At 69.0% G+C, this 41,212-nt stretch carries 39 protein-coding genes (1 of these 39 only partly in view); 24 read left to right on the top strand and 15 right to left on the bottom strand.

Annotated elements, in window-relative coordinates; translation table 11 throughout:
* Positions 1-861, bottom strand: the beginning of a protein-coding gene (locus SFC76_RS06165) for a TonB-dependent receptor (protein WP_322848584.1). The gene continues 2,196 nt to the left of window position 1, outside the view; 861 of the gene's 3,057 nt are visible here — the first part of the coding sequence; it begins with the start codon at positions 859-861; its stop codon lies beyond the left edge, outside the window.
* A gap of 246 nt (positions 862-1,107) precedes the next feature.
* Between SFC76_RS06165 and SFC76_RS06170 the strand changes: the two genes are divergently transcribed.
* Both SFC76_RS06170 and SFC76_RS06175 read left to right on the top strand, forming a co-directional pair.
* Positions 1,108-1,794, top strand: a complete 687-nt coding sequence (locus SFC76_RS06170; RefSeq protein ID WP_322848585.1) for a SapC family protein — start codon at positions 1,108-1,110, stop codon at positions 1,792-1,794.
* On the top strand, positions 1,791-2,786 hold the full coding sequence (locus tag SFC76_RS06175) for a cupin-like domain-containing protein (protein WP_322848586.1): 996 nt from the start codon (positions 1,791-1,793) through the stop codon (positions 2,784-2,786). The genes SFC76_RS06170 and SFC76_RS06175 overlap by 4 nt, the downstream gene beginning before the upstream one ends.
* A gap of 9 nt (positions 2,787-2,795) precedes the next feature.
* On the opposite strand, the gene SFC76_RS06180 is transcribed toward SFC76_RS06175, so the two are convergent.
* Together SFC76_RS06180 and SFC76_RS06185 are read right to left on the bottom strand one after the other, a co-directional pair.
* Positions 2,796-5,501, bottom strand: a complete 2,706-nt coding sequence (locus tag SFC76_RS06180; protein WP_322848587.1) for a DUF5695 domain-containing protein — start codon at positions 5,499-5,501, stop codon at positions 2,796-2,798.
* A gap of 13 nt (positions 5,502-5,514) precedes the next feature.
* Positions 5,515-8,508 (bottom strand): TonB-dependent receptor domain-containing protein, encoded by a 2,994-nt coding sequence (locus SFC76_RS06185; RefSeq protein ID WP_322848588.1) that lies wholly within the window; start codon positions 8,506-8,508, stop codon positions 5,515-5,517.
* Positions 8,509-8,652: 144 nt separating this feature from the next.
* On the opposite strand from SFC76_RS06185, the gene SFC76_RS06190 reads away from it, so the two are divergent.
* The 3 genes from SFC76_RS06190 to SFC76_RS06200 are packed head-to-tail and all read left to right on the top strand — an operon-like array spanning position 8,653 to position 13,801.
* Entirely contained in the window at positions 8,653-11,019 is a 2,367-nt protein-coding gene (locus SFC76_RS06190; RefSeq protein WP_322848589.1) for a glycoside hydrolase family 127 protein, read from the top strand.
* The gene (locus SFC76_RS06195) at positions 11,016-12,041 is read left to right on the top strand and encodes an Ldh family oxidoreductase (RefSeq protein ID WP_322848590.1); all 1,026 of its coding nucleotides are present in this window, start codon (positions 11,016-11,018) and stop codon (positions 12,039-12,041) included. The genes SFC76_RS06190 and SFC76_RS06195 overlap by 4 nt, the downstream gene beginning before the upstream one ends.
* Positions 12,042-12,049: 8 nt before the next feature.
* A complete protein-coding gene (locus SFC76_RS06200; RefSeq protein ID WP_322848591.1) occupies positions 12,050-13,801 on the top strand; it encodes a DUF885 domain-containing protein in 1,752 nt (583 codons plus the stop codon).
* 19 nt (positions 13,802-13,820) lie between these two features.
* On the opposite strand, the gene SFC76_RS06205 is transcribed toward SFC76_RS06200, so the two are convergent.
* Entirely contained in the window at positions 13,821-15,017 is a 1,197-nt protein-coding gene (locus SFC76_RS06205; protein ID WP_322848592.1) for a Xaa-Pro peptidase family protein, read from the bottom strand.
* Complete coding sequence (locus SFC76_RS06210) at positions 15,014-16,249, bottom strand: FAD-binding oxidoreductase (protein ID WP_322848593.1); 1,236 nt, start codon at positions 16,247-16,249, stop codon at positions 15,014-15,016. Before SFC76_RS06210 ends, SFC76_RS06205 begins: the two co-directional genes overlap by 4 nt.
* 67 nt (positions 16,250-16,316) lie before the next feature.
* Here SFC76_RS06210 and SFC76_RS06215 point away from each other — a divergent pair, with 67 nt between their 5' ends.
* The 5 genes from SFC76_RS06215 to SFC76_RS06235 are packed head-to-tail and all read left to right on the top strand — an operon-like array spanning position 16,317 to position 21,040.
* On the top strand, positions 16,317-17,216 hold the full coding sequence (locus SFC76_RS06215; RefSeq protein WP_322848594.1) for a dihydrodipicolinate synthase family protein: 900 nt from the start codon (positions 16,317-16,319) through the stop codon (positions 17,214-17,216).
* A gap of 11 nt (positions 17,217-17,227) precedes the next feature.
* Complete coding sequence (locus SFC76_RS06220) at positions 17,228-18,226, top strand: 4-hydroxyproline epimerase (RefSeq protein WP_322848595.1); 999 nt, start codon at positions 17,228-17,230, stop codon at positions 18,224-18,226.
* 25 nt (positions 18,227-18,251) lie between these two features.
* Positions 18,252-18,899, top strand: a complete 648-nt coding sequence (locus tag SFC76_RS06225) for a GntR family transcriptional regulator (RefSeq protein ID WP_322848596.1) — start codon at positions 18,252-18,254, stop codon at positions 18,897-18,899.
* 31 nt (positions 18,900-18,930) lie between these two features.
* Complete coding sequence (locus tag SFC76_RS06230; RefSeq protein ID WP_322848597.1) at positions 18,931-20,334, top strand: amino acid permease; 1,404 nt, start codon at positions 18,931-18,933, stop codon at positions 20,332-20,334.
* 34 nt (positions 20,335-20,368) lie between these two features.
* Complete coding sequence (locus SFC76_RS06235; protein WP_322848598.1) at positions 20,369-21,040, top strand: phosphatase PAP2 family protein; 672 nt, start codon at positions 20,369-20,371, stop codon at positions 21,038-21,040.
* A gap of 191 nt (positions 21,041-21,231) precedes the next feature.
* Here SFC76_RS06235 and galE read toward each other — a convergent pair whose 3' ends face one another.
* On the bottom strand, positions 21,232-22,230 hold the full coding sequence (gene galE / locus SFC76_RS06240) for a UDP-glucose 4-epimerase GalE (protein ID WP_322848599.1): 999 nt from the start codon (positions 22,228-22,230) through the stop codon (positions 21,232-21,234).
* 63 nt (positions 22,231-22,293) lie between these two features.
* On the opposite strand from galE, the gene msrA reads away from it, so the two are divergent.
* A complete protein-coding gene (gene msrA, locus SFC76_RS06245; protein WP_322848600.1) occupies positions 22,294-22,833 on the top strand; it encodes a peptide-methionine (S)-S-oxide reductase MsrA in 540 nt (179 codons plus the stop codon).
* Between the two features lie 618 nt (positions 22,834-23,451).
* Here the strand turns inward: msrA and SFC76_RS06250 are convergent.
* From SFC76_RS06250 to SFC76_RS06285, 8 genes are all read right to left on the bottom strand, one after another.
* On the bottom strand, positions 23,452-24,231 hold the full coding sequence (locus SFC76_RS06250) for a FliA/WhiG family RNA polymerase sigma factor (protein ID WP_322848601.1): 780 nt from the start codon (positions 24,229-24,231) through the stop codon (positions 23,452-23,454).
* A complete protein-coding gene (flhA, locus tag SFC76_RS06255; protein WP_322848602.1) occupies positions 24,228-26,300 on the bottom strand; it encodes a flagellar biosynthesis protein FlhA in 2,073 nt (690 codons plus the stop codon). Before flhA ends, SFC76_RS06250 begins: the two co-directional genes overlap by 4 nt.
* A gap of 1 nt (position 26,301) precedes the next feature.
* Positions 26,302-27,159 carry a lytic transglycosylase domain-containing protein gene (locus SFC76_RS06260; protein WP_322848603.1) on the bottom strand — a complete coding sequence of 286 codons (858 nt, stop codon included), beginning with the start codon at positions 27,157-27,159 and terminating at the stop codon, positions 26,302-26,304.
* 91 nt (positions 27,160-27,250) lie between these two features.
* Positions 27,251-27,565, bottom strand: coding sequence for a flagellar protein FlgN (locus SFC76_RS06265; protein ID WP_322848604.1), 315 nt, complete (start codon positions 27,563-27,565; stop codon positions 27,251-27,253).
* Positions 27,552-27,860: a flagellar biosynthesis anti-sigma factor FlgM gene (flgM, locus tag SFC76_RS06270; protein WP_322848605.1), complete on the bottom strand. Its 309-nt coding sequence runs from the start codon at positions 27,858-27,860 to the stop codon at positions 27,552-27,554. Before flgM ends, SFC76_RS06265 begins: the two co-directional genes overlap by 14 nt.
* Before the next feature lie 92 nt (positions 27,861-27,952).
* A complete protein-coding gene (locus SFC76_RS06275) occupies positions 27,953-28,474 on the bottom strand; it encodes a flagella basal body P-ring formation protein FlgA (protein WP_322848606.1) in 522 nt (173 codons plus the stop codon).
* The gene (locus SFC76_RS06280; protein ID WP_322848607.1) at positions 28,471-28,992 is read right to left on the bottom strand and encodes a flagellar motor protein MotB; all 522 of its coding nucleotides are present in this window, start codon (positions 28,990-28,992) and stop codon (positions 28,471-28,473) included. Before SFC76_RS06280 ends, SFC76_RS06275 begins: the two co-directional genes overlap by 4 nt.
* Entirely contained in the window at positions 28,989-29,636 is a 648-nt protein-coding gene (locus tag SFC76_RS06285) for a motility protein A (RefSeq protein WP_322848608.1), read from the bottom strand. The genes SFC76_RS06280 and SFC76_RS06285 overlap by 4 nt, the downstream gene beginning before the upstream one ends.
* A gap of 527 nt (positions 29,637-30,163) precedes the next feature.
* Between SFC76_RS06285 and SFC76_RS06290 the strand changes: the two genes are divergently transcribed.
* The 13 genes from SFC76_RS06290 (at position 30,164) to SFC76_RS06350 (ending at position 41,022) form a co-directional block, all read left to right on the top strand.
* Positions 30,164-30,508 (top strand): flagellar basal body rod protein FlgB, encoded by a 345-nt coding sequence (locus tag SFC76_RS06290; RefSeq protein WP_038663697.1) that lies wholly within the window; start codon positions 30,164-30,166, stop codon positions 30,506-30,508.
* 4 nt (positions 30,509-30,512) lie between these two features.
* The gene (flgC, locus tag SFC76_RS06295) at positions 30,513-30,920 is read left to right on the top strand and encodes a flagellar basal body rod protein FlgC (protein ID WP_038663694.1); all 408 of its coding nucleotides are present in this window, start codon (positions 30,513-30,515) and stop codon (positions 30,918-30,920) included.
* Between the two features lie 2 nt (positions 30,921-30,922).
* Positions 30,923-31,651 carry a flagellar hook assembly protein FlgD gene (locus SFC76_RS06300; protein WP_322848609.1) on the top strand — a complete coding sequence of 243 codons (729 nt, stop codon included), beginning with the start codon at positions 30,923-30,925 and terminating at the stop codon, positions 31,649-31,651.
* A 39-nt stretch (positions 31,652-31,690) separates the two neighbouring features.
* Complete coding sequence (locus tag SFC76_RS06305) at positions 31,691-32,986, top strand: flagellar hook protein FlgE (protein WP_322848610.1); 1,296 nt, start codon at positions 31,691-31,693, stop codon at positions 32,984-32,986.
* A 23-nt stretch (positions 32,987-33,009) separates the two neighbouring features.
* Positions 33,010-33,762, top strand: coding sequence for a flagellar basal-body rod protein FlgF (gene flgF / locus SFC76_RS06310; protein ID WP_322848611.1), 753 nt, complete (start codon positions 33,010-33,012; stop codon positions 33,760-33,762).
* Between the two features lie 12 nt (positions 33,763-33,774).
* Complete coding sequence (flgG, locus tag SFC76_RS06315) at positions 33,775-34,563, top strand: flagellar basal-body rod protein FlgG (RefSeq protein WP_038663683.1); 789 nt, start codon at positions 33,775-33,777, stop codon at positions 34,561-34,563.
* Positions 34,563-35,267, top strand: a complete 705-nt coding sequence (locus SFC76_RS06320) for a flagellar basal body L-ring protein FlgH (protein WP_416222391.1) — start codon at positions 34,563-34,565, stop codon at positions 35,265-35,267. Before flgG ends, SFC76_RS06320 begins: the two co-directional genes overlap by 1 nt.
* Before the next feature lie 36 nt (positions 35,268-35,303).
* Positions 35,304-36,401, top strand: a complete 1,098-nt coding sequence (locus SFC76_RS06325) for a flagellar basal body P-ring protein FlgI (RefSeq protein ID WP_322848612.1) — start codon at positions 35,304-35,306, stop codon at positions 36,399-36,401.
* Positions 36,398-36,757 (top strand): rod-binding protein, encoded by a 360-nt coding sequence (locus tag SFC76_RS06330; protein WP_322848613.1) that lies wholly within the window; start codon positions 36,398-36,400, stop codon positions 36,755-36,757. Before SFC76_RS06325 ends, SFC76_RS06330 begins: the two co-directional genes overlap by 4 nt.
* Positions 36,754-38,112, top strand: a complete 1,359-nt coding sequence (gene flgK / locus SFC76_RS06335) for a flagellar hook-associated protein FlgK (protein ID WP_322848614.1) — start codon at positions 36,754-36,756, stop codon at positions 38,110-38,112. The genes SFC76_RS06330 and flgK overlap by 4 nt, the downstream gene beginning before the upstream one ends.
* A gap of 8 nt (positions 38,113-38,120) precedes the next feature.
* On the top strand, positions 38,121-39,023 hold the full coding sequence (flgL, locus tag SFC76_RS06340) for a flagellar hook-associated protein FlgL (protein WP_322848615.1): 903 nt from the start codon (positions 38,121-38,123) through the stop codon (positions 39,021-39,023).
* Between the two features lie 226 nt (positions 39,024-39,249).
* The gene (motA, locus tag SFC76_RS06345; protein WP_322848616.1) at positions 39,250-40,113 is read left to right on the top strand and encodes a flagellar motor stator protein MotA; all 864 of its coding nucleotides are present in this window, start codon (positions 39,250-39,252) and stop codon (positions 40,111-40,113) included.
* 3 nt (positions 40,114-40,116) lie between these two features.
* A complete protein-coding gene (locus SFC76_RS06350; protein WP_322848617.1) occupies positions 40,117-41,022 on the top strand; it encodes a flagellar motor protein MotB in 906 nt (301 codons plus the stop codon).
* On the opposite strand, the gene SFC76_RS06355 is transcribed toward SFC76_RS06350, so the two are convergent.
* A partial coding sequence (locus SFC76_RS06355; RefSeq protein ID WP_322848618.1) for a hypothetical protein occupies positions 40,985-41,212 on the bottom strand: 228 nt, incomplete at its 5' end. The genes SFC76_RS06350 and SFC76_RS06355 overlap by 38 nt on opposite strands.

Here is a 41,212-nt window from a genome sequence, read left to right on the forward strand (position 1 = left end):
GCCGCCTGGCCAACCAGACACGTAGACGCGATTGGTATCGGTATCACGCTTGGTGTAGATCACGTCGGCAAGGACGCCGAAGGTCTCGTCGGCATTGGTGCTGCTGACCAGCAGGCCGCCGGTCGGCACGATCTTGCCGGAGCGATCCTGGATCGAGCCCGACCCGGTCGCGGCGACGCGGAAGCCGGGATGGTCGAACGGCTTGGGGAATTGGATGTCGACGGTCGCGCCGATCGAATTGGACGAAAGCGACACGTCCGGCGTCTTGAGGACGCTGAGCTGGCCGATGAAATCCACTCCGACGGTGGAGAAATCGATCTGGCGGCCGCCGGTCGCGGTGGAAATGCGGCGACCGTCGTACAGCGTGGTGTTGAAGTCGCCGCCGAAGCCGCGGACGGTGATGCCGGTCGGCTCGCCGCGCGAACCCGAACGCTGGATCGAGACGCCGGGCAGGCGCTGCAGCGAGGCCGCGACGTTCGAATCGGGAAATTTGCCGATGTCCTCGGCGGAAATGACGTCGACCACGCCCGACGAGGTGCGCTTGAGGTCGAGGTTGCGCTGGAGCGAACCGCGCAGGCCGACCACGACGATATCGTCGCCCGTGCCCTGCGCGCTGTTGCCCTGCGATACGTCCTGCGCGGTCGCCGCATCCTGCGGCTGGCCGGCTTCGGCGGCACTGGTCGTGTTGGCGGTCGCGGGCACGGCGGGCTGCGGCGCGGCGGGCTGGCTCGTCGTACTGTTCTGCAGATTGCCCTGGTCCTGCGCCAGCGCAGGGGCGGCCCAGGCGAACGTCGCCAGGCTGGTCGCGCAGGCGAGAACATGGATCCGGCGGAAGCTGCGGGCTCCGGTACGAGCGCGCATGGTCGTAGGCATTTCTAACATCCCCTCTTTATACGTCGCGCTACCCCTTCTTGCGGGGGTGCGAGCGACTGCTCGGTTTCTCTGTCGATTCGGGTGCGAGCACGCCGTCCCGACATGAACGGTAGCGCTCACAATATCGCATCATTGTGCTTTTGCAAGCATTTGTAAGAGTGATGCGGACGCTTTGCATCGCCGGCCCGCTGTGCGATCTCTAGCGCTAACAATCGCAATATGTTGGAGGGGTGGATGCCGGACTGGCAGATGTTGAACGGCGCGGATCATGCCGCGCTGCGCCTGTCGCGAGGCGCCGACGGCGCCCGCCATTTCGCGCAGATCGTCGCCGACGAATTCCTCCAGGCGATGCCTTATTATCCGATCCTGTTCACCAAACATCCCGACACCGGTGCCTTCTATGCCGGCGTCGTCATGGGGCTGGAGCCGGGGCGCAACCTGATGACGGTCGATGGCCGGCTGCCCGATTACCGGCCCGCCGATCTGGGACGGCAGGGCTTCTTCATCGCCGAGGGGCAGGTGGTGATCGATCGCGAGCATGCGGTCTTCGCGACCGGCGAGGGGCAGCCGCTGTTCGAGCCGACCGGCGAGGCGGCGCCGGCGCTCAAGCGCGTGCAGCACGCCCTGCACGTGCTCGACCAGGGCATCGCCGCCACCGACGCGATCATCCGCCGCTTTCTCGACCACCGGCTGCTGGAACCGATCGACGTGTCGATGCAGTTCGACGACGGCCGCCACCTGCGTCTCGACGGCCTCTACACGATCAGCCTCGATGCGCTGCACGCGCTCCCCGATGCGGCGGTGCTGGCGCTGTTCCGCAGCGGCGACCTGCAACTCGCTTATGCGCAGACCGCATCGATCCGCCACCTGCGCACGCTCGGCCGCATCCACAACGGCCGGCTCGCGGCGGCGGCGCTGTGATCGACGCCGCGCCGGCGACGGCGCTCGCCGATCCCGAGGCGTTCCGTCGCGAGGTGATGACCGCCGGCAAACCGGTCGTCCTGCGCGGCGCGGCGCGTCACTGGCCGATGCTGGCGGGCGGGCGCGACGCGGTGATCGCCGAGTTGCTCGCCTTCGATGCGGGGCGATCCGCGGAGATGTTCGTCGGACCGCCGGCGATCGGCGCGCGCTATCATTACGACGAGGCGCTTGCCGGGTTCAACTTCACGCGCACCACCCTGCCGTTCCGCGAGGCGCTGGCGCGCGTCCTCGACACCGCGGGCCAGCCCGACAGCCCCAGCCTCTACATGGGTTCGCTGACCGCCGAGAATTGCTTTCCCGGCATCGAGGCGGTGGTGCGGCTGCCGTTCGTGCCGCCGACGGCGCGGCCGCGGATCTGGATCGGCCATGCCTCGACCGTCGCCTGCCATTACGACACGATGGACAATGTCGCCTGCGTCGCGGCGGGGCGGCGGCGGTTCACCTTGTTCCCGCCCGAGGCGATCGCCGACCTCTATGTCGGGCCGATCGACCATACGATGGCGGGGCAGCCGGTCGGGCTGGCGGTCGGCAGCGCGCCGGGCGACGCACGGTTCCCGCGCTTCGATCGCGTCCGCGACCGCGCGCTGGTGGTCGAACTGGAGCCCGGCGACGCGCTCTACGTGCCCAAGCTCTGGTGGCATCAGGTCGAGGCGACCGGCGAGGTCAACGTGCTGGTCAATTTCTGGTGGGACGGTTTCGCCGACGGTCCCGACCAGCCCTATACGGCGATGATGCTGGCGCTGATCGCGATCGCCGAGCGGCCGGCGGCGGAGCGTGCCGCCTGGCGGGCGTGGTTCGATCATTATGTCTTCCGCCCCGAAGGGCATCCGCTCGCCTTCCTGCCGCCGGCCAGGCATGGCATCCTCGATGGCCAGCCCGAGAGCCGCGGCCGCATCCGCGCGCTGGTGATGCGGTTGCTGCGCGGCGGCTGAACCGCGCCGTCAGCCGATGGGGCGGAGCGTCACCTCGGTCGGGCCGGTGCCGAGCGGCAGCGTGACGCCGCCGCGCTCCGCGGTGCCGGTGGCGGGCGCATAGTCGCGGCCGTGCGGCGTGGTGCGGGTGACGAACAATCGCGCCCGCGGCGTATGCGCATCGGCGGGGTCGAGCGTCAGCACGATCGTGCCGCTCGCGGGCGCGTAGCGCGCCGCGGCGATCCGTCCCGCTTCGAGCGTGATCCACTGGCCGGCGGGGGCGACGAACAACCGCGTGCGCGCGCCGTCGCGCGGACGGATCGTCACGCCGCCGCCATCGCGCGTCACCGCGCCGCCGAAGCCGAGCCAGCCGAAGGTCGGATCATCGACCAGATAGGTCGCGACCGCATAGGCATGCGCGAAATAGCCCATGCCATAGTCGCCGCTATACGGGTCCCAGCGCATGCGGTCGGGCCAGGCGTGGAAGGCGGCGGAGGCGAAGCCGTCGGTGTCGACATTGGTGATCCCGCCCATCAACCCGCCGTAAGCGACGCGCAACAGGTGCAGGTCGGCGGGATCGCGGCGGAACGAATCGAACAATGGCAGGGCGTTGTTGGTCGATCCGTAATGATGGATCTGGCGTTCGATGCGGGGGTATTTGCCGCCGTACAGAAAGTCCCAATAGCGCCGGGCATTGCCGTTATAGCCCCAGTTGGGCAGCGCGGGATCGTACCCCAGGATCACCTCGCGCGTCTGCACCGCCTGCCGGTCGTGACCGAAATGGCGCAGCCAGTCGTAGACTTCGGGCTGGCCGGTCGAATCCCATGCCATCTCGCTGCCGAACGGATAGCGCAGCCCGGCCCAATGATCGGCGCGGCGGCGCATCAGCGCCTCGACCGTGTCCGCCTCGGCGGTCATCCCCTCGCGGCGCAGGTCGGCGAGGATGTCGAGGAAGACGTTGCCCTCCATCTGGCCGAATTGCGTGTAATGCGGCGCATCGCGCATCATCGCGACGATCGTCCGCTGCGCCCAGCCGAGATACCAGCGCCAATCATGGCGCGTCACCAGCCCGTCGTGGTTGCGCGCCAGCCGGTAGAGCACCCAATGGCCGATCGCGACATGCGGATAATTGTAGGAGCGGCCGAGGTCGCCGGCCTGTTTGGCGCTCCACGCGGTCCAGCTCTTCCAGTGCGCGGGATCGCGATAGAGCGCCGGGAACCGCGCCGGGTCGTAATAGAACAGGCTCTTGCGCACGCCGCCGGCATGCGGCCCGTCCGCGACCTGCAGCCGGCCGACCACCGTTTCGCCGACCAGCCGTTCCAGCTTGGCGACCTCGCCGGGTTCGGGGTGATCGAGCTGCTTCATCATCGCCGCGACCCAGCTTCCCGCGCCGCCCTCGTCGCTCATCCCGGCGATCCACACGCGCGGCTCGACATCGACGATCCGCTGCGCCTCATGGTCGTAGGTGAGGATCGCCGGGGTCCGGCCGAACGGATCGTCCTTGCCCTCATACCATTGCCGCGTCGTCGCGAACCGGCCGAGCGCCGCCATCGTCGCATCGAGCGGGCGGGTGACGTAATAGCTTACCGTCTGCCGTTCGCCGTCGGCATAACGCAGCGTCAGCCGCGCCGGGCCGAAACCGTGGCTGGTCACCGCCAGCCGCGTCCAGCCGTGGACGGTGCCGTCGCGCCGCACCGACAGCGCGCCGGCCGGGCTGCTGTCGATCGCGGCGATCGCGGCGGGGGCGCGGACGAACAGCGTCGCGGGCTGGTCGGTCGGCGCGACATAGCCGGGAATGCCGATCGCGACCGGGCGATGCTGCGCGATCAGCGTCGACTCGATGGTGCGGATCGACGGCGCCGTGACGAGGCGCAGGCCGATCTCGATGCTGGCGCCGGGCGCGATGGTGCGGCTGGTGGGCACGTTCCACTGTTCGCCGGCGCCGCGCCACTCGCGGTCGGCGAAGCCGCGCGAATGGACCAGCCAGTCGTAGAAGCCCTCGAACGTCTGCTCGCGCGGCGTCTTCTCGGTGAAGACGCTGCCCGCGGGCGCGTCCGCGGCGTCGGCGAGCGGCGCATAGGCCTCGAACGGCGTATCGCGGCCGGGCAGGACGAGCAGCGCCGGCCCCTGGCCGCTGAGCCGCGTCACCTGCAAATAGCCGGCGTCGCGGCCGACATAGGGATCGGCGAAGCTAGCCTCCGCATGCGCCTGGTCGAGGTCGCGGCCGGTGATGATATTGTCGAATGCCATCGGCAGGCCGAGCCCGCCGATCTCGACCGGCGCGGGCGAGCGGTTGGTCAGGCGGAAGCGCAGCCCGAGCGCGCCGCCCGCCGCGACCCAGCGCCGCTCGACGACGAGCGGGATGCCGTCGCCCATGGTCGCGGTGATGTCCGCCGCGGCGATCGTGCCGCGCGCCGCCGGCAACGGCCGGATCGGCCGGCGATGATGCGCCGAGCCGAAATCGCGCCACGGCCCGCCGCCGCTGCGCAGGCGGATGTCGATATCGCCGACATGATTGTAGCCGTCCCCCGCCCGCTCTGCCTCGCGCGTGGTCGGCACGAAGCTAAACCCCGGCTCCCCCGCCGGCGACAGGCGCGCCAGCGTCTGCGTATCGCTGCGCAACGTGCCGCTGAGCGCCCCCACCGCGAACGAAGTGACCGGCACCGCCGGTCCCGCCGGCGCCGCGCCGGCGAGAAGGGCGAGCGCAGCGAGCGCGGGCAGGCGGGTGAGCGTCATCGATGCCTTTCGATCAGAATTTGACGGTGGCACCGGCGAACAGCCGCCGGCCCAGGACATCATAGACGCCCGGATAGGTATTGCCGTTGCCGAACAGGTTGAGCACGCCCGACGCCAGCGCCGGCGGGTTCTTGTCGAGAAGGTTGTTCGCGCCGATGCGCAGCGTCAGATTGCCGCTGACCGCCAGCGCCGCGGACAGATCGAAATAGCTGTAGGCAGGGATGCGGGCGTCGATCGGGTCGGCATCGCCGGTCAGGAAGCTGTTGCTCGACGTCGTCGACAGCCGCGTCGCATCGAGGTAGCGCCAGTTGAACGACAGGCTGGTCTTGTCGTCGGGGCTCCAGGTCAGGCGGAGATTGTGCCGCCAGGTCGGGTTGGGCTGGCCGCAGGAATAGCCGAACAGGCCCTTGCAATCGTAGGTGCCGCCGTCGGGCAGCGGCTGGGTGATTTGTTGGAGCAGATAGGTGCCGACGAAATCGGTGTTGAGCCGGCCCAGCCGGCCGAGCCCGATCGTCAGCGTGCCGGTCACGTCGATGCCCGAGGTCTGCAGGTAGCCGGTGTTGAGCGTGGTCGAGACGACATAGCCGGTGCCGAAGACCGAGCCGGTCAGCGGATCGCGGTGGAACAGGCCGCAGAAATACGGACTGCCGGTCGAGAAGCACTGGCCGATCGTCGTATTGGGATCGATGCTGCCGATATAGTCCTTCACCTTGATGTGGTAATAATCGACCGACAGCGACAGATTGCGACCGCCATGCGGCGCCAGCACCGCCCCGACGGTATAGGTGTCGGCCTTTTCCGGCTTGAGGGCACGGTTGCCGCCGAACTGGCCGGTGCATTGGTCGGCGGGGCATTCGATGACGAGGCGGCTGTTGTATTGCGCCGCGGTCACGCCGGTGAGCTGGCAGGCGGACAGCGATGCGGTCGGGGTGGCGCCGGCGCAGGGATCGGTGGCGTTGACGTTGCCGAGCGACAGGTTCGAGAACAATTCGCTGATGTTGGGCGCGCGGATCGCGCGATTGTAGCTGGCGCGCAGGCGCAGCGGCTCGGCGACGTGCCAGCTCAGCTCGCCCTTGTAGGTGAAGGCGGTGTAGCTGGAGCGGAAGCCCGTCGAATCCTGGCGGTTCTTGTAGTCCGAATAGCGGAAGCCGCCGTTGAGCGTCAGCGAGCGGAAGAACGGCTTGTCCTGGACGATCGGTAGTTCGAGTTCGCCGAACCCTTCGTTGACCGCGATGATGCCGTCCGAATTCTGCGTACCCGCCGCGAGCGCGACCTCGTCGCCGGTGAAGCGCAGTGTCTCGCGGCGATGTTCGCCGCCGAGGACGATGCCGACGCCGTCGTGTGCGAACGGGCTGGTTATGCCGAGTGTGCCGAGATCGCCAGTGACGCTGCCCGAGATGACGTTGAGCGCAAAGCGGCCCTGGGTCGATTTCGGCGCGTACAGATAATTGGCGGCGGCGCTGCTGATCGCATTGGCCTGGAAGACGTCGACCGGCACGCACGACGGGTCGCTGCCGTCGAGCACCGACCGGCACACCGCGCCTCCTCTGCCGTCGGACACCGCGAGCAGCGAGCGTTGCGTCTTGGCGACGCTGATATCGTTGAGATAGGTCTCGTCGTAATGCGCGACCGAGCGCAGCACGCTGGCGTCGTAGCTGAAGCCGCTGCCCAGATCGCCGCGGATGCCGACCATCGAGCGGAAATCCTCGTGCTGCAGGCTGTCGCGCCGCGGCAGCGCGCCGCTGCCGCTGAGGCGATAGCCGATCAGCGTGTTCTGCGTCGCGGCGGTGCCCGCCGCCGTGCCGCACAGCGTCTGCGCCTGGCCGGCGCTGAGCAGCGGATTGTTGCACGTCACCGCATAGGTCTGGCCGAAATAGAGCGCCGAGGGTGCGACCTGCGAAAAGCTCTTGTCCTTCATATACATGAAGCTGCCGTAGAGCTGCGCGGCGGAGGTGATGTCGAGGTGCAGGAAGACACCGGCATTGTAGCGGTCGTCGGCACGCTGCAGATAGTTCAGCGGCGCATAATTATAGGCATAGGTCGAGCCGACATACGGCACCCAGCTGCGCGTGCCGTCGACGCTGTTGGTCAGCTTCTGGCCCGCGGCGGGGCCGGCGAGCGGCGTGAACGTGCCATAAGGCGTGTTGCTCGATCCGCCGCAGGTGAACGTGGTGGACGCGCTGTTGAGCGCGCAGGCCGAGACGTCGCGGCGCGACTCCAATACCGGGTCGGTGTGGCGATAGCCGGCGTAGGCGGTGATGTTGAGCCGGCCGTCGAGGAAGGTCTTGCCGACCGCGGCATTGACGTCCTGCTTGCCGCCGTCGCGGACATGGTCGGTCGCATTGGTATAGCCGCGCGCGGCGATGATCGAACGCACGAAGCCGTTGTCGTTGGTGTGATCGGCGATGCTCGACTGCACGTCGAGGCGCACGCCGTCGAGACGGTCGCGCAGGATGAAATTGACGACGCCGGACAGCGCATCCGAGCCATAGACTGCCGAGGCGCCGCCGGTGGCGACGTCGATCCGCTCGACGATCGCGGAAGGAACGAAGTTGATGTCCATCGCCTGCGACGGCAGCATGCGCTGGCCGTTGATCAGCGTGAGCACGCGGTTCGAACCGAGATTGCGCAGGTTGATGTTGGCGGTGCCGTCCGATCCGTTCGAGACGTTCTCGTTCGCATCGGCGGTGAATTGCGGCAGCCGGTTGAGGACGTTCTCGATGTTGTTCGCGCCTTGCAGCGTCAGTTCCTGCGCGTTGACGGTGGTCAGCGGGCTGTTGCTGATGAGCTCGGGGCGGCGGATGCGCGTGCCGGTGATGACGACGGCCTCTGCCGAGTCCGCCTCCGTCTTTTCGGCGATGCTGGTGTCGGCCTGTGGGGGGAGGGCCTGGGGGGTGAGGGCCTGGGGGGTAGGTGCGATCTGGGCAAGCGCCGCGGGGGCGTTCATCGAGGCGGCAAGCGCCCAAAGCCCGGCCGACAGGCGCAACGCGATATGCAATTTAGTCATTCTGACCACCCCTTAGGCGCAACATTCTGTCGCTGATGACCAAAATGGATACATAACCAGGTTACCGTATACAATATCCAATTGGCGACATTGACAAATTAGTTTTTGAGCCGATCGTATACGATCGATGCGAGGGGATGGGCGATGGTGTCGCGGCGCGAGATGATGTTGGGGGCGGCGGTGCTCACGGTCGGGGGACGCGCCGGGGCGGCGGTCGTCGCAACCGGCGTCGCGCGGCCGGCGCGGCCGTTGCCGCTGACCGCGGTGCGGCTACGGCCGTCGGACCAGGCGACCGCGGTGGCGGTCAACCGGCGCTATCTGCTGCGGCTCGAGCCCGACCGGCTGCTGCACAACGTCCGCCTCTACGCCGGACTGTCGCCGAAAGCCGCGATCTACGGCGGGTGGGAGAGCGACACGATCGCCGGCCATACGCTCGGTCATTATCTCAGTGCCCTGGTGCTCGCCTGGCAGCAGGGCGGCGATCCCGAAATGCGGCGGCGGGCGGACTATATCGTCGACGAGATCGCCGCGGCGCAGGCGAAGCGCGGCACCGGTTACGTCGGCGCGCTCGGGCGCAAGACCAAGGAGGGCGCGATCGTCGACGGCGAGGCGATCTTCCCGGAGATCGCGCGCGGCGAGATCACGTCGGGCGGGTTCGATCTCAACGGCTCGTGGTCGCCGCTCTATACCGTCCACAAATGGCTCGCCGGGCTGCTCGACGTGCATCAGGCATGGGGCAATGCGCGGGCGCTCGCGGTGGCGGAGGGGCTGGCGGGCTATATCGCGCGCGTCTTCGCCGCGCTGACCCCGGCGCAGGTGCAGACGGTGCTCGGCTGCGAATATGGCGGGCTCAACGAAAGCTATGCCGAACTCTACGCGCGCACCGGCGCGGCGGAGTGGCTGCGGATGGCGCGGCTGCTCCACGACGACAAGGTGCTCGATCCGCTCGCGCGCGGCGAGGATCGGCTCGCCAATCTGCATGCCAATACGCAGGTGCCCAAACTGATCGGCCTCGCCCGGCTGCACGAGGTGAGCGGCGGCGATCCCGCCGCGGCCCGCGCCGCACGCACCTTCTGGGAGGCGGTGGTCGCGCACCACAGCTATGTCATCGGCGGCAATGCCGACCGCGAATATTTCACCGCGCCCGACACGATCGCCGAGCATGTCACCGAGCAGACCTGCGAGCATTGCAACACCTACAATATGCTCAAGCTGACCCGGCATCTGTGGGCGTGGCAGCCGGATGGCGCGCTGTTCGATTATTACGAGCGCGCGCAGCTCAACCACGTCATGGCGCAGCAGGACCCGGCGACCGGCGGCTTCACCTATATGACGCCGCTGATGAGCGGGGCGACGCGCGACTTCTCCACCACCGCCGACGATGCGTTCTGGTGCTGCGTCGGATCGGGGATGGAGAGCCATGCCAAACATGGCGATTCGATCTTCTGGGAAGGCGCGGACGGCACATTCTACGTCAATCTCTACACCCCCGCCGATGCCGATTGGGCGACGCGCGGCGCGCAGGTCACGCTCGACACGCGCTATCCGTTCGAGCCGGAGGCGACGCTGACCTTCACCAGGCTGCGCCGTGGCCGTTTTCCGGTCGCGCTGCGCGTGCCGGGCTGGGCGGGCGCGGCGGCGCGGGTCACGGTCAACGGCGAGCCGGTGACGCCGGTGCTGGCGCGCGGCTATGCGACGGTGACGCGGGCGTGGCGCGCGGGTGACCGGATCGCGATCACGCTGCCGCTCGCGCTGCGGCTGGAGCCGGCACCGGGCGATGCGCGCACCGTCGCGGTGTTGCGCGGGCCGCTGGTCCTCGCCGCCGATCTCGGCGCGGCGGAGACGCCGTGGGAGCAGGCCGATCCGGCCTTGGTCGGCAGCGACCTGCTCGCCGGCTTCACCACCAGGGATCCCGCCGCCGCGCGTTATGCGACGCATGACGTGCTGCGGCCCGGGGATCGCGATTTCGTGCCTTTCTATCGCCAGTATCGCCGGCGCAGCGCGGTCTATTTCCGGCGCTTCGACGCGGTCGAATGGGCGCGCGAGGAGGCCGCCTTCACCGCCGAACAGGCGCGGCTGCGCGACGTGGCGGCGCGCTCGGTCGACGTCATGCACCTCGGCGAGATGCAGCCCGAGCGGGATCATGGCCTGACCAGCGCCACCTCCTATCCCGTCACCTATCGCGGGCGCGCCGGCCGCGACGCGCGATCGGGCGGCTGGTTCGAATGCACGATGGCGGTCAAGCCGGGGCCGCTGCTGTTGCAGGCGAGCTATTGGGGCGGCGAACGGTCGCGCGACTTCGACCTGCTGATCGACAATGTCAGGATCGCGACGCAGCATCTCGGCAACGATGCGCCGGGGCGCTTCTTCGACGTCGCCTATCCGCTGCCCGAGGCGCTGACCCGCGGCAAGCGTTCGGTGCGCGTCCGCATCGTCCCGCATGACGGCAGCACCGCCGGTCCGGTGTTCGGCCTGCGCATCTATACCGCCAAACCGGGAGAGACCGTATGACCGAACACGCCGGCGTCCCGATGACGCTCACCGCGCTGCGCGCGCTCGCCCGCGCTAAGCTGCGCGCGGTGGGGCTTGCCGAGGATCATGCCGAGGCGGTGGCGGAGACGATGGTCGCGGGCGAGCGCGACGGCTGCGCCAGCCACGGCATCTACCGGCTGCTGGTCGCCGCGGCGAGCGTCAGGGCCGGCGTGGTGGTGCCCGACGCGGTGCCGGTGGTCAGCCGCCCGGGCAAGGCGCTGGTCCGCGTCGACGGCGGCGGCGGCTTCGCGCAGCTCGCCTTCGCGCGCGGTTTGCCGGTGCTGGTCGCGGCGGCGCGCGAACACGGCATCGCCGCGCTGGCGCTCAACCATGTCGTCCATTTCGCCGCTTTGTGGCCGGAGGTGGAGGCGCTGGCGCGCGAGGGGCTGGTCGCGCTCGCCTGCACGCCGTCGCACGCCTGGGTCGCGCCGGCGGGCGGTACGCAGCCGGTGTTCGGCACCAACCCGATCGCCTTCGGCTGGCCGCGGCCGGCGGGCGATCCCTTCGTCTTCGACTTCGCGACCAGCGCGGTGGCGCGCGGCGAGATCGAGCTGCATCGCCGCGCCGGCCTGCCGGTGCCGGAGGAGTGGGGCTATGACGCCGGCGGCGCGCCGACCACCGACGCCAAGGCGGTGCTCGACGGTGCGATGCGGACGTTCGGCGGCCACAAGGGGTCGGCGCTCGCCGCGATGGTCGAGCTGCTCGCCGGGCCGCTGATCGGCGATCTCACCAGCCGGGAATCGCTGGCGCTCGACGGCAGCCGCGGCGGATCGCCGGTCGGCGGCGAACTGATCGTCGCGATCGATCCCGCCGGCTTCCTGGGCGAGGCGGCCGCCGGGCATCTCGCGCGTGCCGAGGCGATGTTCGCGGCGATCGAGGCGCAGGGCGCGCGGCTGCCCTCGGCCCGGCGCTATGCGGCGCGGGCGCACAGCCTGTCGGACGGCGTGGTGGTGCCCGCGGCGCTGCACGCCGAGATCATGGCGATCGGAACGGGGGCATGAGCGGGGGCATGAGGGTCGCGATGATCGCCGCGCTCGCGCTGCTGGCGACGCCGGTTGCGGCGGCGCCCGCGCCGAACCGTGCCGATGCGCGGCTGCGCGCGCTCTACACCGCCGAATATGCGTGGCGGAAGCAGCAGTTGCCGCCGAGCGAGGACGACGACAAGGACAGCGCGCGCAGCCTGCCCGATGTCGGCGCGGCGGCGCAGGCGGCGAAGCTCGCACGCTGGACGCAGACCGCGACGGCGCTCGCCGCGATCCGCCCCGCCGCGCTGTCGCCGGCGGCGCGGGTCGACTACGGCGTCTATGCCGCGCAGATCCGCGCCTTGCTCGCCGAGCAGCGGTTCCGCGATTACGAGATGCCGCTGACCTCGGATTCGAGCTTCTGGAGCGACCTTGCCGATCAGGCGCGCGAGCCTTTCTCGCGGCCCGAGGATTATACCCGCTATCTGGCGTTGCTGCGCGCCGTCCCGCGCTATTTCGACCAGAATATCGCCAATATGCGGGCCGGGCTGGCGCGCGGCTTCACCCCGCCGAAGGTGACGCTCGCCGGCCGCGACATCGGCGTCGCGCAGGTGGTGGAGGCGGGGGCCGGGGAGGGCTCGCCTTTCTACGCGCCGTTCCGCACGATGCCCGCGACCATGGCCGCCGCGACGCAGGCGAGGCTGCGCGCCGAGGCGCTGGCGGCGTTGCGCGACGCGGTGGTGCCCGCGCATCGCCGGCTGCTCGCCTTCCTGCGCGACGACTATATCCCCGGCGCGCGCAGCTCGCTCGCGGCCTATGACCTGCCCGACGGGCGCGCCTATTACCAATCGAAGGTCGCCGAATATACGACGCTCGACCAGACGCCGGCGCAGGTCCATGCGATCGGCGTCGCCGAGGTCGCGCGCATCGAGGCGCGGATGCGGCAGGTGATGACGACGGTGGGGTTCAAGGGCGACCTGCCCGCGTTCCTGGCGATGCTGCGGCGCGATCCGCGCTTCTACGCCAAGACGCCGCAGGCGTTGCTCGACCGTGCCGCCTGGATCGCCAAGAGCTTCGACGGCAAGGCGGCGCGCTATTTCGGGCGGCTGCCGCGTGCGCGCTTCGCGATCAAGCCGGTGCCCGCCGATCTCGCGCCTTTCTATACCAGCGGCCGGGGCGGGCCGGGGGTCTATCTGGTCAATACCTACGATCTGCCGTCGCGCGCGCTCTATGCGCTGCCCGCGCTGACGCTGCACGAGAGCGCGCCGGGCCACGCCTTCCAGATGCCGCTGGCGGCGGAGAACCACGACCTCCCCGCCTTCCGCCGCGAGACCTATCTGTCGGTCTATGGCGAGGGCTGGGCGCTGTATTGCGAGGCGCTCGGCGAGGAAATGGGGATGTACGAAACCCCCTACGATTTGTTCGGCATGCTGAGCTATCAATCGTGGCGCGCCTCGCGGCTGGTGGTCGACACCGGCATCCACGCGATGGGCTGGAGCCGCGCACGCGCGCAAGCCTATCTGCGCGACCACACCGCGCTCGCCGATCACGAGATCGAGACCGAGGTCGACCGCTACATCGCCTGGCCGGGGCAGGCGCTGAGCTATTACACCGGCGAACTGGCGATCCTGGCGGCGCGCCACCGCGCCGAAGCCGCGCTCGGCCCCCGCTTCGACATCCGCGCCTTCCACGACACCGTGCTCGCGCTGGGATCGGTTCCGATGCCCGAACTCGACCGGCGGATCGACGCCTTCATCGCCGACGGCGGCAAGGGGCCGTATCCCGAGGCGGAGCGCTGAGGGCGTCGGCGCCGCGCCGTCAGGGCGTCGGGCCCTCCGGGTCGAACGGCCGGTCGATCGAGGGTTGCGGTTCGGTGAACCAGGCGGCGCCGTCGGCGGTGACGTGGAAATGGTCCTCCAGCCGGATGCCGTAGCGATCGGGGACGACGATCATCGGCTCGTTCGAAAAGCACATGCCCGGCGCCAGCGGCGTGGTGTCGCCGCGGACGAGATAGGCGGGCTCGTGGATCGACAGGCCGATGCCGTGGCCGGTGCGATGCGGCAGGCCGGGCAGGCGATAGTCGGGGCCGAGCCCGGCGCGCTCCAGCACCGCGCGCGCCGCCGCGTCGATCGCCTCGCAGGGCACGCCCGGCCGCACCGCGGCGAAGGCGGCGGCCTGCGCCTCCTTCTCCAGCGCCCAGGTCGCGCGGACGTCGTCGTCGACCCGGCCGAAGGCGTAGGTGCGGGTGATGTCCGACTGATAGCCGTGGATCGCGCAGCCGGTGTCGACCAGCACGAGCTGGTCGTCGGCCAGCGCCTGATCGCCGGGCAGGCCGTGCGGGAAGGCGGTCGCGGTCCCGAACTGCACCGCGCAGAAGGTATAGCCCGGCGCCCCCAGCGCGCGATGCGCGTCGTCGATGAAGCGTTTCACCGCGCTGGCGCGGATGCCGGGTGCGAGGATGCGCGCGGTGCGGCGGTGGACCTCCAGCGTCATCGCCTTGGCCTGCGCCATCAGCGCGAGCTCGGCGGGCGATTTGATCATGCGCAACCCGTCGATGACAGCGGCACCGTCGGTCACCGTCAGCGTAGCGCCGAGCCGCCGCGCCACCGCGAACGGCAGCAGCGGGTCGAGCGCCAGCGTCGCGCCGGCGGGCAGCGCATCGACGACCAGCGCGACGGGGTCCGCGTCCTCCTCCCACAAGCGGATGTCGGCGGCGATCTCCAGCTCGGCGACCAGCGAGCCGCGTTCGAACGCCGGGCAGATCACGATCGGCTCGCCCGCGACCGGCAGCAGCAGCGCGACCAGCCGTTCGGTCGGCGACCAGCCGACGCCGGTGAAATAGCGCAGCGACGCGCCCGCGGTGACGAGCAACGCGGCGGCGCCGCTCGCCGCGGTCGCGGCGCGCGCGCGGGCGAGGCGGTCGCTGCGCTCGTCGGCGCCGATCACCGGCGCCGGGTCGCTCCAGGGGGTGAGGGTGGCGAGTTCCGCCGCTGCGGTCGATCCGCCGATGGTCATCGTGTTGCTCCGAAACGGTCGAGGGAAAAGGGGGCGAGGTCGATCGGCGCGGCCCGGTCCGCGACGAGCGCGGCGACGATCTCGCCCGTCGTCGCCGCCAGCGTCAAGCCGAGATGCTGGTGGCCGAAGGCGTAGAGCAGGTTGGGCGCGCGGGCCGACCGGCCGATCGCGGGGAGATAGTCGGGCAGGGTCGGCCGCGCGCCCATCCAGCGCGTGAACGGCGGCCGCATCGCCAGCCCGAGCGCCTGCACCTGCGCCTCCAGCCGCTGCCATTTGCGCGCGTCGGGCGGTGCGGTGGCATTGCCGAATTCGACGAAGCCCGATGCCTGCACGTAACCGGCGTAGCGGGTGACGATCATCGAGCGGTCCTCGAACACCAGCGGCGGGCAGTCGGCGGGCCAGGCGTCGGCGGCGGCACGGATGTGATAGCCGCGCTCGGCGATCAGCGGTGCGGCATGGCCGGCGGCGGCGACCAGCGGCGCGCTGCCGATGCCGGCGGCGACCACCACCAGATCGGCGGCATGGCCCTCCACCCCGGCGCGACCGTCGCGGACGCTGAGCGTCGCGGCGGCGCGGACGATGCGGCCACCGGCGGCGATCAGCGCCGCCTCCAGCGCGACGGCGAGCGCGCCGAGATCGGTGATCTGGCCGCTGCCCGAAAAGCGGATCGCGCCGGCGACCGGCACCGCCGCCGCCGCGGCGATCCGCGCGCGATCGTCCGGGCCGGCATCGGCGATCGTCGCGACGCCGATGTCGGCCGCGCGCCACGCCGCGGCGCCGCGCGCCGCGCTGCGCCGGTCGTTCCAGACGACGAGATGGCCGTCCTCGCGCAGCAGCGCGGGCGCGTCGATCGCCGCGACCAGCCGCCGCCATGCCGGCATCGCGGTGGCGAGCAGGCCGCCGAGCGCGGCGCTGCCGTGGCGGAAGCGCGACGGCCGGCTGGCGGCGAGATAGCGCGGCACGAAGCGCAGCCAGTCGCGCGCCATCGCCGGCGGCAGGTCGAGCGCGCCGCCCGCGGCGAAGCGGCGCCGCCACGCGCTCGCCACCGATGCCGGCGAGGCGAGCGGCGCGACCTGCTCGACCGCGATATGGCCGGCGTTGTTCCACGACGGTGCCTGCCGGTCGGCATCGCGATCGATCACGGTGACGGCATGGCCGGCGCGGGCGAGCGTCACCGCCGCCGACAGCCCCACCACACCCCCGCCGAGAATCGCGACCTGCCGTTGCATCATCTTGTCCTTGCCGCGCTTCTATGACTTGGTATACGATATTCTACGGACGATAGAGGACGCAAGCAGCATGACGATCGGGTGGAGGGGCGTTTTCCCCGCGGTGACGACTCAGGTGCGCGAGGATCTTTCCATCGATCTGCCTGATACGCAACGCGTCGTCGACGATCTGGTCCGCGACGGCGTTACCGGCGTGATCGCGCTGGGTACGGTCGGCGAGAACAATTCGCTCGACTTCGACGAGAAGGTGACGACGCTGACCGCGATCGTCGAGGCGGTGGCGGGCCGCGTGCCGGTCGTCACCGGCGTGTCGGAATACGATACCCGCCGCGCGGTGCGCTATGCGCAGGCCGCGGAGAAGGCCGGGGCGGACGGGCTGATGCTGCTGCCGCCGATGGTCTATGTGCCCAAGCCGCACGAGTTGGTGAACCATTTCCGCGGCGTCGCCGAGCAGACCGGCCTGCCGATCATGCTCTACAACAACCCGCCCGCCTATCGCACCGTGATCGACCAGGAGGTGCTGTCCGCGCTGGTCGAGGTGTCGAACATCGTTGCGGTCAAGGAATCGGCCCCCGATACGCGCCGCTTCACCGACTTCCGCAACGCCTTCGGCGACCGCTACGTGCTGTTCGCGGGGCTCGACGATGTCGCGCTCGAAGGGCTGTTCCTCGGCGCGCAGGGCTGGGTGTCGGGCCTCACCAACGCCTTCCCGAAGGAATCGGTCGAGCTGGTGCGCGCGTTCGAGCGCGGCGATCACGCCAAGGCGATGGAAATCTATCGCTGGTTCATGCCCTTGCTTCACCTCGATGCCGAGCATGACCTCGTCCAGTCGATCAAGCTCGCCGAACAGGTGATGGGCCGCGGCTCGGAGCGCGTGCTGCCGCCGCGCTACGTGCTGGAAGGCGCACGCCGCGCCGAGGTGATCGCGATGGTCGAGAAGGCGGCGGCGACGCGGCCCGACCTCGGCTGAGCCACGGAGCGATGCGCCACACCTTCTTCTGCATCGACGGCCACACCGCCGGCAATCCGGTCCGCCTCGTCGCCGGCGGCGCGCCGCTGCTCAAGGGGGCATCGATGTCGGAGCGGCGTCAGGATTTCCTGGCGCGCTTCGACTGGATCCGCACCGGCCTGTGCTTCGAACCGCGCGGTCACGACATGATGTCGGGCGGCTTCCTCTATCCGCCGACCACGCCGGATGCGGATATCGGCATCCTGTTCATCGAGACCAGCGGCTGCCTGCCGATGTGCGGCCATGGCACGATCGGCATCGTCACCTTCGGACTGGAGCATGGGCTGATCCAGCCGGCGACGCCGGGGCGGCTGCGTGTCGAGGTGCCGGCGGGGGTGATCGACATCGCCTATGAGACGGCGGGCGACAAGGTGACCGCGGTGCGGATCACCAACGTCCCCTCCTATGTCGCCGCGACGGGAATCGCGATCGATGTCGCGGGGATCGGACCATTGTCGGTCGACGTCGCTTATGGCGGCAATTATTATGCGATCGTCGAGCCGCAGGGCGCATATGCCGGGCTCGACGATCTCGGCGCCGACCGGATCATCGCGCTCAGCCGCGGCGTCCGCGCGGCGGTGCGCGCCAGGTTCGAGCCGGTCCATCCGCTCGACCCGACGATCCGCGGCGTCAGCCACGTTCTATGGGCCGACCGGCCTAAGGGCGCGGGCGCCGACGGTCGCAACGCGGTCTTCTACGGCGACAAGGCGATCGACCGTTCGCCGTGCGGCACCGGCACCTCGGCGCGCCTCGCGCATCTGACCGCCAAGGGCGTGCTCGCGGTCGGCGACCGCTTCGTCCACGAAAGCTATATCGGCAGCCGCTTCATCGGCCGGGTCGAGGCGGCGACGACGCTCGGCGACACGCCCGCGATCGTGCCGTCGATCGAGGGGTCGGCGATCGCCACCGGCTTCAACACGATCTGGATCGACCGCGCCGACAGCTTCTGGGAGGGGTTCCAGGTCACGTGACCGTGCGGCAACCCGGCGCCCCGCGGTGAGCATCGTGATCCGCACCCTCTCCGAACGCGTGTTCGAGATCGTCCGCGAACGGATCGTCACCGGCCAGTTGCCGACCGACACGCCGCTGCGCCAGGATGCGCTCGCCGCCGAGCTGGGGGTGAGCAAGATCCCGCTGCGCGAGGCGCTGGGGCGGCTGCAACAGGAAGGGCTGCTGACCAGCCAGGCCAATCGCGGCTATATGGTGCGCGCGCTCTCCACCGATCAGGCGGAGGAAATCTATGCGCTGCGCCTCGCGATCGAGCCGGCCGCCGCCGCTCATGCCGCCGCCTGCGCCGATCCGCCGGCACGCGACGCCGCGGTGCAGGCGTTCGAGCGGCTCGATCGCGCCGCCGGCAGCAACCTCGCCGCGGTCGCGATCAGCAACCGCGAATTCCACGTCGCGCTGGTGCGCCCGGGCGGGCGCCTGCTGACCACGCAGCTGATCGAGCGATTGTCGATCCTCGCCGAACGCTATGTCGTCGCGCATCTCGTCCCCGCCGGGCGCGAGACGCGCGCGCATCAGGAGCATCGCGCGCTGCTCGAGGCCTTCCTCGCCCGCGACGGGGCGGGGCTGGAGGTGCTGCTCGCCGGCCATATCGCCGCGACGCTCGCCGATCTGCGGGAGCAGTTCGCCGCCCGCTGACGGCATCATCATCACAACGGGGGACACGATCATGCTGGGGCCACGCAAATCGCTCGATGCCGTCCTGCGGCACGATGCCGGACAGGCGCTCGCCAAGACGCTGTCGTGGCCGCACCTGATCGCGCTGGGGGTGGGCGCGATCGTCGGCACCGGCATCTACACGCTGACCGGGGTGGGCGCCGAGCGCGCCGGGCCGGCGGTGATCCTCGCCTTCGCGATCGCCGGTGCGGTCTGCGCCTGCGCCGCGCTCGCTTATGCCGAACTGGCGACGATGATCCCCGCGGCGGGCAGCGCCTATACCTTCAGTTATGCCGCGCTCGGCGAGACCGCCGCCTGGGTGGTCGGCTGGAGCCTGATCCTCGAATATTCGCTCGCCTGCTCGACGGTCGCGGTGGGATGGGCGGGCTATCTGGTCGGCTGGATCGACTCGGCGGGCGTGCACCTGCCGGCGCTGCTGCTCGCCGGGCCGCATGGCGGCGGGCTGATCAACCTGCCCGCGGTGCTCGTCGCGCTCGGCGTGATGGGGCTGCTGCTGCTCGGCACGCGCGAGAGTGCGACGCTCAACATCGTGCTGGTGATCGTCAAGCTGACCGCGCTGGCGATGTTCGTCGCCTTCGCGCTGCCCGCGTTCGACGCGCACAATCTCCACCCGTTCATGCCCTATGGCTTCGGCTCGGTGGAGAGTGGCGGCACCAAGCGCGGCGTGATGGCGGCGGCGGCGATCGTCTTCTTCGCCTTCTACGGTTTCGATGCGGTCGCGACGTCGGCGGAGGAGGCGAAGAACCCCGGCCGCGACCTGACGATCGGCATCATCGGCTCGATGCTCGCATGCACGCTGATCTATATGGCGGTCGCGGTCGCCGCGGTCGGCGCCTTGCCGTTCGCGCAGCTCGGCCATTCCGCCGAGCCGCTCGCGCTGGTGCTGCGCACGCTCGGCCGGCCGCTCGCCGGCCATCTGATCGCGCTCGCCGCGGTGGTCGCGCTGCCCTCGGTGATCCTCGTCATGATGTACGGGCAGAGCCGCATCTTCTTCACCATGGCGCGCGACGGGCTGCTGCCGCGCAGCCTCGCGACGCTGAGCCCGCGCACCGGCGCGCCGGTGCGGATCACGCTGCTCACCGGCGTGTCGATCGCCCTGGTCGCCGGGTTCTTCCGGCTCGACGAGATCGCGGAACTGGCCAATGCCGGCACCCTGCTCGCCTTCATCGCGGTGGCGGCGTGCATGATGGTGCTGCGCCGCCGCGCGCCGGAGGCCAAGCGACTGTTCCGCTGCCCGGCGCCGTTCGTCGTCGGTACGCTCGCGGTGCTCGGCTGCCTCTATCTCATCGCCAGCCTGCCCTCGGCGACGCTGGTGCGCTTCGTCGGGTGGAATGCGATCGGGCTGGTCGCCTATCTCGCCTACGGCCGGCGCCACGGGCTTGCCGCGCGGCACTGACGGCACCGGCGTCGGTGTCGTACGTTCGGGGCGGATGGCTGAACCAACCTCCGACGGCGCGCGGCGCCTGCCGCCCCTGCTCGCCGGTATCGCGCTGATCGCGGTCGGGCTGCTGATCCTGCTGGTCGGCGCGTTCGCGACGAGCCGTTACCCCTTCGCCTTCGACCGCGCGATCATCGTCGGTGCGCGGGCGTGGGGCGGCCCGGCGTGGCTGCCCAAGGTGGCGGGCGACATCACCGCGCTCGGCGGCGGCGTGGTGCTGACCGTGATCGTGGTGATCGTCGCCGGTTTCCTGCTGATCCAGCGATTGTGGCTGACCGCGCTGGCGACCGCCCTCGCCAGCCTGACCGGCGGCTGGGTGGTCGATGCGGTCAAGGGCGTCGTGCTGCGCGCGCGCCCCGACCTCGTACCGCACCTCGTCGATGCGAGCGGCTACAGCTTCCCGAGCGGCCATGCGACGTCGAGCGCGGTGGTGTATCTGACGCTCGCCTCGCTCGCCGGGCAGGTGACGCCGGACCGTGCGGCGCGGCGCTATCTGCTCGTCGTCGCGGTGCTGCTGGTCGGCGCGATCGGGTGCAGCCGCGTGTATCTCGGCGTCCACTGGCCGAGCGACGTGCTGGCGGGCTGGAGCTTCGGTACCTTGTGGGCGCTGGGCTGGTGGACCGCCACCGCGCGGGCGCGGGTGGCGATCGGCGGCGAACGCTGACCCGTCGCCGCGGCGGCGCGACATGGACAAGTTGGACACCTTAACGGAAACGATCCAGCCCTATCGTTTCCATTCCTGTACCGATGAGAAAGAGCGCGACTCGTCCTGCGTCGATACCGAGTCCGTGTCGTGTAGGACAGCGGCCGGCATTTCCCCTGTCATAACAAGGCGCAATGCCGGCCCCCGACCAATCAGCCGCGTTCGGCGAGCTTGCGCTCCCAGGCGAGCGCGTCCTTGACGATCGTTTCAAGATCGTCGCGCTCCGGCCGCCACGGCAAAGCGGCGAGGATCGCGCCATTGTCGGCGACGAGCGCGGCGGGGTCGCCGGCGCGGCGGCCCTCGTAGCGGCGCTGGATCGTCATGTTGGTGACGCGATCGACCGCGTCGAGCACCTCGTTGACCGAGAAGCCGCGATTGTAGCCGGCGTTGAGCGTGTGGCTCCTGCCGGGCTCGGCGATCAGCAGTTCGAGCGCGGAGACGTGCGCGGCGGCGAGGTCGCTGACGTGGATATAGTCGCGCACGCCGGTGCCGTCGGGCGTGTCGAAGTCGGTGCCGAACACCGATACCGCCTCCCGCTTGCCGGTCGCCGCTTCGACGGCGATCTTGATGAGATGCGTCGCGCCGACCGTCGACTGGCCCGAACGCCCCTGCGGATCGGCGCCGGCGACGTTGAAATAGCGCAACGCGCAATAATTGATCGGATGCGCCGCGGCGACGTCGCGCAGCATCGCCTCGGTCATCAGCTTCGACATGCCGTACGGGTTGATCGGCACGGTCGGATCGGTCTCCTGCACCGGCACCTTGACCGGCGTGCCATAGGTCGCCGCGGTCGAGGAGAAGATGAAGTGCGGCACGCCCTCGACCACCGCGCTCTCCAGCAGCGCGCGCGTCGCGGCGGTGTTGTTGCGATAGTATTTGAGCGGGTCGCTGACCGATTCGGGCACCACCACCGATCCGGCGAAATGCATGATCGCGCGCACCCGATGATCGCGGATCGTCGCGCGGACCTTGTCGTCGTCCTCGATCGCCGCCTGCACCAGCGTCGCGCGCGGATCGACCGCCCAGTCGAAGCCGGTGACCAGATTGTCGACGACGACGACCTCGTAACCCGCGTCGAGCAACGCGAGCACCGCATGGCTGCCGATATAGCCGGCGCCGCCGGTCACCATCACCTTACCCTCGAACGCCATCGTCGTGTCTCCCGTCTTTCGCGCGCCCTACCGCGTTCCTACATCGGCGCAAAGGAGACTATTATGACCGAATATGTGACACTGGCCGGTGGCTGCTTCTGGTGCACCGAAGCGGTGTTCAAGGACGTCATCGGGGTCGAGAGCGTCGAGAGCGGCTATATCGGCGGTTCGGTGCCCGACCCGACCTACCAGCAGGTCTGCGGCGGCGACACCGGCCATGCCGAGGCGATCCGCATCGGCTACGATCCCGAGCAATTGCAGCTCGGCGACCTGCTCGACATCTTCTTCGCGACGCACGATCCGACGCAGCTCAACCGCCAGGGCAACGACGTCGGCACGCAATATCGCTCGGCGATGTTCCCCGCCGACGAAGGGCAGGAGGCGGCGATGCGCGCCGCGATCGACCGCGCGCAGGCGGACTCGGCCAAGCCGATCGTGACGACGATCGAACCGATGACGACCTGGTATAGCGCGGAGGGCTATCATCAGGATTATTGGGAAATCTCGGGCCGGTCGAACCCCTATTGCATGGCGGTGATCCCGCCCAAGCTCCAGAAGCTGCGCAAGAGCTTCGCGGCGCGTTCACGCGCGGTGACGGCGTAACCATTCCTCCCCGGTACGGGGAGGTGGCGCCGCGTAGCGGCGACGGAGGGGGGCTTCCACGCGCGATACGCCTGCGGTGACCCCCCTCCACCACCACGCTGGCGCGTGGCGGTCCCCCTCCCCGTGCCGGGGAGGAGCCTAGACCTTGCGGGCGAGCGCCTTTTTCAGCTTGGCTCGCATCAGGATTATTGGGAAACCGCGGGCCGGTTCGCGGCGCGTTCGCGCGCGGTGACGGCGTAACCATTCCTCCCCGGTACGGGGAGGTGGCGCCGCGCAGCGGCGACGGAGGGGGGCTTCCACGCGCGATACGCCTGCGGTGACCCCCCTCCACCACCACGCTGGCGCGTGGTGGTCCCCCTCCCCGTGCCGGGGAGGAGCCTGGACCTTCCGCGCCAGCGCCTTTTTCGGCTTGGCGTGCACCAAGATTATTGGGAAACCGCGGGCCGGTTCGCGGCGCGTTCGCGCGCGGTGACGGCGTAACCATTCCTCCCCGGTACGGGGAGGTGGCGCCGCGCAGCGGTGACGGAGGGGGGCTTCCACGCGCGATACGCCTGCGGTGATCCCCCTCCACCACCACGCTGGCGCGTGGCGGTCCCCCTCCCCGTGCCGGGGAGGAGCTTACACCTTCCGCGCCAGCGCCTTCTTCAGCTTGGCGTGTGCGGCGGCCTTGATCTGGCAGACCCGTGCCGCGCCGACGCCGATCACCTGCCCGATCTCCTCGAGGTTCAGTTCCTCGACGTAGAACAATTGCACCACCAGCGCCTCGCGCTCGGGCAGCGCGGTGATCGCGGCGATCAGCGTGTCGCGCAGGTCGCTCTCCGCGAGCTGCTCGAAGGCGTCGGGCGTGTCGTCGGCGAACCAGGGCAGATCGTCGGCATAGACCTCGTCCATCGATTCGAAGCGGACCGCATCGGCGGTCTCGTAATCGGCACGCAGCTTTTCCACCGTGATCCCCAGTTCCTTGGCCAGCGTCGCCTCGTCGGGCGCGCGGCCGGTCCGTGCCGTCACCGCGGCAATCGCGGCATGATATTGCCGCCGCCGCCGCATCGCGCCGCGCGTCGTCGTCGCCTGCCGGCGCAATTCGTCGATCATCGCGCCGCGCAGCCGGGTCTGCAGATAGGCGCGGAATTGCGCGCCCTGTTCGGTAGCCTGGCCGACCGCCTCGACCAGCGCGACGAGGCCGATCTGCACGAGATCCTCGACCTCGACGATCGTGCTCATCGAGCCATGGACGTGCCAGGCGATGCGGCGGACCAGCGGCAGATATTGCCGGATCACCGCCTCCGGATCGCCGCCCGGGCGGGTGGCGCGCGAATAGGTCAGCGGGCCCTGCGGCACCAGCGCGGCGGGCGCGGGGGTGGTCGGCGCGAACACCTGCTTCATCGGCTCCATGCTCATGCGGCGAGCGCCTGATGCTGCTGGCCGATCACCGCGACGACCTCGACGGCTTTTTCTTCGGGCACTTCGAAGAACGACAGCACCGGCGTGTCGGGCAGCACGGTCTTGACCAGCTTGCGGATCGCGAGGCGGATCGCCGGCTGGACGACGAGCGCGAACGGCTTGGCCTCGGCGATCAGCGGCTGCGCCGCCTCCTGCAACGCATCGACGATGCGGCGGCCGAGGTCGGGCTCGATGACGTGGCGGCGCGACTGGTCGGCGCGCGCCGCCTGGCCGAGCAGCCCTTCGAGCTGGCCGTCGAGCGTCATCACGCGCAGCGGCTCGCGCACGCCGCACAGTTTCTGGATGATCAGCGGGCCGAGTTCGGGGCGGATCAGTTCGACGATTTCCTCGGCGTCGGCGCTGCGCGTCGCGGCGACGGCGATCGCCTGGGCGATGCGACGGAATTCCTTCAACGGAATATTCTCCGCGAGCAGGCCCTTGAGGACCTGGGTGAGGGTGGTGAGCGGCAGCGGATTGGGGGTGAGCGAGGCGACGAGCTGCGCCGCACGCTCCTTCAGCCCGTCGAGCAGCGACTGGACCTCGTCCGGCCCGAGCAGATCGGTGGCGTTGGCGCCGAGCAGATGGTTGAGGTGCGTCGCCATCACGGTGCCGGCATCGACGACGAGGAAGCCCGCGCCGGTCGCCGCATCGGCATCGCCCGATGCGATCCAAGTGGCGTCGAGGCCGAAGGTCGGGTCCTTCGCCTTCTTGCCGGTGAGCGCGCCATAGGCCTGGCCGGTGTCGAGCGCGAGCATCTCGTCGGGCGACACCTGATCCTCGCCGAGCACGACGCCGTTGATCAGGATGCGATAGGTGTAAGGCGCGAGGTTGATGTCGTCGCGCACCCGGCATTGCGGCACGACGAAGCCGAGTTCGCGCGACAGCTGGCGGCGCACGCCGGTGATCCGGCCCATCAGCGGGGCGCCGCGGCGCGGGTCGACCAGCGGCACCAGGCCATAGCCGATGTCGAAATTGACCTGCATGCCGTCGGTGACCTCGTCCCAGTCGATCTTGGACGGATCGGCGGGCTCCTCGGCCACCGCGGGCGCGGCCTCGACGAGCGGGCGGCGCTCGATCTGGCGCAGCTTCCAGGCGGCGAAGCCGGCGATCCCCGCCGCGGTGAGGATGACGACGTGCGGCATGCCGGGCAGCAGCCCGAGCAGGCCGAGGATCACCGCGACCGGCGTCCAGGTGCGCGGGGACCCGAACTGGCCGCCGATCTGGCCGGCGAGGTCCTTGTCCGACGACACGCGGGTGACGATCGCGGCGGCGGCGATCGACAGCATCAGCGACGGCAGCTGCGCGACGAGCGCGTCGCCGATCGCGAGCAGGATATAGCTTTTCGCCGCCGCGGCGATCGTCATGCCGTGGCTGACCGGGCCGAGGATCAGCCCGCCGACGACGTTGGCGGCGAGGATCAGCATCGCGGCGACCGCATCGCCCTTCACGAACTTCGACGAACCGTCCATCGAGCCGTAGAAATCGGCCTCGGTCGCCACTTCGACGCGGCGCTTCTTGGCGTCTTCGGGGGTGATGAGGCCGGCGTTGAGATCGGCGTCGATCGCCATCTGCTTGCCGGGCAGCGCGTCGAGCGTGAAGCGCGCCGAGACTTCCGACACGCGGCCCGCGCCCTTGGTGACGACGATCAGGTTGATGATCATCAGGATCGCGAAGACGAAGATGCCGACGACATAGTCGCCGCCGATCAGGAAGGTGCCGAACGCCTCGATGACGTGGCCCGCCGCGCTCTCGCCCTCGTGGCCGTGGACCAGCACGATGCGGGTCGAGGCGACGTTGAGGCCGAGGCGGAACAGCGTGGCGAACAGCAGCACCGTCGGGAAGGACGAGAAGTCGAGCGGCTTCTGCGCGTTGAGCGACACCATCAGCACCGCGAGGCTGATCGCGATATTGGCGACGAAGAAGATGTCGAGCAGGAACGCCGGGATCGGCACGACCATCACGACGACGAGCAGCAGGATGGCGAGCGGCAGCGCCGCGCCGCGGCCGGAAGCGAGGAGCTTGTTCACCTCAGCGCCCTCCCATGCTGGCGAGCATCATATAGGCGAGCCTTGCGTTCTGCGGCGACGGGCGCAGCAGCGCGTTCGCCGAGGCCGGATTGGTGTTGAGCCGTCCCCCCATCCGCCCCATCGCCTGCGACGCCCAGGCGAGCGCGTCCTCGGCGCTCTCGTTGCCCCCGGTGACGACGGTCGAGCCGTCCATGTCGAGCGATTGCGCGGCGAAGGCGAGATTGGCCTTGCGCGTCTCGGTGGTGCTGTCGCTCGCCGCGCCGAGCTTGTCGGCGAACCTCTGGTAGATCGCCTCGAGCGACCGCGGCTGGCCGTTGCCGGCGTAGAAGATCGAGCGATTGGCGCCGGCGGCCTGCGGGAACAGCGACGCCGCGGACGCGCCGGGGTTGCTCTGCATCGCCGACAGGAATTTCTTGGCGCCGCCGAGGCCGAGGAAATGCGCCATATAGAGGTCGGTGCCGTTGGTGGAGCGACCCAGCGTCCCCTCCAGCACGTCCTTGTTGTCGGAAGCGTGCTCGGCGGCCATCAGCGAGGCGGCGGTGGGATCGTTGCGCAGCGCGAGGATCGCCGAGCGGGTGGCGGGATCGCCGACGGTGAAATGGCCGTGCGACTGGCCGATGCTGTCGGCGGCCCAGGCCATGCCGTGCTCGGCGCCGTGCTTCTTGACCACCGCGAGCCAGCTCTGCTCGACGAACTGGTACAGGCCCGACGCCGACGAGGTGCCGGCGCGCGCATTGGCGTTGAGGCCGCTCTCGATCTTGGCCTGGCCGAGCAGATAGTCGAAATCCACGCCCGTCTTGCTGCTCGCAAGCGCGATCGCGGATTGCACCCGGCTGGAAGTAATCGGATTGACGGTCATTACGAAGAAAGCACACCCCAATAGTCACAGGGGTGATCAGCAAGGACCGTGCCAGTTCTGCTCGGATGCCCCCGTGAAAGGGGGGGCCGGGTCACGCGTAGGCCGACACCATCGTCGGGCGGAAGCCGTGGCCGGCATCGCCGGTCAGAAGTTGCAGGCGGCGGCGAACATTTGCCGCCATCAGGTTGACGTAGATCCGGCAGGTCTCGTTCAGCCGGTTCGCCTCGTCGGCGAGCGCGCGGACGTCGTCGCCCGCGGGGCCGGTGCCGAGCGCCGCCACCTGTTCGATGCCGGCGAGCTTCTGCTGCGTCGCGCGCTCGAGCGCGGTGACGTTGTTGGTCTTGAGCGCCTCGATCTCGGCATGCAGCGAGTCGATCACCTGGATGAGGGCATCACGCCGCGTCATGGCCATCCCAATTGAGCCGGAGTGCAAGGAGCCGGTCGGCGATCGTCGCCGGCAGGATCGGGAACGACCCGTTCTGGATCGCCTTCTTGATCGCATCGACGCGGTCGCTGTCGATCGGCGGTTCTGCGGCCAATGTCTTGGCAAGGTTGGTTAATTGCGTAGCGTTGTTCGCCGCGGGTGCCTGTTGCGCCGCCTGCTGCAGCGCCGGCTGCACCACCGGCGTGGCCGCTGGGGCGGCGACGCGCGAGACGCTTCCACTTCCGTTCAGCGGCGTTGAGCCGATCGAGTCCACCATGTCCGCACCTATCTGTGTCGCCTGACATGAGGATAAACGGCCGGTTGCCGCCTGGCTTTAACGAAAAAGATTCGGCGGTCACGCAGGCCGGGTCATTCGCCCCAGCCGGGCAGGGTGGCACGGCCGCTCTCCAGCGCGATCGCCTGGACCGGCCCCTTGGCGTCGTCGACCTTTACCATGAAGCGGCCGCCCGGCGCGGCGTCGCCCATCGCGACGCCCTCGCGGCTGATCGAAAAGCCGTTCGACCCCGCCTCGATCACCACCGGATCGCCGCGGCGGATCACCGGCTCGGCCTTGGCGGCGACGGTCATCGGGCGGGCGGCGGTGGCCGGCGCCGCGGCGGCGGGGCGGATCACCGGCACGAAGATGCGCCAGTCCGGCCCCGAACAGGAGACGACAACGGCATCATGCGCCTCGGTCCGCCACGCCAGCGCGACGGTGGAACAGGGGGCGAGCCGCAGCCGGCTGTCGATCGCGGTGCGCGCGCCGCCCTCCGCGCCGATCGGGCGGCTGGTGAAGGCGGAGACGGCGCGGTCGAGCCCGCCGATATCCTGAAAGGCGATCGCGCCACCCATCGGGGCACCGGCGGCGAGGAGCAGGGGAAGGAAGATCATGGCTGCTGGTCCATCGTGTTGGATTGTTCGCCGACGAAGGCGAGCGTGACGATCGCGGCACGGCGGCCGGAACGGTTGCTGGTCGTGACGGTGATGCGCGGGCCGACCGGGGCGAGTGCCGCGGCGAGGCTGCGGGCACGATCGGCGGCGAGCAGGGCGGCGCTGCCGGTGGCGGGATCGACGTCGGCGGCGCTGCCGTCGGTCGATCCGGTCACGGTCAGCGCGACACGCGGATCGCGCACCGCCTCGCGCGCCCAGGCGATCACCGCGGCGGGGCTGTCGGGCAGCGCCGCGCTGCCCGGTGCGAAGTCGAGCAGGCCGGCGGCCATCACCGGCAGCGCGGCGGGGGCCGGGGCACCGCCGAAGCTCTGGCGCAGCGCATCGGTGATCGCGCGCGGCTTCTCGCTCGCCTGGATCAGCACGAAGAAGCCGACCAGCAACAGCGCCAGGTCGGCGAGCGTCACCAGCCACAAGGGCTTGGTCGGCGGCGAGGGCGGGTAGAAGGAGTCGCCGGTCATGCGACGCTCTGCAACGGATGGCGCGGCGTCTCGCGCAGCGCGAGCGCGAGCAGCGGCGCCTCGATCCGCGCGCGCTCGAACGCCTCGATGCGACCGGCGGCGCGCAGGCGATGGCAGATCGGGGTGAGCACCAGATTGGCGAGCAGCGCGCCGTAGAGCGTCGCGAGCAGCGCGATCGCCATCGCCCCGCCGATCGCCTTCGGGTCGGTCATGCTGGCGAACATGCTGGCGAGGCCGATCAGCGTGCCGACCATGCCCATCGCCGGCGCCGCCTCGGCGGCGGACGACCAGACCTCGGCGATCGCGACGTGCCGCGCGATCCGCGCCTGGCGGTGATAGCGCAGCAGCGCCTCGACCTCGCGCGGGTTGCCGCCATCGACGATCGCGGCGATCGCGGCGGCGACATCGGGATCGGCGATCACCGAGCGGTCGAGGGCGACGACGCCGTGGCGCTTGGCGATCCGCGCCTGCGCGGCGATCTGGTCGAGCAGCGCGTCGGCACGGAACGGCCGCCGCGCGAGCACGCGCAACGCCGACACCGCGCCGAGCGCGTCGCGCAACGGCGCGCGCAACACGGCGGCAAGCACCGTCCCGCCGCCGACGATGGCGAGCGCGACGGGATCGAAGAGCTGGGCGATCAACATGCGCGTGGCAATGCAAGGGGCGGGCCAGTTGTGGTGCGTGCGGGTCGTCGCCGATCGATTTCGGGCCGGCCGTATTCTTCCCCCGTCATGCCGGCCTTGAGCCGGCATCCCGCTTCTTGCCGCCCTCTGAAGAAGCGGGACCCCGGCTCAAGGCCGGGGTGACGGCGTCAGTCTGGAACACAAGCGCCCATAGGCGATAACCCTCCCGTCATCGCGGCGTAAGCCGGGACCCATGGCTATGGTCGGCCGATGGCGCTCGCGACGTCAGCGATCCGTGTCCATGGATCCCGGCTTTCGCCGGGATGACGAGGAGAATGGTAAACCCGCGCGACACCATCCGCGGCCTCATCCGGCAGCCTTTGCCGCTCCCCGGCAATCCCCGGCAAGCGCTTGCCGGCTGCCTTGCCGTTCCCTCGTCGGCGCCCTGCCGGACGCGAAAAAATCGCCGCCACCCGCCCGGAATCGAAAACTGGCACGGCGGTTGCTTAAGTCCTGGCAGCGCAATGGTGCGCCGGAGATTTGGGCCGATGGCCGCAGAGAGTTTGTTCGGAGTGCACGGTGCCGCCCTCGAAGTGCGCGGCCAGCGCATGGGCGTCCTGGCGTCGAACATCGCCAACGCCTCGACCCCCGGCTTCAAGGCCAAGGACATCGACTTCAAGTCGGCGCTCGCGTCGATGGAGCAGGACGGCAACGGCAGCCTCGACGCCGCGACCAAATATCGCGTGCCTCTGCAGACCTCGATGGATGGCAACACCGTCGAGCTCAACGAGGAACAGACCGCCTTCGCCGAGAACGCCGTCCAGTATCAGACGACGCTGTCGTTCCTGAACGGGCGCATCGGCCAGATCACCCGCGCGTTGAAGGGGGAGTAAGCCAGTGGCCGATCCGATGAACGTCTTCCAGGTCGCCGGCCGTGCGATGAGCGCGCAGCTCATCCGCATGAACACGACCGCGTCCAACCTCGCCAACGTCGGCGGCACCACCGGTTCGGCGGAGACCGCGTACAAGACGATGAAGCCGGTGTTCCGCACCAGCTTCGACGCCGCCAGCGGCCTTGCCACCGTCGACGTCGAGAAGATCGTCACCGCCGGGGAATCGCCGACCAAGGTCTACGATCCGAACAACCCGCTCGCGGACAAGGACGGCAATATCTACCAGGCCGCCGTCGACGAAAGCCGTGAGCTCGTCGACATGATGGAGACCGCGCGCTCCTACCAGAACAACGTCGAGGTGATGAACACTGCCAAGCAGCTCACCATCGATACCCTCAAGCTGGGACGCTAATCATGGTGACCACCGCCTCGACCACCCAGTCGACGTTCGACGCGACGCTCGACAAGCTCGGCATCAAACGTTCGACGGCCAATACCGCGACGACGACCGCGACCGGCGCCTCGGCGACCCCGGGCACGACCAAGACGACGCTGGACCAGAACGATTTCCTGAAGCTGCTCACCACGCAGCTCAAGAACCAAGACCCGCTCAGCCCGATGGACAACACCCAGATGGTCGCCCAGATGGCGCAATTCTCGTCCGTCGCCGGCATCAGCGAGATGAACAAGACGCTCAGCGGCGTCGCCACCAAGCTCGGCTCGACCACCGCGTCGGACGCGATGAGCTATGTCGGCAAGACGGTGCTCACCGCCGGATCGACCGCTTATCCCCGCGCCAGCGGCAGCCTCGACGGTGCGGTCGAGCTCGACGACGACGCGACGCAGGTCAACGTCTCGATCTCCGACGCCAACGGCGGCACGCTGCGCAACCTGCAGCTGGGCGCGCAGAAGAAGGGCACCGCGACCTTCGACTGGGACGGCAAGGACGGCGCCGGCAACAGCGTCGGTTCCGGCCCGTTCACGATCACCGCCTTCGCCACCGCCGGCGACAAGACGGTCACCAGCCGCACGCTCGTCTGGGCGCCGGTCGAGTCCGTCTCGCTGCCGTCCAGCGGCGCCCCCAAGCTCAAGGTCCTGGGGGTCGGCGACGTCGATCCCTCTGACGTCCGTTCCGCCACCTGACCCTTATCCGCCGACCCAAGCCTTCCAAGGAGTAACCCGATGTCCTTCTATACCTCGCTTTCCGGCCTCCAGGCGTCGCAGACCGACATGGCGACGATCAGCCACAATCTCGCCAACGTCTCGACCACCGGCTTCAAGAAGAGCCGCACGCAGTTCGCCGACATCATCGCGTCGAGCACCTCGACCGACCCGCGCAAGATGGTCGGCTCGGGCGTCGTCGTGAAGGGCAACACGCAGCAGTTCAAGGAGGGCAACCTCACCACCACGTCGAACGCGCTCGACCTGGCGATGGTCGGCGAAGGCTTCTTCACGATGCGCTCGACCGGCACCAGCGATTCGACCACCTACACGCGCAACGGCGCCTTCTCGGTCGATTCGAACAACAACGTCGTCGATGCGCAGGGCAGCTACCTGATGGTCTATCCGGTCGACAGCGACGGCAACGTCACCGCCACCGGCGAGAAGGGCCTGACGACGCTGCAGATCCAGCAGACCAGCGGCACCCCCAAGGGGACCAGCAAGGTCGCCACCGCGGTGCAGGTGTCGTCGACCTCGACCGTCAAGGGCGGCGGCGCCGGCTACAAGTTCGATCGTACCGACACGACGAGCTACAACAATTCGGTCGCGTCGCGCATCTACGACGCCAACGGCAACCCGATGACGATGACCAGCTATTACGTTCGCACCGCTGCCGGCACCGCCGGTCCGCCGGCGACCACCGGCGCGTGGGACGTCTATACCTTCATCGGCGACCAGGCGATGACCACCGGCACCGGTGCGGCCAAGACCGACAAGGTCACGCTGACCTTCGACGACAAGGGCGCGCTCACCACCGGCACGACGATGCCGCTCAACTTCAACACCTTCACGCCGGCTTCGGGCGCCGCGGCGCAGACCGTGTCGCTCGACCTGACCAACTCGACGCAGCTCTCCTCGGCGTTCGCGGTCAACGCCAAGACGCAGGACGGTATCGCGGTCGGCCAGCTCGCCGGCGTGACTGTGACCGACTCCGGCCTGATCCAGGCGAGCTTCTCGAACGGCGACATCAAGCCGCTCGGCAAGGTCGCGCTCGCCAAATTCTCGACGCCGACCGGCCTGCGCCAGATCGGCAGCAGCTATTGGGCGGCGACCGGCGTGTCGGGCGCGGCGACGCTGGGCTCGGCGAGCGCCGACGGCTTTGGCTCGCTGATGAGCGGTACGATCGAAGGCTCGAACGTCGACATCACCGAGGAGCTGGTCAATTTGATCGCGGCACAGCGCAACTTCCAGGCGAACTCGAAGGCGCTCGATACCGCGAACCAGGTCTCGCAGACCATCATCCAGATCCGCAACTAAGCGACGCGGCGCGGAGGCTTTAGATGGACAAATTGGTCTATACGGCGGCGACGGGGCTGCGTGCGCACATGCAGGCGCAGGCGGCGATCGCCAACAATATGGCGAATGCGTCCACCACCGGCTTCCGCGCCGACCGCGTCGTCTTCGACCGGATCGAGCTGAAGGGCGGCGGCGCGCAACTCGAAGCGCGCATGCCGACCAGCGAAGAGGTGACCGACGCCGATCGCGCCCCCGGTGCGATCCAGGCTACGGGGCGCGCGCTCGACGTCGCGATCAGCGGCAATACCGACTGGCTGGCGGTGCAGGCGGGCGACGGCAGCGAGGCCTATACCCGCCGCGGCGATCTCGAGATCGCGCCCTCGGGCGTGCTCCAGACCGGCGACGGCTTCATCGTCCAGGGGCAGGCGGGGCCGATCACCGTGCCGCCGCACGACAGCCTGTCGATCGCCAGCGACGGCACGATCAGCATCGTGCCGCAGGGCGGCGACGCGAAGAACCCGCAGGTGCTCGACCGGCTCAAGCTGGTCGACACCAAGGGGACTACGACGCTGAAGGGGCTCGACAATCTGCTCCGCGTCAAGGGCGGCGGCAATCTGCCCGCCAATCTCGACGCCAAGGTGCAGGGCGGCGCGCTCGAAGGCTCCAACGTCAACATGACGCAGGCGCTGGTCGACATGATCGAGAACCAGCGCAGTTACGAGGTTCAGGCCAACCTCATGAAGTCGGCCAAGGATATGGACGAGAGCAGCACCTCCGTGATGCGCCTCCCGAGTTAAGGAACAGACACGATGTCCTCCTCCGCCATGCACATCGCGCGCACCGGGCTCGACGCCCAGGATACGCGCATGCGGGTCATCTCGAACAACCTCGCCAACGTCAACACGACGGGGTTCAAGAAGGATCGCGCCGCGTTCGAGACGCTCGCCTATCAGACGATCACCGCGCCCGGCGCGGCGTCGACCGCCGAGACAAAATACGCGACCGGCCTCAACCTCGGCACCGGCGTGCGCGTGCAGGGCACGGCGCGGATCGATACGCAGGGCTCGCTGACGCAGACCGGCAACAGCTTCGACATGGCGCTCGACGGCGACGGCTATTTCCAGGTGCAGCTGCCCGGCGGCAACCTCGGCTACACCCGCGCGGGCAATTTCAACCGCAGCCCGGAAGGTCTGCTGGTCACTTCGGAAGGCTATCAGGTGATGCCCGGCATCACCGTGCCGGCCAACGCCACCTCGGTCTCGATCGGCACCGACGGCACCGTCACCGCGCAGGTGCCGGGCCAGAACGAGGGCACCAACATCGGCCAGATCCAGGTCGCGAGCTTCCCCAACGCCACCGGCCTGCAGTCGACCGGCGACAATTACCTCAAGGAGACCGCCTCGTCGGGCGCCGCCAACCTCGGCATCGCCGGGCAGGACGGGCGCGGCAACATCCGTCAGGGCAGCCTCGAAGCGTCGAACGTCAACGTCGTCGAGGAACTCGTCGATATGATCGAAACGCAGCGCGCTTATGAGGTCAATTCGAAGATGATCTCCTCGTCGGATGAAATGCTCAAATACGTGAACCAAAACCTGTGATCCCCTCCGTACCGCATAAGGTCCGTCAGGCCGCCTTCGTCGCCGCGGGGCTGTCCGCGCTCTTCGCGCTCACGCCCGGCACGGCGGATGCCAGCATCCTCGGCAAGAAGAAGCCGGCGGAGGATTTCACCGTCGTTCGCGCGCCCGTCGCGCCGGCGCCGGCGCCCGCCAACGGTTCGATCTTCCAGGCCAGCGACGGCTATGCCGCGCTGTACGAAGGCTGGCGCGCGCGCCGGGTCGGCGATCCGCTGACGATCATCCTCGTCGAGCGCACCGCCGCGTCCAAATCGTCGGGCTCCAAGCTCGATTCGAAGGGGTCGGGCAGCATCAGCCCGCCGACGACCGGACCGCTCAAGCTGTTCAACTCGACCGACGTCGCCGCGAGCGGCAGCCGCGGCTTCGACGGGTCGGGTCAGGCCGACCAGGCCAATTCGCTGTCGGGCGAGGTCTCGGTGACCGTCGCCGAAGTCTATCCCAACGGCACGATGCTGGTTCAGGGGCAGAAGCGCGTCACGCTCAACCGCGGCGACGAATTCCTCCAGATCAAGGGCATCGTCCGCACCGCCGATATCGGCGCGGACAATCGCATCCTGTCGACCCGCGTCGCCGATGCGCAGATCGCCTATACCGGCAAGGGCGACGTCGCCCGCGCCGGCCGGCAGGGCTGGCTCAGCCGCTTCTTCTCCGTCGTCAGCCCGTTTTGACGGCCGGTTAACCCTATGATGCGCAGATTGTCCGCCATGATCCGTCTTATCCTCGCCGCGCTGATCGCCACCCTCGCGTTCGCCGCGCCCGCCTCCGCCGACCGGATCAAGGATCTCGGCGGTTTCCAGGGCATCCGCTCGAACCAGCTCACCGGTTACGGCGTGGTGGTCGGCTTGCCGGGGACCGGCGACGACAATCTCGAATATACCGTCCAGTCGCTGAAAGCCGTCGCGTCGCGCTTCGGCCTGCAACTGCCGCCGGGTGCCAATCCGGGGATGAAGAACGCCGCGGTGGTGCTGATCACCGCCGAGCTGCCGCCCTTCGCCAAGCCCGGCCAGCGGCTCGACATCACCGTCGCCTCGATGGGCAAGGCCAAGTCGCTGCGCGGCGGCAGCCTGGTGCTGACCCCGCTGCTCGGCGCCGACAACCAGATCTATGCGATGGCGCAGGGCAATCTCGCGGTCGGCGGCCTCGGCGCGGAAGGCGCCGATGGTTCGAAGATCGTCGTCAACGTCCCCTCGACCGGCCGCATCCCCGAGGGCGCCACGGTCGAGCGCGCGGTCGCCACCGGGTTCGATTCCTCGCCGATGCTGACCTTCAACCTCGCGCGGTCCGATTTCACCACCGCGCAGAACGTCGCGCAGGCGATCAACGCCAAGTTCGGCTTCGGCACCGCGCAGGCGATCGACGGCGTCTCGGTCGCGGTGCGCGCGCCGCAGGGTGCCGACGTGCGCGCGACGCTGATGTCGACGATAGAGAACCTGGATGCGACCTCCGCCGAGCCGTCTGCAAAAGTAATTGTAAATGCGCGCACCGGAACGGTCGTTATCAATTCTGCGGTCAGGGTGGGTCCTGCCGCGGTGACGCACGGCAAGCTGACCGTGCGCATCGACGAGAACCAGCGGATCAGCCAGCCGGCGCCGTTCAGCCAGGGTCAGACCGCGTTGGAGAAGAAGTCCAACGTGTCGATCGAGGAGGAGAAGAAGCCCATGTTTCTGATCAATCCCGGCCCGAAGCTGGCCGACATCGTCAAGGCGGTGAACGCCATCGGTGCGTCGCCCGCGGATCTCGTCGCGATCCTCGAAGCGCTGAAGGAGGCCGGCAGCCTCAAGGCGGAGCTGATCGTGCTATGACGACGATCGGCACGCCCCCGTCGGCCGCGATCGGCGGCACGCCGCCGGTCACCGGCGCCACCGGCGGCATCTCGACCGACACGTCGCGGCTCAAGTCCGCCGACAACCTGAAGAAGGCTGGCGAGAAGTTCGAGGCGGTGTTCACCGGCATGATGCTCAAGAGCATGCGCCAGGCGAAGCTCGCCGATCCGCTGTTCGATTCGAAGGCGATCGATACGTTCAGCGAGATGCAGGATGCGCGCATCTCGCAGTCGATGGCGGAGACGACGCCGCTCGGCATCGGCAAGGCGATGACCGCCTTTCTCGCCAAATCGCAATCCGATCTTAATGCTTCTGTTGCAGATCCGCCGAAATGAGCGACTTGCTGTCGATCGGCGCTTCGGGCGTCCGCGCATACCAGAGCGCATTGGCCACGGTCGGCGATAATATCGCCAACGTGAACTCGCCCGGCTATACCCGCCGTACGGTGAGCATCGCCGAGGTCGCGGGCGGCAGCGGCTCGACCAACCCTTATGGCGCCGGCAACGGCGTCGTCATGACCGGCATAAACCGGTCGTCCAACGTTTATGCCAGCGCGGCGTTGCGCGCTTCGACCAGCGATCTCGCCCGCACCACCGGCGGCGCGGACTGGCTCGACCGTATCCAGGGCGCGCTGACCGGCAATGCGCTGACGTCGCGCGTCACCTCCTTCTTCGCCTCGGCGCAAAGCCTCGCCGCCGAACCCAATTCGACCGCGCTGCGCACCGGCATGATGAGTGCCGCCGCCTCCGCCGGCATCGCCTTCACCGCGACCGGCAAGGCGTTCGACCAGGTCGATGCCGATATCGACAGCGCCGGCAACCAGGCCGCGCAGACGCTCAGTTCGCTGGGCGATTCGCTGACCAAGATCAACGAGAGCCTCAGCCGCGCGCAGCTCGGCAGCACCGCCGCCGCGCAGCTGATGGACCAGCGCGACAATGTCCTGTCGCAGATGAGCGGCATCGCCGACATCACCAGCCGGACCGACGCGATCGGCCGAGCAACGGTGAGTTTCGCCGGATCGACCGGCCCCGCCTTCGTCCAGGGCGTCAACAGCGGCATGGTCTCCTACGATCGTGACAGCAACGGCAAGATATCCTTCTCGGTCACCGTCGGTGCGGTCAAGAACCAGATCGGCGCGACCGGCGGGTCGATCGCCGGGATCGTCGACGGTGCCGAGCGCGTCGGCGCGATCCGCCAGGAGCTCGACGCGGTCGCCAAGAGCTTCGTCGGCGCGGTCAACGACAATCAGACGGCGGGGCTCGACCAGACCGGCGCGCAGGGCGTCGCGATGTTCGCCATCGGCGACAAGCCGACCGACGTCAGCATCTCGGCGCAATTTACCGCTGGCAGCCAGATCGCCGCCGGCAAGATCGCCGCGGCGCAGGGCGGCGGGGTGCGCGATTCGTCCAACCTCACCGCGCTGGAGGCGACGCGGGTCAGCAAGGGGTTCGAAACCTCGCTCACCGCGCTCGTCACCGGCAACGCCACCGCCTACAAGCAGAAGAACACGATCGCTGACGCCCAAGCGGCGATCCGCGACGGCGCGGCGACCACGCTGTCGGCGGCGACCGGCGTCAACCTCGATGCCGAGGCGGTCGATCTGATGCGCTTCCAGCAGGCCTATGCTGCGTCCGGCCGCGTGATCCAGGTCGCGCGCGAGACGATGCAAACCATCCTCGATATCCGCTAGGGCGCGCCATGCAGATCTCCACCAGCCTCTTCTACGCCAACGCTTCGAGCCGCTTCTCGAAGATGAACGAGCGTGCGTCGGAGTTGCAGACGCAGATATCGACCGGAAAGAAGATCATCAAGCCGTCGGACGATCCCGCCGCGGCGCAGCAGCTCGCGGAATTCGATCGCAAGGATGCCGATGCCGCGGTGTTCAGCACCAACATCACGCTCGCCGGCTCGCTCCTCGATCAGGCCGATGGCGTGCTCACGCAGATCAGCACCCAGCTCACCCGCGCGACCGAATTGGCGACGCAGGCGGCGAACGGCACGCAGACCGATGCGACGCGCAAGATCATCGCCACCGAGCTGAACTCGATCGTCGGGTCGCTTGTCGGCCTCGCCAATACCAAGAACGTCCGCGGGCAGCCGCTGTTCGGCTCGGCGTCGGGCGGTCTGGCGGTGGTCGACAACAAGGACGGCACGTTCACCTTCCCGCCCGACGTGCAAGTGTCGGAAGTGCCGATCGCCGACGGCCAGACCGTGCAGGCGACCGAAAGCGCCAAGCGCATCTTCTCGCTCGCCGGCGGCAACGACAATACGCTGGCGATGCTGAGCAAGCTCGCCACCGCACTCAATGCCGGCGGCGACGTCTCGACGACGGTGAACAGCTCGCTCGACCAGATCGGGCAGGCGGTCAACCAGGTCGCCGACGTTTCGGCCTCGGTCGGTGCACGCGGTGCGCGCGTCGATCTGCAACAGCAATTGCTGGTCACCGCCAATACCGATCGCAGCGAATTGCGCGGCAAGCTCGAACAGGTCGACATCACGGACGCGGTCGTCCAGCTCCAGCAGATGATGACCGCGCTGTCCGCCTCGCAGGCGAGTTTCAGCAAGCTGTCGAGTCTCTCGCTGTTCGACTACATCAAGTAGACGGCAAGCCCGGCCTGCCACCCGGTGGGCGCCGCGATCCGCGGCGTCCGTGCGCCGCTATGCGGCTTTGAAACAGCGCGCCCGGTGTCGCCGGAATGACGCGGGTTCGGGAAAGCGTCCGGGCCACCAAACAAACTCACCCGGCCGGTAACCACTTATCTAGGAAGTGCGGTTAATCCGGTCGTATCGGATTGCCGGCTGGCCGGCGCAACGGGGGTTTCCCACAGTGTTTCCTGCCATCGGTCTCGTCGTTCTTCTCGGCATGGTGTTCGGCGGCTTCGCCATCACCGGCGGCGCGCTGGGGCCGGTCATGGAGGCGATCCCGCACGAGATGCTGATCATCGGCGGCGCCGCGGCCGGCGCGCTGATCATCGGCAATTCCGGCACCGAGCTGAAGGCGGTGGGCAGCGGCCTCGCCAAGGTGTTCAAGGGGCCGAAGTATAAGAAGCAGGATTATCTCGACGTCATCTTCCTCGTCAGCAAGCTGATGAAGATGCTGCGCATGGACGGCCCGATCGCGCTCGAACCGCATGTCGAGGATCCCAAGTCGTCGGCGGTGTTCAGCGAATATCCGCGGCTGCTCGCCGACCATACGCTGGTCAATCTGATCGCCGATACGCTGCGCCTCGTCGTCGTCTCGTCGGGCACGCTCGACGTGCATGCGGTCGAGGAGGTGATGGATCATTCGATCAAGACGCATCACCACGAGGTCGAGGGGCCGCATACGACGCTCAACAGCCTCGCCGATTCGCTGCCCGCGCTCGGCATCGTCGCCGCGGTGCTCGGCATCGTGAAGACGATGGGCTCGATCGACAAGCCGCCGACGGTGCTCGGCGGGATGATCGGATCGGCGCTGGTCGGCACGTTCATGGGCGTGCTGCTCGCTTATGGCATCGTCTCGCCGCTCGCCGGCCGGCTCAAGCAGGTGCTCGACGCGGATGCCGCGATCTACATGGTGGTCAAGCAGATCATCATCGCCTCGCTCCACGGCCATCCGCAGCCGCTGGTGATCGAGGCGGCGCGGTCGGGCATCGCGCACAAGAACCAGCCCGGCTTCGCCGAGGTCTTCGACGGCCTGCGGGGCAAGTAAGCGATGGCCCGCGCCGCACCGCATGGCAACAACCAGCCGCCCAAGATCATCATCGTCAAGAAGATCATCGAAGGTGGCCACGCCGGTCACCACGGTGGCGCATGGAAGGTCGCTTATGCCGACTTCGTGACCGCGATGATGGCGTTCTTCCTGCTGCTCTGGCTGCTCGGCGCGACGACCGAAAAGCAGCGCAAGGGCATCGCCGACTATTTCGCGCCGACGCTGCTCGACAAGAAGATGACCGGGCTCGGCGGCAACGGTCCGCTCGGCGGCGAATCGATCCTCAGCAACAACAAGCTCGGGCCGCGCGCGGCGTCGGCGCCGATCGCGTCGATCGGCATCCCGATGAGCACGTCGGGTGGGCAGAAGAGCGGCACCGGCGACAAGGGGTCGCTGCGCAACCCGGCCGCGATGCAATTGGACAAGCAGGCGTTCCAAGCGATCAAGAACCAGCTCGAAAAGCAGATCAAGGCCTCGCCGCGCCTCGCCAAGATGGCCGACCATATCCGCTTCGTGCCGACGCAGGACGGGCTGCGCATCGATCTGGTCGACAATGCCGATTATTCGATGTTCGCGCTCGGCACCACCGCGCTCGATTCCAAGGCGTCCGAGCTGATCGGAATGATCGCCGGGACGATCGCGGGGACGCCCAACACGATCATGATCCGCGGCCATACCGACAGCGTGCCTTATGGCGACCCGCGCGCGATGAACAATTGGATGCTATCCTCCGGCCGGGCCGAGGCGACGCGGCGGCGGCTGGCGCTCGGCGGCATCCCGGAGACGCGGTTCGAGCGGATCGAGGGCGTCGCCGATCGCGAGCCGATCATCACCAACGATCCCGGCGACCCGCGCAATCGCCGTGTCGCGATCACCTTGCTCTATCGCCAGGGAACGTTCGGGCAGTAACCGGTCCCGGGGCGAAACGGCGCGCGACCGATCGGGGCGGTCGCGCCGCCGGGTCGATCCACTGGAGCAACCGGCGGTCGATCGTACAGGAGAAGCCGAGGAACACGCCCCATGGCTCGAAGGTCCGGCCTTGCAGGATCGCGCGCTTCGACAGGTTGGCGGACTGGCCGATCGCCGCGCCGGCATCGTC

Origin of the sequence: Sphingomonas sp. CD22 (genome assembly GCF_034556155.1) — a bacterium.
Lineage (GTDB): Bacteria > Pseudomonadota > Alphaproteobacteria > Sphingomonadales > Sphingomonadaceae > Sphingomonas.

Coding starts and splice junctions, on each gene's coding strand:
- msrA (WP_322848600.1), top strand. CDS start 22,294: ATGACCGAATATGTGACACTGGCCGGTGGCTGCTTCTGGTGCACCGAA.
- SFC76_RS06190 (WP_322848589.1), top strand. CDS start 8,653: ATGGTGTCGCGGCGCGAGATGATGTTGGGGGCGGCGGTGCTCACGGTC.
- SFC76_RS06325 (WP_322848612.1), top strand. CDS start 35,304: ATGATCCGTCTTATCCTCGCCGCGCTGATCGCCACCCTCGCGTTCGCC.
- flgK (WP_322848614.1), top strand. CDS start 36,754: ATGAGCGACTTGCTGTCGATCGGCGCTTCGGGCGTCCGCGCATACCAG.
- SFC76_RS06205 (WP_322848592.1), bottom strand. CDS start 15,017: ATGACCATCGGCGGATCGACCGCAGCGGCGGAACTCGCCACCCTCACC.
- SFC76_RS06210 (WP_322848593.1), bottom strand. CDS start 16,249: ATGATGCAACGGCAGGTCGCGATTCTCGGCGGGGGTGTGGTGGGGCTG.
- SFC76_RS06350 (WP_322848617.1), top strand. CDS start 40,117: ATGGCCCGCGCCGCACCGCATGGCAACAACCAGCCGCCCAAGATCATC.
- flgL (WP_322848615.1), top strand. CDS start 38,121: ATGCAGATCTCCACCAGCCTCTTCTACGCCAACGCTTCGAGCCGCTTC.
- galE (WP_322848599.1), bottom strand. CDS start 22,230: ATGGCGTTCGAGGGTAAGGTGATGGTGACCGGCGGCGCCGGCTATATC.
- SFC76_RS06290 (WP_038663697.1), top strand. CDS start 30,164: ATGGCCGCAGAGAGTTTGTTCGGAGTGCACGGTGCCGCCCTCGAAGTG.
- SFC76_RS06230 (WP_322848597.1), top strand. CDS start 18,931: ATGCTGGGGCCACGCAAATCGCTCGATGCCGTCCTGCGGCACGATGCC.
- SFC76_RS06200 (WP_322848591.1), top strand. CDS start 12,050: ATGAGGGTCGCGATGATCGCCGCGCTCGCGCTGCTGGCGACGCCGGTT.
- SFC76_RS06170 (WP_322848585.1), top strand. CDS start 1,108: ATGCCGGACTGGCAGATGTTGAACGGCGCGGATCATGCCGCGCTGCGC.
- SFC76_RS06215 (WP_322848594.1), top strand. CDS start 16,317: ATGACGATCGGGTGGAGGGGCGTTTTCCCCGCGGTGACGACTCAGGTG.
- SFC76_RS06305 (WP_322848610.1), top strand. CDS start 31,691: ATGTCCTTCTATACCTCGCTTTCCGGCCTCCAGGCGTCGCAGACCGAC.
- SFC76_RS06235 (WP_322848598.1), top strand. CDS start 20,369: ATGGCTGAACCAACCTCCGACGGCGCGCGGCGCCTGCCGCCCCTGCTC.
- SFC76_RS06330 (WP_322848613.1), top strand. CDS start 36,398: ATGACGACGATCGGCACGCCCCCGTCGGCCGCGATCGGCGGCACGCCG.
- flgG (WP_038663683.1), top strand. CDS start 33,775: ATGTCCTCCTCCGCCATGCACATCGCGCGCACCGGGCTCGACGCCCAG.
- SFC76_RS06195 (WP_322848590.1), top strand. CDS start 11,016: ATGACCGAACACGCCGGCGTCCCGATGACGCTCACCGCGCTGCGCGCG.
- SFC76_RS06260 (WP_322848603.1), bottom strand. CDS start 27,159: ATGACCGTCAATCCGATTACTTCCAGCCGGGTGCAATCCGCGATCGCG.
- SFC76_RS06185 (WP_322848588.1), bottom strand. CDS start 8,508: ATGACTAAATTGCATATCGCGTTGCGCCTGTCGGCCGGGCTTTGGGCG.
- SFC76_RS06280 (WP_322848607.1), bottom strand. CDS start 28,992: ATGACCGGCGACTCCTTCTACCCGCCCTCGCCGCCGACCAAGCCCTTG.
- SFC76_RS06275 (WP_322848606.1), bottom strand. CDS start 28,474: ATGATCTTCCTTCCCCTGCTCCTCGCCGCCGGTGCCCCGATGGGTGGC.
- flgF (WP_322848611.1), top strand. CDS start 33,010: ATGGACAAATTGGTCTATACGGCGGCGACGGGGCTGCGTGCGCACATG.
- SFC76_RS06265 (WP_322848604.1), bottom strand. CDS start 27,565: ATGACGCGGCGTGATGCCCTCATCCAGGTGATCGACTCGCTGCATGCC.
- flgM (WP_322848605.1), bottom strand. CDS start 27,860: ATGGTGGACTCGATCGGCTCAACGCCGCTGAACGGAAGTGGAAGCGTC.
- SFC76_RS06220 (WP_322848595.1), top strand. CDS start 17,228: ATGCGCCACACCTTCTTCTGCATCGACGGCCACACCGCCGGCAATCCG.
- SFC76_RS06300 (WP_322848609.1), top strand. CDS start 30,923: ATGGTGACCACCGCCTCGACCACCCAGTCGACGTTCGACGCGACGCTC.
- SFC76_RS06250 (WP_322848601.1), bottom strand. CDS start 24,231: ATGAGCATGGAGCCGATGAAGCAGGTGTTCGCGCCGACCACCCCCGCG.
- SFC76_RS06180 (WP_322848587.1), bottom strand. CDS start 5,501: ATGACGCTCACCCGCCTGCCCGCGCTCGCTGCGCTCGCCCTTCTCGCC.
- SFC76_RS06285 (WP_322848608.1), bottom strand. CDS start 29,636: ATGTTGATCGCCCAGCTCTTCGATCCCGTCGCGCTCGCCATCGTCGGC.